The 56,075-nt window shown below is 73.3% G+C and carries 53 protein-coding genes and 1 pseudogene (1 of these 54 running past the window's edge); 33 read left to right on the forward strand and 21 right to left on the reverse strand.

Annotation, left to right across the window (positions count from 1 at the left end):
* Window positions 1-85: 85 nt before the first annotated feature.
* Window positions 86-772, reverse strand: coding sequence for a TIGR03089 family protein (locus ABZ783_RS11995; protein ID WP_357436514.1), 687 nt, complete (start codon window positions 770-772; stop codon window positions 86-88).
* A gap of 149 nt (window positions 773-921) precedes the next feature.
* On the opposite strand from ABZ783_RS11995, the gene ABZ783_RS12000 reads away from it, so the two are divergent.
* Together ABZ783_RS12000 and ABZ783_RS12005 are read left to right on the forward strand one after the other, a co-directional pair.
* The gene (locus ABZ783_RS12000; protein ID WP_357436516.1) at window positions 922-2,067 is read left to right on the forward strand and encodes a glycosyltransferase family 1 protein; all 1,146 of its coding nucleotides are present in this window, start codon (window positions 922-924) and stop codon (window positions 2,065-2,067) included.
* 64 nt (window positions 2,068-2,131) lie between these two features.
* Window positions 2,132-3,223, forward strand: a complete 1,092-nt coding sequence (locus tag ABZ783_RS12005) for a sugar phosphate nucleotidyltransferase (RefSeq protein WP_357436518.1) — start codon at window positions 2,132-2,134, stop codon at window positions 3,221-3,223.
* Between the two features lie 31 nt (window positions 3,224-3,254).
* Here the strand turns inward: ABZ783_RS12005 and ABZ783_RS12010 are convergent, their stop codons facing one another.
* Window positions 3,255-3,839, reverse strand: a complete 585-nt coding sequence (locus tag ABZ783_RS12010) for an NUDIX domain-containing protein (RefSeq protein ID WP_357436520.1) — start codon at window positions 3,837-3,839, stop codon at window positions 3,255-3,257.
* Window positions 3,840-3,878: 39 nt separating this feature from the next.
* Between ABZ783_RS12010 and ABZ783_RS12015 the strand changes: the two genes are divergently transcribed.
* Together ABZ783_RS12015 and ABZ783_RS12020 are read left to right on the forward strand one after the other, a co-directional pair.
* Window positions 3,879-4,916 (forward strand): hypothetical protein, encoded by a 1,038-nt coding sequence (locus tag ABZ783_RS12015; protein WP_357436522.1) that lies wholly within the window; start codon window positions 3,879-3,881, stop codon window positions 4,914-4,916.
* A 265-nt stretch (window positions 4,917-5,181) separates the two neighbouring features.
* Entirely contained in the window at window positions 5,182-6,189 is a 1,008-nt protein-coding gene (locus ABZ783_RS12020; RefSeq protein WP_357436524.1) for a winged helix-turn-helix domain-containing protein, read from the forward strand.
* Between the two features lie 149 nt (window positions 6,190-6,338).
* Here the strand turns inward: ABZ783_RS12020 and ABZ783_RS12025 are convergent, their stop codons facing one another.
* The gene (locus tag ABZ783_RS12025; RefSeq protein WP_357436526.1) at window positions 6,339-7,427 is read right to left on the reverse strand and encodes a coenzyme F420-0:L-glutamate ligase; all 1,089 of its coding nucleotides are present in this window, start codon (window positions 7,425-7,427) and stop codon (window positions 6,339-6,341) included.
* Window positions 7,424-8,371: a 2-phospho-L-lactate transferase gene (cofD, locus tag ABZ783_RS12030; RefSeq protein ID WP_357436528.1), complete on the reverse strand. Its 948-nt coding sequence runs from the start codon at window positions 8,369-8,371 to the stop codon at window positions 7,424-7,426. Before cofD ends, ABZ783_RS12025 begins: the two co-directional genes overlap by 4 nt.
* A 160-nt stretch (window positions 8,372-8,531) precedes the next feature.
* On the opposite strand from cofD, the gene ABZ783_RS12035 reads away from it, so the two are divergent.
* The 5 genes and pseudogenes from ABZ783_RS12035 to ABZ783_RS12055 all read left to right on the forward strand — a co-directional run bounded on the left by ABZ783_RS12035 (window position 8,532) and on the right by ABZ783_RS12055 (window position 13,543).
* Complete coding sequence (locus tag ABZ783_RS12035; RefSeq protein ID WP_357436530.1) at window positions 8,532-9,482, forward strand: hypothetical protein; 951 nt, start codon at window positions 8,532-8,534, stop codon at window positions 9,480-9,482.
* Between the two features lie 170 nt (window positions 9,483-9,652).
* Window positions 9,653-12,160 carry a bifunctional FO biosynthesis protein CofGH gene (locus tag ABZ783_RS12040; protein WP_357436532.1) on the forward strand — a complete coding sequence of 836 codons (2,508 nt, stop codon included), beginning with the start codon at window positions 9,653-9,655 and terminating at the stop codon, window positions 12,158-12,160.
* A gap of 35 nt (window positions 12,161-12,195) precedes the next feature.
* Window positions 12,196-12,381, forward strand: a pseudogene (locus ABZ783_RS12045) (DUF4331 family protein); the annotation flags it as partial.
* A 100-nt stretch (window positions 12,382-12,481) separates the two neighbouring features.
* On the forward strand, window positions 12,482-12,790 hold the full coding sequence (locus ABZ783_RS12050) for a phospholipase (protein WP_357436533.1): 309 nt from the start codon (window positions 12,482-12,484) through the stop codon (window positions 12,788-12,790).
* A gap of 492 nt (window positions 12,791-13,282) precedes the next feature.
* A complete protein-coding gene (locus ABZ783_RS12055; protein WP_013284161.1) occupies window positions 13,283-13,543 on the forward strand; it encodes a WhiB family transcriptional regulator in 261 nt (86 codons plus the stop codon).
* A gap of 92 nt (window positions 13,544-13,635) precedes the next feature.
* Here ABZ783_RS12055 and ABZ783_RS12060 read toward each other — a convergent pair whose 3' ends face one another.
* The gene (locus ABZ783_RS12060; RefSeq protein WP_091260118.1) at window positions 13,636-14,085 is read right to left on the reverse strand and encodes a metallopeptidase family protein; all 450 of its coding nucleotides are present in this window, start codon (window positions 14,083-14,085) and stop codon (window positions 13,636-13,638) included.
* A 154-nt stretch (window positions 14,086-14,239) separates the two neighbouring features.
* Here ABZ783_RS12060 and ABZ783_RS12065 point away from each other — a divergent pair, with 154 nt between their 5' ends.
* Window positions 14,240-14,611 carry a DUF3499 domain-containing protein gene (locus ABZ783_RS12065; protein WP_357436534.1) on the forward strand — a complete coding sequence of 124 codons (372 nt, stop codon included), beginning with the start codon at window positions 14,240-14,242 and terminating at the stop codon, window positions 14,609-14,611.
* Window positions 14,612-14,780: 169 nt separating this feature from the next.
* Here ABZ783_RS12065 and ABZ783_RS12070 read toward each other — a convergent pair whose 3' ends face one another.
* The 4 genes from ABZ783_RS12070 to ABZ783_RS12085 all read right to left on the reverse strand — a co-directional run bounded on the left by ABZ783_RS12070 (window position 14,781) and on the right by ABZ783_RS12085 (window position 18,916).
* Window positions 14,781-16,157: an FAD-dependent oxidoreductase gene (locus ABZ783_RS12070; RefSeq protein WP_357436536.1), complete on the reverse strand. Its 1,377-nt coding sequence runs from the start codon at window positions 16,155-16,157 to the stop codon at window positions 14,781-14,783.
* Entirely contained in the window at window positions 16,157-16,888 is a 732-nt protein-coding gene (locus ABZ783_RS12075; protein WP_357436538.1) for a pyridoxamine 5'-phosphate oxidase family protein, read from the reverse strand. The genes ABZ783_RS12070 and ABZ783_RS12075 overlap by 1 nt, the downstream gene beginning before the upstream one ends.
* Window positions 16,873-18,219: an aspartate aminotransferase family protein gene (locus ABZ783_RS12080; RefSeq protein ID WP_357436540.1), complete on the reverse strand. Its 1,347-nt coding sequence runs from the start codon at window positions 18,217-18,219 to the stop codon at window positions 16,873-16,875. The genes ABZ783_RS12075 and ABZ783_RS12080 overlap by 16 nt, the downstream gene beginning before the upstream one ends.
* 184 nt (window positions 18,220-18,403) lie before the next feature.
* Window positions 18,404-18,916, reverse strand: a complete 513-nt coding sequence (locus ABZ783_RS12085; RefSeq protein ID WP_357436542.1) for an Lrp/AsnC family transcriptional regulator — start codon at window positions 18,914-18,916, stop codon at window positions 18,404-18,406.
* A gap of 205 nt (window positions 18,917-19,121) precedes the next feature.
* Here ABZ783_RS12085 and ABZ783_RS12090 point away from each other — a divergent pair, with 205 nt between their 5' ends.
* The 8 genes from ABZ783_RS12090 (at window position 19,122) to ABZ783_RS12125 (ending at window position 27,925) form a co-directional block, all read left to right on the forward strand.
* Window positions 19,122-20,306: a spermidine/putrescine ABC transporter substrate-binding protein gene (locus ABZ783_RS12090; protein ID WP_357436543.1), complete on the forward strand. Its 1,185-nt coding sequence runs from the start codon at window positions 19,122-19,124 to the stop codon at window positions 20,304-20,306.
* Window positions 20,307-20,311: 5 nt separating this feature from the next.
* A complete protein-coding gene (locus ABZ783_RS12095; protein WP_357437153.1) occupies window positions 20,312-21,466 on the forward strand; it encodes an ABC transporter ATP-binding protein in 1,155 nt (384 codons plus the stop codon).
* On the forward strand, window positions 21,463-22,371 hold the full coding sequence (locus ABZ783_RS12100) for an ABC transporter permease (RefSeq protein WP_357436544.1): 909 nt from the start codon (window positions 21,463-21,465) through the stop codon (window positions 22,369-22,371). Before ABZ783_RS12095 ends, ABZ783_RS12100 begins: the two co-directional genes overlap by 4 nt.
* A 58-nt stretch (window positions 22,372-22,429) precedes the next feature.
* Complete coding sequence (locus ABZ783_RS12105; protein WP_073832826.1) at window positions 22,430-23,266, forward strand: ABC transporter permease; 837 nt, start codon at window positions 22,430-22,432, stop codon at window positions 23,264-23,266.
* Complete coding sequence (locus ABZ783_RS12110; protein ID WP_357436546.1) at window positions 23,263-24,684, forward strand: FAD-dependent oxidoreductase; 1,422 nt, start codon at window positions 23,263-23,265, stop codon at window positions 24,682-24,684. The genes ABZ783_RS12105 and ABZ783_RS12110 overlap by 4 nt, the downstream gene beginning before the upstream one ends.
* Window positions 24,684-25,886 carry a saccharopine dehydrogenase C-terminal domain-containing protein gene (locus ABZ783_RS12115; RefSeq protein ID WP_357436548.1) on the forward strand — a complete coding sequence of 401 codons (1,203 nt, stop codon included), beginning with the start codon at window positions 24,684-24,686 and terminating at the stop codon, window positions 25,884-25,886. The genes ABZ783_RS12110 and ABZ783_RS12115 overlap by 1 nt, the downstream gene beginning before the upstream one ends.
* Window positions 25,883-26,896, forward strand: coding sequence for an agmatinase (gene speB / locus ABZ783_RS12120; protein ID WP_357436550.1), 1,014 nt, complete (start codon window positions 25,883-25,885; stop codon window positions 26,894-26,896). The genes ABZ783_RS12115 and speB overlap by 4 nt, the downstream gene beginning before the upstream one ends.
* Before the next feature lie 147 nt (window positions 26,897-27,043).
* Window positions 27,044-27,925 (forward strand): SDR family NAD(P)-dependent oxidoreductase, encoded by an 882-nt coding sequence (locus ABZ783_RS12125; protein WP_357436551.1) that lies wholly within the window; start codon window positions 27,044-27,046, stop codon window positions 27,923-27,925.
* 34 nt (window positions 27,926-27,959) lie between these two features.
* On the opposite strand, the gene ABZ783_RS12130 is transcribed toward ABZ783_RS12125, so the two are convergent.
* The 5 genes from ABZ783_RS12130 to ABZ783_RS12150 all read right to left on the reverse strand — a co-directional run bounded on the left by ABZ783_RS12130 (window position 27,960) and on the right by ABZ783_RS12150 (window position 34,131).
* Window positions 27,960-28,304, reverse strand: a complete 345-nt coding sequence (locus ABZ783_RS12130; RefSeq protein WP_357436553.1) for a DUF779 domain-containing protein — start codon at window positions 28,302-28,304, stop codon at window positions 27,960-27,962.
* Complete coding sequence (gene adh / locus ABZ783_RS12135; RefSeq protein WP_357436555.1) at window positions 28,304-29,809, reverse strand: aldehyde dehydrogenase; 1,506 nt, start codon at window positions 29,807-29,809, stop codon at window positions 28,304-28,306. Before adh ends, ABZ783_RS12130 begins: the two co-directional genes overlap by 1 nt.
* 41 nt (window positions 29,810-29,850) lie before the next feature.
* A complete protein-coding gene (locus ABZ783_RS12140) occupies window positions 29,851-31,131 on the reverse strand; it encodes a GAF domain-containing protein (protein ID WP_357436557.1) in 1,281 nt (426 codons plus the stop codon).
* A gap of 288 nt (window positions 31,132-31,419) precedes the next feature.
* Window positions 31,420-32,691 carry a 4-aminobutyrate--2-oxoglutarate transaminase gene (gene gabT / locus ABZ783_RS12145; RefSeq protein WP_357436558.1) on the reverse strand — a complete coding sequence of 424 codons (1,272 nt, stop codon included), beginning with the start codon at window positions 32,689-32,691 and terminating at the stop codon, window positions 31,420-31,422.
* Window positions 32,692-32,694: 3 nt separating this feature from the next.
* Window positions 32,695-34,131: a gamma-aminobutyraldehyde dehydrogenase gene (locus tag ABZ783_RS12150; RefSeq protein ID WP_357436560.1), complete on the reverse strand. Its 1,437-nt coding sequence runs from the start codon at window positions 34,129-34,131 to the stop codon at window positions 32,695-32,697.
* A gap of 139 nt (window positions 34,132-34,270) precedes the next feature.
* On the opposite strand from ABZ783_RS12150, the gene ABZ783_RS12155 reads away from it, so the two are divergent.
* Window positions 34,271-35,710 (forward strand): aldehyde dehydrogenase family protein, encoded by a 1,440-nt coding sequence (locus tag ABZ783_RS12155; RefSeq protein WP_357436561.1) that lies wholly within the window; start codon window positions 34,271-34,273, stop codon window positions 35,708-35,710.
* Between the two features lie 17 nt (window positions 35,711-35,727).
* Here ABZ783_RS12155 and ABZ783_RS12160 read toward each other — a convergent pair whose 3' ends face one another.
* Window positions 35,728-36,228 (reverse strand): SUKH-3 domain-containing protein, encoded by a 501-nt coding sequence (locus tag ABZ783_RS12160; RefSeq protein ID WP_357436562.1) that lies wholly within the window; start codon window positions 36,226-36,228, stop codon window positions 35,728-35,730.
* Between ABZ783_RS12160 and ABZ783_RS12165 the strand changes: the two genes are divergently transcribed.
* From ABZ783_RS12165 to efeB, 12 genes are all read left to right on the forward strand, one after another.
* Complete coding sequence (locus ABZ783_RS12165; protein WP_357437180.1) at window positions 36,179-36,391, forward strand: hypothetical protein; 213 nt, start codon at window positions 36,179-36,181, stop codon at window positions 36,389-36,391. The two genes, ABZ783_RS12160 and ABZ783_RS12165, sit on opposite strands and share 50 nt — an antisense overlap.
* Before the next feature lie 158 nt (window positions 36,392-36,549).
* Window positions 36,550-36,717 (forward strand): hypothetical protein, encoded by a 168-nt coding sequence (locus tag ABZ783_RS12170; RefSeq protein WP_357436564.1) that lies wholly within the window; start codon window positions 36,550-36,552, stop codon window positions 36,715-36,717.
* Window positions 36,714-37,400: a deoxyribonuclease V gene (nfi, locus tag ABZ783_RS12175; protein WP_357436566.1), complete on the forward strand. Its 687-nt coding sequence runs from the start codon at window positions 36,714-36,716 to the stop codon at window positions 37,398-37,400. Before ABZ783_RS12170 ends, nfi begins: the two co-directional genes overlap by 4 nt.
* 239 nt (window positions 37,401-37,639) lie before the next feature.
* Window positions 37,640-38,647, forward strand: coding sequence for a hypothetical protein (locus tag ABZ783_RS12180; RefSeq protein WP_357437156.1), 1,008 nt, complete (start codon window positions 37,640-37,642; stop codon window positions 38,645-38,647).
* Between the two features lie 209 nt (window positions 38,648-38,856).
* Entirely contained in the window at window positions 38,857-39,069 is a 213-nt protein-coding gene (locus ABZ783_RS12185; RefSeq protein WP_073832817.1) for a Trm112 family protein, read from the forward strand.
* The gene (locus ABZ783_RS12190) at window positions 39,066-40,262 is read left to right on the forward strand and encodes an SIS domain-containing protein (protein WP_357436567.1); all 1,197 of its coding nucleotides are present in this window, start codon (window positions 39,066-39,068) and stop codon (window positions 40,260-40,262) included. Before ABZ783_RS12185 ends, ABZ783_RS12190 begins: the two co-directional genes overlap by 4 nt.
* Before the next feature lie 28 nt (window positions 40,263-40,290).
* Window positions 40,291-41,301, forward strand: a complete 1,011-nt coding sequence (locus tag ABZ783_RS12195) for a cation diffusion facilitator family transporter (RefSeq protein WP_357436569.1) — start codon at window positions 40,291-40,293, stop codon at window positions 41,299-41,301.
* 2 nt (window positions 41,302-41,303) lie between these two features.
* Window positions 41,304-42,455, forward strand: coding sequence for a mannose-6-phosphate isomerase, class I (gene manA / locus ABZ783_RS12200; RefSeq protein WP_357436570.1), 1,152 nt, complete (start codon window positions 41,304-41,306; stop codon window positions 42,453-42,455).
* Window positions 42,456-42,755: 300 nt separating this feature from the next.
* Complete coding sequence (gene ahcY / locus ABZ783_RS12205; protein WP_357436571.1) at window positions 42,756-44,255, forward strand: adenosylhomocysteinase; 1,500 nt, start codon at window positions 42,756-42,758, stop codon at window positions 44,253-44,255.
* 293 nt (window positions 44,256-44,548) lie between these two features.
* Window positions 44,549-45,430, forward strand: coding sequence for an iron uptake transporter permease EfeU (gene efeU / locus ABZ783_RS12210; protein ID WP_357436573.1), 882 nt, complete (start codon window positions 44,549-44,551; stop codon window positions 45,428-45,430).
* Between the two features lie 30 nt (window positions 45,431-45,460).
* Window positions 45,461-46,594, forward strand: coding sequence for an iron uptake system protein EfeO (efeO, locus tag ABZ783_RS12215; RefSeq protein ID WP_357436574.1), 1,134 nt, complete (start codon window positions 45,461-45,463; stop codon window positions 46,592-46,594).
* Window positions 46,595-46,688: 94 nt separating this feature from the next.
* Window positions 46,689-47,975 carry an iron uptake transporter deferrochelatase/peroxidase subunit gene (efeB, locus tag ABZ783_RS12220; protein ID WP_357436576.1) on the forward strand — a complete coding sequence of 429 codons (1,287 nt, stop codon included), beginning with the start codon at window positions 46,689-46,691 and terminating at the stop codon, window positions 47,973-47,975.
* 94 nt (window positions 47,976-48,069) lie between these two features.
* Here efeB and ABZ783_RS12225 read toward each other — a convergent pair whose 3' ends face one another.
* Window positions 48,070-49,113 carry an RDD family protein gene (locus ABZ783_RS12225; RefSeq protein WP_357436578.1) on the reverse strand — a complete coding sequence of 348 codons (1,044 nt, stop codon included), beginning with the start codon at window positions 49,111-49,113 and terminating at the stop codon, window positions 48,070-48,072.
* 41 nt (window positions 49,114-49,154) lie between these two features.
* Between ABZ783_RS12225 and ABZ783_RS12230 the strand changes: the two genes are divergently transcribed.
* The gene (locus tag ABZ783_RS12230; protein WP_357436579.1) at window positions 49,155-50,186 is read left to right on the forward strand and encodes a stage II sporulation protein M; all 1,032 of its coding nucleotides are present in this window, start codon (window positions 49,155-49,157) and stop codon (window positions 50,184-50,186) included.
* 25 nt (window positions 50,187-50,211) lie between these two features.
* Here the strand turns inward: ABZ783_RS12230 and ABZ783_RS12235 are convergent, their stop codons facing one another.
* From ABZ783_RS12235 to ABZ783_RS12255, 5 genes are read right to left on the reverse strand one after another with little or no spacing between them, the layout of a single operon-like run.
* A complete protein-coding gene (locus tag ABZ783_RS12235; protein ID WP_357436580.1) occupies window positions 50,212-51,522 on the reverse strand; it encodes a DUF58 domain-containing protein in 1,311 nt (436 codons plus the stop codon).
* Window positions 51,519-52,508, reverse strand: a complete 990-nt coding sequence (locus tag ABZ783_RS12240) for a MoxR family ATPase (protein ID WP_357436582.1) — start codon at window positions 52,506-52,508, stop codon at window positions 51,519-51,521. The genes ABZ783_RS12235 and ABZ783_RS12240 overlap by 4 nt, the downstream gene beginning before the upstream one ends.
* Entirely contained in the window at window positions 52,505-53,791 is a 1,287-nt protein-coding gene (locus tag ABZ783_RS12245) for a DUF4350 domain-containing protein (RefSeq protein WP_357436583.1), read from the reverse strand. The genes ABZ783_RS12240 and ABZ783_RS12245 overlap by 4 nt, the downstream gene beginning before the upstream one ends.
* On the reverse strand, window positions 53,788-54,423 hold the full coding sequence (locus ABZ783_RS12250) for a DUF4129 domain-containing protein (RefSeq protein WP_357436585.1): 636 nt from the start codon (window positions 54,421-54,423) through the stop codon (window positions 53,788-53,790). Before ABZ783_RS12250 ends, ABZ783_RS12245 begins: the two co-directional genes overlap by 4 nt.
* Window positions 54,420-55,265: a hypothetical protein gene (locus ABZ783_RS12255; RefSeq protein ID WP_357436587.1), complete on the reverse strand. Its 846-nt coding sequence runs from the start codon at window positions 55,263-55,265 to the stop codon at window positions 54,420-54,422. Before ABZ783_RS12255 ends, ABZ783_RS12250 begins: the two co-directional genes overlap by 4 nt.
* Before the next feature lie 215 nt (window positions 55,266-55,480).
* Between ABZ783_RS12255 and mtrA the strand changes: the two genes are divergently transcribed.
* Window positions 55,481-56,075, forward strand: the 5' portion of a protein-coding gene (gene mtrA / locus ABZ783_RS12260) for an MtrAB system response regulator MtrA (RefSeq protein WP_073832804.1). 95 nt of this gene lie beyond the right edge of the window; only the first 595 of its 690 coding nucleotides appear in the window; it begins with the start codon at window positions 55,481-55,483; its stop codon lies off the right edge, out of view.

The raw sequence follows: 56,075 nt of genomic DNA on the forward strand, positions 1-56,075 counted from the left end.
ACCACCAACATCACACCGGACCGGCCCCCACCAGCCCGGCGATGCCCCCTGCACAAGACCCGCCCTGGTCAGGCTCATTTTCCGGTCAGACGCTGCGGGTGACCTTCTCCGTGGCGGTGCGCGAGTCGAGGCGGGCGGGGTCGAGGTTGCCGCAGAGGACCAGGCTGGCGCCGGCGGCCAGCGGGGCGAGGAGCCAGTCGACCGGGTCGGGGTGCCGCCCGGTGTCGACCAGCAGCCGGTCGCCCGGGGTGAGGCAGAGCTCCGCGCCCCGGGCCTCCGCGCGGGCCAGCAGCTCCGCGTCCCCGTCGCCACCCTGCGGGTACGGCGTGAAGTGGTCGCCGTGGCCGCGTACCGCCGACACGAAATCGGCGAAGCCCGGCGGCACCTGCCGCATCGGCAGGGCGAACGGGTCGAGCGCGAGCGCGTACCGCTCGCCGGCCGACCAGGCATTCGCCTCGTCGACCCGGTCCGCCGCGGCGAAGAGCACGTCCACGGCACCCGGGGCGTCGACCACGGTCAGCTTCGCCGACCAGCAGCCGAGCAGCACGGCGGCGGTCTGCCAGTGCGGGGGCAGCAGCACGGCCGCCGGGTCGCCGGGGGCGAGGGCCACCTCGTCGACGAGCAGGTTGGCCGTCTTGGCCACCCAGTTCGCCAAGGTCGCCCCGGACAGCTCGGTGCGCTCGCCCGTGGCGTCGTCGTACCAGGTCAGCAGGGGGCGCGTGGGGTCGGTCGCGATCGCGTCGGCGAAGACCCGGGCAATGTTGTCGGCCATCGTCGCGAACGATACGCGCCGGTGGCCCGTACTCGATGGCAAGGACAAGTCGGCGTACCGTCGGGTCGCAGTCACCGCCGGGACCCCGGCCCGGCGTAGGCTTGCCGACAGTGTTGTTCCCCACAGCCGACAGCCTGAGGAGTCGCCCCGTGACCGCCGGTCGCCCGCCCCGCGTGCTCATCGACGCCACGAGTGTCCCCGCCGACCGTGGCGGCGTCGGTAGATACGTCGACGGTCTGCTCGGCGCCCTCGGCCGGGTCTGCGGCTCCGGCGTGGATCTCGTCGTGGTGAGCCTCCGCACCGACCTGGAGCGCTACACCCGGATGCTGCCCGGGGCCGAGGTCATCCCCGCCCCGGCGGCGGTCGCGCACCGTCCGGCCCGGCTCGCCTGGGAGCAGACCGGCCTGCCGCTGCTGGCCCAGCAGGTGGCGGCGGAGGTGCTGCACTCGCCCTTCTACACCTGCCCGCTGCGGGCCGGTTGCCCGGTGACGGTCACCGTGCACGACGCGACCTTCTTCACCGAGCCGGAGCACTACGACAAGTCCCGGCGGACGTTCTTCCGCAGCGCCATCAAGACGTCGCTGCGCCGCGCCGACCGGGTGATCGTGCCGAGCAAGGCCACCCGGGACGAGCTGATCCGCCTGCTGGACGCCGACCCGACCCGGATCGACGTGGCCTACCACGGGGTCGACCAGGCCGCCTTCCACGCCCCGAGCGAGGAGGAGAAGGCCCGGGTCCGCGCGCGCCTCGGGTTGGGCAGCAGCAGCTACGTCGCGTTCCTCGGGGCCAAGGAGCCGCGCAAGAACGTACCCAACCTGATCCGGGGCTGGGCCCGCGCGGTGGCCGACCGGGACAACCCGCCGGCGCTGGTCATCGCCGGGGGCCAGGGGCATGACGACGACATCGACCGCGCGGTGGCCGAGGTTCCGTCGCACCTGCGGCTGCTCCGCCCGGGCTACCTGCGCTACGCCGACCTGCCCGGCTTCCTCGGCGGTGCGCTGGTCGCCGCCTACCCGTCGTACGGCGAGGGGTTCGGGCTGCCGATCCTGGAGGCGATGGCGTGTGCCGCGCCGGTGCTGACCACGCCGCGGCTCTCCCTGCCCGAGGTGGGTGGCGACGCGGTCGCGTACACCAGCGAGGACCCGGACCAGATCGCCACCGACCTGACCGCCCTGCTGGACGACGAGCAGCGCCGGCTCTCCCTGGCGAAGGCCGGGTTCGACCGGGCGAAGGAGTTCACCTGGGAGTCCAGCGCGGAGGTGCACATCGCCGCGTGGAGCCGGGCTCGGGCCTGACCTGTCGGATGCTCGTCCGCCCGACGTGGCGTCCGTGCCGTGGTGGTTCGGGCATGATGTGCTGATGTTCTACGCCGTCATCCCGGCGGGGGGCAGTGGCACACGATTGTGGCCGCTGTCCCGGGCCGGCCATCCCAAGTTCCTCCACCCGCTGACCGGTACCCCGGCCTCGCTGCTCCAGGCGACGGTGGACCGACTGTCGCCGTTGACCACACCCGAGTGCACGCTGGTGGTCACCGGGGCCGCGCACGTCGCGGCGGTGGCCCGGCAACTGGCTGGCCTGCCAGAGGAGAACATCCTGGTCGAGCCCTCGCCGCGCGACTCGTGTGCGGCGATCGCGCTGGCGGCGGCCGTGATCGCGGAGCGCGAGCCGACGGCGGTGATGGGCTCGTTCGCCGCCGACCACCTGATCGGCGACGCCGCGTCGTGGGCGGAGACCGTACGCCAGGCGATCCGCGGCGCCGAGCAGGGGCTGCTGATGACGGTGGGCATCACCCCGACCCGGCCGGAGACCGGCTACGGCTACCTGGAGACCGGCGAGCCGACGGGCGACGGTCCGCTGCGTCCGGTGCTCGAGTTCAAGGAGAAGCCCGCCGCCGAGGTGGCCGAGGGATACGTCCGCTCCGGACGGCACCTCTGGAACGCCAGCATGTTCGTCTGGCGGGTGGACGTCTTCCTGGCCGAGCTGGCCCGGCAGCAGCCGGCCCTGCACGCCGGGATCGTCGCGATTGCGGCGGCGTGGGGGACTCCGGAGCAGGACGACGTCCTCGGCACCGTCTGGCCGACCCTGCCGAAGATCTCCGTCGACTACGCGGTGATGGAGGGCGCGGCGACCGCCGGGCGGGTGGCCACCGTACCCGGTGACTTCGGCTGGAACGACGTCGGCGACTTCCACACCCTCGGCGACGTGCTGCCCGCTGACGCGGACGGCAACGTGGTGCTGGGCGCCGACGCCAAGCCGGAAGTCCTGCTGCGGGACAGCAGCGGCTTGGTGGTGGTGCCGCACTCCGGCCGGCTGGTGGCCGCCCTCGGCCTCCGCGACCTGATCGTGGTGGACACCCCGGACGCGCTGCTGGTCTGCCCGCGGGACCGGGCCCAGGACGTGAAGAAGCTGGTCGACGAGCTGAAGGAGCGCGGCGAGGAGGGCCTGGTCTGACCGGGTCGTGCGCCCCCGCCGGGCCGCCGGGTCAGCCGGCGGCCCGGCGGGCCAGGGCGGCGAGGGCCGGCGCGACGAGCTGGACGGTCCCGTCGGCCAGTGGCTCGGGCAGGCGGTCCGGCGGGAACCAGCCCAGCGCCTCGGACTCGTCGCTGACCCGCTCGGTCGCCCCCGGCGGGGCGAGCACCGTGAACCGGACGTCGTAGTGCAGTGACCCGCCCTGGCAGGCGACCGGGTGAATGTCCACGTCGATCGGCTCAGGGTCGACCGTCAGCCCGGCGATCCCGGACTCCTCGCCGGCCTCGCGTAGCGCGGCGGCGGCCAGGGTCGGGTCACCGGGTTCGCAGTGCCCGCCGAGTTGTACCCATTTGCGGAACTTACCGTGCAGGCAGAGCAGCACCCGCGCGCCGGTGTGGTCGAGCACCAGGGCGCTCGCGGTGACGTGCCCGGCCCGGTGGGCGCGGCTCATCGCCACCGGCCCGGCGGACAGCAGCTCCAGGGTCCGGTCCCGGGCCAGGGCGGCCGCCGGGCTGGTCGGCGTCCAGTGGCTCAGCAGCGCGGTGGCGTCGGCGTGCAGGTCGGCGTACGTCGGGAGGTCGGTGCGGGTCTCGGGCACTCCGACACTCTACGAGCGCGGTCTTCGTACCCTGGCCCGGTGACCCTGCGACTCGTCGAGTTCGTCGTGGCCGGCAACGAGGCCAGCGACCTGTTGCCGGTACGCTCCCCGGCGCTGCTGCGCGCCCACGGCGCCCGCCGGGGTTTCTGGACCGTGTTGGACGAGGGCCCGGTGGAACGCTGCCTGGCCCTGCTGGTGGAACGCCACGACGGCGAGTGGGTGGCGCATCACGTGGCCGCCGACGCCGGCCGGGAGAACGGCCGCACCGAGGACGGCGAGGCCCTCGCCCACCACGACGGCTGGGTGTACGTCTTCGGCTCGCACTTCGGGTCGAAGGCCGGCCCGCTGCGGCCCCGCCGCGCGTTCGTGGCCCGGTTCCGCGAGGAGGACGCCGCCTACGGGACACTGCCGGTGCACGTGGTCCGCAATCAGTTCCGGCTGCACCGGGCGGTCAACGACGCCCTGGCCGCGGCCCCGCTGACCCCGCTGCCGCCCGGCGACCGGGTCCGGCACCGGTTCATCGTGGAGACCCTGGCCCGGGGCACCGCCCGGGCCAAGAGCTGGGTGCGCCGGCTCGCGCCCGACGACGTGCCGCTCAACGTCGAGGCCGCCGCGTTCACGCCGACCGGGACGGTGCTGCTCGGGTTGCGTTTCCCGGTCACCGCCGAGGGGGAGCCGATCCTGGTCGAGCTGGCCGGGGTGCCCGACATGTTCGGCGCCCAACCGGGCTGGCCCCGGCCGGTCGGGGCGTACGCCCTGACCGGGGTGACCCCGCCGGGCGCGCTGACCGGCTTCCGGGCCGTCACCCCCACCCCGGACGGCGGGTACGCGGCGGTGATCGGGTCGATCGACGCGTTGGGCAAGGGTTCGGTGCTGTTGGACGATCATCCGCACGGTGGTGCGGTGACCTCGCGGCACGTCCGGTTCCGGTGGGACGTCACGCCGGACGCGCGGGTGGCGGGCAAGCTGGTGGCCGAGCTGGCGCCGTTCCACCACGTGGAGGGGTTGGCCGAGCTGGACGGGCGCTGCTACTACGTGACGGACGAGGACCACCGGGTGGCGCTCTGGATCGACTGAGACGACCGCGCCAGGTCGGACGACCGGATGGCATCTCTGCGGAGAACCCGCCGCAGACCCTCGTGATGCCGTCCGGTCGTCCGTCTCCCCGGGTCCCGGGTGGGGTGCAACCACCGTCCCGAGCCGGATGGGCAAGGGAAGCATGCCCAACCGGCCCCGTTGGCGTCGAGGTTTTTCAGCCCACGCTTAAAGATGGAGATTAGTGCCGCCGGGTACAGTGCCACTGGTGGCGGGCTCTCCCTCTGTCCGCCCCCGGGAGCGCTCCATGCTGAAGATCATCTTCTCGAGCGAGGACATCCTGCGGACCAGGGTGGCACCCGCCGCAGACCCGGTCTGGGAACTGGTCCTCAGCCTGCACCTGCTCCAGGGTCGTGGACGTGACCCCCTGCTGACGCCATGGCGACGCACCGTGGCCAACACCCTCCGGATGGAGGAGAGCGCCGGGGAACGTTTCCGTCTCCTCCTGGCCCTCAACCCACCCCGCGGCTACTTCCCCGACTTCCTCACCCCGTACGCCAGCAAGGACGGCCTGGCGGCGGGGCTGGAAGCGGTCCGGGGCACCCCGGTCGACATGCTGCACCGGGACCTGACCCGGCTGGCCGAGGAGAACGTCCTGCCCGCCCCGGCCGCCGGGCTGGCCCGGGGCGAACCCGAGGTGCTGCGCCACCTCACCGGCTCGATGGCCCGCTACCAGGAACTCGCGGTCACCCCGTACTGGTCCCGGATCCAGGCCGCCGTGGAGGCGGACCGGGCGCGGCGGGCCCGGGCGATGCTCGACGGCGGGGCCGAAGGGCTGCTGGCCAGCCTCCGGCCCAGCATGCGGTGGGCGGACGGGGTGCTCGAGGTCCTCGACTATCCGGACACCCGGGAACTGCACCTGGACGGCCGGGGGTTGCTGCTGGTCCCGTCGTTCTTCTGCGCGCGCACCCCGGTCGCGCTGGTCGACCCGGCGCTGCCGCCGGTGCTGGTCTATCCGGTCGACCGGCTCGGCGGGCTCACCCCGGCGCCCGGGCTCGGTGTCCGGCGGGACGCCGACGGCGCCAGCCGGGAGGCCCTGGCCGCCCTGCTCGGCCGCACCCGCGCCGCCGTGCTGGAAGCCGCCGACGAGGGATGCACCACCGGCGAGATGGCCCGCCGGCTGCGCATCTCCGCCGCCGCGGCCAGCCAGCACACCAGCGTGCTGCGCAACGCCGGACTGCTGGTCAGCCACCGTGACCGCAACACCGTGCTGCACACCCTGACCCCGCTCGGCCGCGCCGTCCTCGACGCCTGACCAATTGCGCCGGGCCGGTTGGCTGCCGCCAGGTCGGCGAGGTGGCGGGGTCGGCGGGATCCGGACCCCGCCGGCTCGGCGACGTGGCGCGGCATCAGGGGCCCGGCCGGGTCGGCGAGTGGGGGACGGGCCCGAGACCGGAGCGGTGGTCAGAGGGCCAGGGCGGCGCTGGCGGTGCTGCCGGCCGGCGGCGGGAACACCGCCGAGGAGATGCCCTCCGCGGCCAGCGCGGTCCGCAGGCGCTGCAGGTCGGCGCCGAAGCGCACCAGGTCGCCCTGGTCGACCGGGGCCGGCGGCGCCCCGAGCACGAGTCCGCTCGCGTGCGCGGGCCAGCCGGGCACGCCGGCGACCATGCCGGCGCGTACCTCGGCGTCGGTGACCTGGGTGAAGACCGTGCCGGGCGCGACCACCCCGGTGACCGCGGCGATCGCCCGGTCGACGGCGGCCGGGTCGGCCGGCGACGGGCCCGGGCCGTCGGCGAGGAGCGCGGCCTCGCGCAGCCCGGCCGCCTTCGCCTCGGCGGTGCCCAGCGAGAAGAGGTCCAGGGCGGCCTCCCGGACCAGCACCCGGGCACCCTCGCCGTCGTCGGCCCCCGCCACCCCCAGGTAGCCGCGGACGACCGCGACCGGTACCTGGTCGCACTTGCCCTTGATCAGCTCACCGGCGGCGGCCAGCTCGTCCACCACCGCCATCTGGGTCAGCTGGAGCTCGTTGCCGTACGGGTCGATCTCCCCCCGGTGGTCGCGGATCGCCGGCATCCCGGCCACGCCGAGCGCCACGTCGGTCAGGCCGTTGCGCCACGGCCGGCCCATGGTGTCGCTGATGATGACCGCGACGTCCAGGTGGTACCGGTCGCGTAGCGCGGCCCGCAGCGCGCGGGCGGACGCGTCCGGATCCCGGGGCAGCAGCACCAGCCGGGTCTTGTCCACGTTCGAGGCGTCGATGCCGGCGGAGGCCATCACGAACCCGTGGTGGGTCTGCACGATCCGGGTGGCACCCCGGGCCGCCACCACCCGTGCGGTCTCCGCCGCGAGCACCTCGTCCCGCGCGGCGAGCCGGTCGGGCCCGTCCGCCGGCACGTCGACCAGCCGGCCCTCCGCCTTCGACACGATCTTGCTGGTCACCACCAGCACGTCCCCGTCGCGCAGCCACGGCGCCGCAGTGGCGATCATCGCCGCCAGGTCGTCGCCCTCGGTCACGTCGCCGATGCCCGGCACGGGCAGGATTTCCAGTCTCACACCAACTCCAACGCGGCCCGGACCATCGCCGCCGTCGCCGCCTCGTCGATCATCCGCAGCGGTGCCGACCGTACGGAGGCGTCCGGCACCAGCGTCCCCTCGTCCTCGGGCGCCACCAGCCAGCCGTCGAGCAGGCCGCCCGCCGACCGGCCGCCGTAGAGGCCGCCCACCCCGGCCGCGCTGCACTCCACGCCGAGCACGGCGAGGCAGCGGTCGGCCATGCCGCGTACCGGCGCGCCGCCGATGATCGGGGACACGCCGACCACCGGGGCTGGCCCGTCGGTCACCGCGTCGCGCAGACCCGGTACGGCCAGGATCGGGGCGATGCTCACCACCGGGTTGCTCGGCGCGATCAGCACCACGTCGGCGGAGCCGATCGCCTCCAGCACACCCGGCGCCGGCTTCGCCGTGTCCGCGCCCACGAAGACGAACCGGTGCGTCGGGATGTCCGCCCGGTACCGCACCCACCACTCCTGGAAGTGGATCGCCCGCTGCCCCTCGTCCCCGTCGACGACGACGTGGGTCTCCAGCCGGTCGTCGGTGGCCGGCAGCAGGGTCAGCCCCGGCTCCCACCGGGTGGCCAGCGCGGCCGTCACGGCGGACAGCGGGTAGCCGGCGTTGAGCATGGTCGTCCGGACCAGGTGGGTGGCGATGTCCTTGTCGCCCAGGCCGAACCAGGCGGGCTCCGCGCCGTACGCGGCCAGCTCGGACTTGACCGTCCAGGTCTCGCCCACCCGGCCCCAGCCCCGCTCCGGGTCGGCGCCGCCGCCCAGCGTGTACATCACACTGTCCAGGTCGGGGCAGACCTTCAGCCCGTGCAGCAGCAGATCGTCGCCGACGTTGACCACGGCGGTCACCTCGGCCCCCACCTCCCGGGCGTACGCGCGGACCCCGAGCAGGAACCGCGCGCCCCCGATCCCGCCGGTCAGTACCACGATGCGCATGGCTCCATCCTTCCCTACGCGCCGCCGTCGCCCGGTCAGTGGCCGGGGGACTGTGCGGGAAGCGGAAGCGAACCGTCCGAACCGCTCAACTATGAGCAACCAGTAGGAAGCAGGCTAGGCTCAGTCGGCACCTGTCCGTTTTCGTCCCCAGGGGGAGTTCGTGACCAGCCCCGCCGAGCCCGCGTCCGGCGACGCCACGCAGGCCAGCCAGTTGACCAAGCCACTGCGCGAACTGGCCGCGCTCGTCCTGCTCGGCGCGAACGCCGTGCTGCTTTTCGTCGGCCTGCTGCGCCTGCTGGTGCCGATGGACGGCTACAGCACCTTCAGCGGTCGGGCGGGGAGTGCCTTCTTCATCTTCGTCGGCGTCGAGTCGGCCGTGCTGCCGGTGTTGGCCGTCCTGCTCGCCACCCACGTACGCCCGGCGCTGCCCAAGGCCAAACTGATCACCCAGGCGGCCCTCGGCGAGTACGCCCTCGCCGCGTTCTTCGGCGCGCTGACCTTCCTGGTTTGGCTGGTCGGCCGGCTCGCCGAGGCCGAGGTGCTGGATGCCTTCCTCGGCCTGCTCACCCGGCTGGCCTGGGTGGCGATCTTCGGGGTCGCCGCCTTCGTGGTCTTCAAGGTCTGGCGCACCCTCTACTACGTCCCCCGGCCGAAGCCGCAGCCCGGCGTGTACGGGCAGCCGCAGCCGCAGCCGGGCTGGCCGCAGCCGCCGGCCGGCTACCCGGCGCCGGGCCAGCCGGGCGGTTACTCCGCGCCCGGTCAGCCGGGCGGTTACCCCGCGCCCGGCCAGCCGGGTGGCTACCCCGTCCCGGGCGGGTACGCGCCCGGCGGGCCGGCGAACCAGCCCGGCGGCTACCCGCCGCCCGGCCAGCCGGGCCAGCCGCAGTCGGCGCCGCCGTTCAACACCGCCCCGCCGCACGCCCCGCAGTCCGCGCCGCCGTTCGGGGCTCCGCAGCCGGCACCGCACCCGGCGCCGCCCTTCGGTCAGCCGCCGTCGGCAGAGCCGACCCAGGCCATCCCGCGCCAGCCAGCCGAGCCCGGCCAACCGACCACACCGGACAGCGACCGTACCCAGCGCTTCGACCGGGACGACCCGAACCACCCGCGCTGACCGCTTGAGATCACGGTCAGCACTCGCACGGGAAGGGTGGCCGCCCCACGCCGGGAGGCCACCCTTTCCGTGAGTCGGCGGCCACGGCGCCGACGTAGCCGACGTAGCCGACGGCGTCCACCGGGCGCGGGCACGGCGTGGGGTGGATGGGCAGCGCATAGGGTGGACGGATGGTTGATCGCACCGGGTCCGTCCCCACCGAGGCGAGCGTCCGGCGGGCCCTGGGCCGGGCCGCGACCGGCCGGGCGCTGGACGTCGACGAGGCAAGCGCCCTGCTCACCGCGCGCGGCGAGGCGCTGGACGAGCTGCTCCGGATCGCCGGCGAGGTACGCGACGCGGGGCTGCGGGAGGCCGGCCGCCCCGGGGTCGTCACCTTCTCCAAGAAGGTCTTCATCCCGCTGACCCGGCTCTGCCGGGACCGCTGCCACTACTGCACGTTCGCCACGGTGCCGCACCGGCTCCCGGCCGCGTACCTGGAGAAGGACGAGGTGCTGGCGATCGCCCGGGAGGGCGCCGCGCAGGGCTGCAAGGAGGCCCTGTTCACCCTCGGCGACCGCCCCGAGGAGCGCTGGCCGGCGGCCCGGCAGTGGCTGGACGAGCGCGGCTACGGGTCCACCCTCGACTACCTGCGGGCCTGCGCCGTGGCGGTGCTGGAGGAGACCGGCCTGCTGCCACACCTCAACCCGGGCGTGCTCTCCTGGTCGGAGCTGCAACGGCTGAAGCCGGTCGCGCCGAGCATGGGCATGATGCTGGAGACCACCGCGACGCGACTCTGGTCGGAGCCGGGCGCCCCGCACTACGGCTCGCCGGACAAGGAGCCGGCGGTCCGGCTCCGGGTGCTCGACGACGCCGGCCGGGTCGGCGTGCCGTTCACCACCGGCATCCTCATCGGCATCGGGGAGACCCTGGCCGAGCGGGTCGACGCCCTCTTCGCGATCCGCCGGGCCATGCGGGAGTACGGCCACCTCCAGGAGGTGATCGTGCAGAACTTCCGCGCCAAGCCGGACACCGCGATGCGCGGCATGCCCGACGCGGAGCTGCACGACCTGGCCGCCACGGTGGCGGTGGCCCGGGTGCTGCTCGGCCCGAAGGCGCGCATCCAGGCCCCGCCGAACCTCATCGAGGGCGAGTACGCGCTGCTGTTGCGCGCCGGCATCGACGACTGGGGCGGGGTCTCGCCGGTCACCCCGGACCACGTCAACCCGGAACGCCCCTGGCCGCACCTCGACGAGCTGGCCCGGCAGACCGCGCAGGCCGGCTTCACCCTGCGCGAGCGGCTGACCATCTATCCGGAGTACGTCCGGGCCGGCGACCCGTGGCTGGACCCACGCCTGCTGCCGCATGTCATCGCCCTCGCGGACCCGGCGACCGGGCTCGCCGTCGAGGCGGCCCGCCCGGTCGGCCGCCCCTGGCAGGAGCCGGAGGAGGTGTTCGGTGGGCGTACCGACCTGCACGCCACCATCGACACCACCGGGCGGACCGGGGACCGGCGTGGCGACTTCGACAGCGTCTACGGCGACTGGTCGGCGGTCGCGGGCAAGGTCAGCGTACCGACGGGCGGATCGAGCGATCCCGACCTGCGCGCGGGCCTACGGCTGGCCGCCGAGGACCCGGCGGCGCTGCTCGATCCGGCGCACGAGGCGAAAGCGCTGGCGCTGTTCGGCGCGGACGGGCCGGCGCTGGACGAGCTGTGCCGGATCGCGGACGACGTCCGCCGGGACGCGGTCGGCGACGACGTCACGTACGTGGTCAACCGCAACATCAACTTCAGCAACGTCTGCTACGTCGGCTGCCGCTTCTGCGCCTTTGCGCAACGGGAGCGGGACGCCGACGCGTACCGGCTCTCCGTCGACCAGGTCGCCGACCGGGCCGAGGAGGCGTGGGCGGCCGGCGCCACCGAGGTCTGCCTGCAGGGCGGGATCGACCCGAAGCTGCCGGTCACCGGGTACGCCGACATCGTGCGGGCGATCAAGGCCCGGGTGCCGGGGATGCACGTGCACGCCTTCTCTCCGATGGAGATCGTGACCGCGGCCGCCAAGGCCGGCGTACCGGTGAAGGAGTGGCTGCTCCAGCTCCGCGAGGCCGGCCTGGACACCATCCCCGGCACCGCCGCCGAGATCCTCGACGACGAGGTCCGCTGGGTGCTCACCAAGGGCAAGCTGCCGGCCGCCGCCTGGGTCGAGGTGGTGAGCACCGCCCACGAGCTGGGCATCCGGTCCAGCTCCACGATGATGTATGGCCACGTCGACCACCCGGGCCAGTGGCTCGCCCACTTCCGGGTGCTGGCCGGCGTGCAGGACCGCACCGGCGGGTTCACCGAGTTCGTCGCGTTGCCGTTCGTGCACACCAACGCGCCGATCTATCTTGCCGGCATCGCCCGCCCCGGCCCGACCTGGCGGGAGAACCGGGCGGTGCACGCGATGGCCCGACTGCTGCTGCACGGCCGGATCGGCAACATCCAGTGCTCCTGGGTGAAGCTGGGCGACGAGGGCACCGTGGCGATGCTCCAGGGCGGCTGCAACGACCTGGGCGGCACGCTGATGGAGGAGACCATCTCCCGGATGGCCGGCTCGGGTAACGGCTCGGCCCGGACGGAGGAGCAGCTCAAGGCGATCGCCGCGGCGGCGGGCCGGCCGGCCCGCAAGCGGACGACCGCGTACGGTCACGCCGGCGCCTGACGGCGGACCTTTTCCGCTGGCGGCCGTACCAGTGGATGCCGGCGGCGGGTGGCCCGAACTTCTTCGAGTTCGGCGACGACGTCCGGAACGGGATTCACATCGACAACGACGGCGACGGTTATCCGGATGTCACCTGTCGTTTCGAATTCACCACCGAGATCACGATTCCGAGCAGCTTTCTTTACCACACCGGACCGATCTCGTCGCTGAACAGCGGCAACGAGACCGTCGTGCCGATGTCCAGGATGGACCTCTGGAACCGGCTGCCTGCCCTCGAAGGACCAGCGGTTCGCCCAGTTCGTCGGGCGTTCCGAGCGGGCCGTGTCGCTGCCCGTGCCGTTGGTGGGCCAGGCGTTCACCCCGGGACGCGGCGGCAGCCGCGGTCACTCCGGGCTCAGCGCCACCGACGTGGCAGCCGGGCCGGCCGGGTCGGGTCGCGCACCCCACTCGGGGGTGCGGGAGCGCCACATCCGCGACGGGGTGTTCCACAGTGCCGTCGAACCGGTACTGGTGGCGGGTCTCTGTACCGTCTGGTGGGACGACCGGACGCTGGCCGGCCCGATCTCCGTCACCGGCGGCGCGATCGCCGAGTTCGTCCGGCCGACCAGCGCATCGCCGGGGGCGAACTGATCGTCCGGGTCCCGTTCGCCGTCGCGCTCCGTCCACGATCTGGACGGGGCGCGGTCGGCGATTCCGGGCTCGACGGGCGATACGGCGGGAGCCGCGTTATCTTTGCGCACCAGACTGCTGATCTTGGACGGTGTCGCGACGGCCGCCCGGGTACGGCCCGCCGGAGCCTCCACCGGGGGCCTCCGTCGGTGTCCACTCCGGTACGCCACGGCAGAAAACTTCGGACAACTCGCCGGAGAAGGCGTTACTCGTCCGGGGTCTGAATCGATAGGGCAGGTTGCGAGGCCCGGACGGCTGAGATGGCCGACCGGAACGTGTCGGGAGGGCGACTCCATTATCAAGTTCGGCTTGACGGCGCACGCATTACACGCGTGTAATTTGAATGGGGTTGTTCGCACGGAACGCAACAAATTGCGACCGGGCGGACAAGCACGCCTTTCGCGTGGGGGGTTGCAGCGGCGATGACGCCGGTGCGCGACAAGGAGGCATCTGATGGACGGCCAGCTCGAGGTGGCCGACCTGCTCGGAAACGCGCCGGAGTGGCAGGAGCGGGCGCTCTGCTCGCAGACCGACCCGGAGGCGTTCTTCCCCGAGAAGGGCGGCTCGACCCGCGAGGCGAAGCGAATCTGCTCGCGGTGTGAAGTCAAGACGGAGTGCCTGGAATACGCCCTGGGGCACGACGAGCGGTTCGGGATCTGGGGCGGGCTCTCCGAGCGGGAGCGGCGGAAGCTGAAGCGGCGGGTCGCCGCCTGACGCGTACCGGGCCTGGGCGGTGGGGGCCGCCCGGCTCGGGCCGACAGCTCGGCCGGTGGGGGCCGGCCGGGGTGCGGCAACGCGGGCGCGGCTCAGGCCAGCTCGTCGGGGTCGACCCCGAGCAGGTTCGCCACCTGCTCGATGATCACGTCGTGCACGAGGTCCGCGAGGTCCTCGCGATCCATGGCGCGGAACTCCAGCGGGCGCCGGTAGAGCACGATCCGGGGTGGCACCTCCTGCCGACCGGGGCGCCCGGGCAGCAGGCGGGCCAGCGGAACCTCGCCGTCCTCCAGCACGTCCGAGTCGTAGACGTTCAGATCCGGTGGGACGTCCTCGACCGCGAACTCGACGCCGGCCAGTTCCTTGGCGAATCGTCGTTCGAGGGTCTCGACCGTGTCCAGCACCAGGTCGTCGAAGACCTCGGCCTTGGTCCGGGCCAGCGGTACGGTGGCCGGCACCAGCCGCCCCCGCAGCCCGCGCCCGTGGCGGTCGCGGTGGGTGCGCCGGCCGGAGCCGGGGCGGCGGTTTTCCGGACTCGTCATGACGCACAGGGTAGCCCGCACCACCGGCTGGCCCGCCGTTGCGTCGCTGGTGCGGCGTGCCGATGATCCGATCGGACGAATTGTGATCACCAAGACGGGCGTGTCGCAACGCGAAGCGGTGCGCCGGAGCCGGTAATGGAGATACCCTGCCGCCGTGAGGTCACCACGGCGCTGCTCCCGTAACGGCTGCCCCCGGCAAGCGGTCGCCACATTGACCTATGTCTACAACGAGTCGACGGCTGTGGTGGGGCCGCTGGCGGCCTTCGCCGAGCCGCACACGTACGACCTCTGCGAGCCGCACGCCCGGAGTCTGACCGCTCCGCGCGGCTGGGACGTGGTCCGGCACGAGGGCGAGTTCGAGCCGCCGCCGCCCACCACCGACGACCTGGTCGCGCTGGCCGAGGCGGTCCGCGAGGCTGCCCGCCCTGCCCCGCCCCGCCCCCCCGAGAACGACCAGGCGGTGGCCCAGGGCCCCCAGCAGACCGGCCGCCGCGGCCACCTCCGCGTCATCCCCCCCACCCACTAACCCCGCACCCCCCGCCGCCCGCCCCCGCGGCCCCCTGCGCATGCCCCGCTCCTCCCTCCCGCCGCGCCGTTGATCATGAAGTTGGCGGCAGTGGCGGAGATCAAGAACGCCGCCAACCTCATGATCACCGAGTTCGGGCGGGGCGGGGGAGGGGCGGGAGGGGTGGGGGTTAGTGGCCGAGGAGGCGGGAGAAGGCGGCGGCGCGGCGGGACGGGCGGCCGGTGCGGAGTTCGGCCTCGTCGGCGGAGAACATGAGCTTGAGGCCGGCGTTCACGGCGAGCCAGCGCAGCGGCTCGGGCTCCCAACGCGGGGAGCGGTGGTTGACCCAGGGGAGTTCGGTCAGCTCGCTCGCCTCGCCCCGGATCAGGTCGGCCAGGGTACGGCCGGCGAGGTTGCTGGTGCCGACGCCGTCGCCGACGTAGCCGCCGGCCCAGGCGAGGCCGGTCGCCCGGTCCAGCCCCACCGAGGCGGTCCAGTCCCGGGCGACGCCGAGCGGCCCGCCCCAGGTGTGGCTGATCGGCGCCGCCGGCCCGAGCACCGGGAAGAGTTCGCCCAGCACCCGGCGCAGGGCCGCGAAGACCCGGGGCTCCCGGTCATAGTCGGGGCGGACCCGGGAGCCGAAGTGGTAGGGGGCGCCCCGCCCGCCGAAGGCGAGCCGGCCGTCGGCGGTGCGCTGGCCGTAGATAATGACGTGCCGGAAGTCGGAGAAGGTTTCCCGCTCGGCCAGCCCGATCTCCGCCCAGGTTTCCGCCGGGAGCGGCTCGGTGGCCACCATCAACGAGTAGACCGGCGCGACGGCCCGCCGCTGCCCCGGCAACCCGGGGGTGAATCCCTCCGTCGCGCGGACCACCACCGGCGCCCGGACCACCCCCGCGGGGGTCACCGCCGCGCCGGGGCGCACCGCCGTGACCCGGGTCCGCTCGAAGATCCGTACGCCCCGGCGTTCCACTGCCCGGGCCAGTCCGCGGACCAGCTTCGCCGGGTTGACCGCGGCGCAGTGCGGGGTGTACGTGCCGCCGAGTACCCCCTCGGCCCGGCAGCGGGCGGTGGCCGCGGCGGCGTCGAGCAGCACCAGGTCGTCGTCGGCCAGTCCGTGCTCGCGGGCCTCGGCGACGGCGGCCCGGGCCCGGTCGAGTTGGACCTCCGTGCGGGCCAGCACCACGGTGCCGGCGGCCCGCCAGTCACAGTCGATCCCCTCGGCGGCGACCACCCGGCCGACCTCGCGGACCGTCTCGTGCATGGCCCGTTGCATGGCGAGCGCCCGGTCGCGGCCGTGCCGGCGGGTCAGCGCGGGCAGCGAGGTGGGCAGGAGGGCCGAGCACCAGCCGCCGTTGCGCCCCGAGGCGCCGTACCCGGCGATCTCCTGTTCCAGTACCACGATCCGCAGCGACGGGTCGGCCGCCGCCAGGTAGTACGCCGTCCACAGCCCGGTGTAGCCGGCCCCGACGAGCACCACGTCGGCGTCGGTGTCGCCGGGCAGCCCGGGGCGTGGCGTCAGCGGCTCGTCCACGCTGGACAGCCAGTACGACAGGTCCTGGTAGCGCATCACCACTCCGGCGGGGGCAGGTCGTGCCGCAGCCGCGGATCGGGCTGCGGGGTCCCGTACGCCTCGACGACCGGCACCACTCCGGCCCAGACCGGCCGGTCGAGGTCGTCCTCGGGGTCGTCGGGCGGCCCGGCACTGATCTTCACCGAGCACTCGTCGAGCGGCAGGGCGAGCACCAGCGTGGCGGCCAGTTCCTTGGCCGAGGGCGGCCGGATCCGCGCCCAGCGGCCGGGCAACAGGTGCTCGGAGAGCCGTTCCAGGGCGGCCAGCTTCTCGGCGCCGTCGAGCACGCCGAGGCAGCCGAGCACCATGGCGCACCGGTAGTTCATCGAGGACTCGAAGGCGCTGCGGGCCAGCACCAGCCCGTCGAGCAGGGTGACCGTGAGGCAGGCCGGGGCACCGGCGGCGAGGTGCCGGAAGAGGCGGCTGCCGGTGGAGCCGTGCACCAGCACCCGCTCCCCGTCCCGGGCGTACGCGACGGGCAGCGCGTACGGCTGGACGCCGTCGGCGATGGCGAGATGGGCGACCCGGCCGGCGTCGAGGACGGCGTGCAGGGCCGCCCGGTCGTGGACGGCGAGGTCGGGCAGCCGGCGTACCCGGGTCCGGTCGGTGCCGCCGACGGCGGCCCGGCTCGCGCCGTCCCCGCCGGCGGCCGCGGGACGGGGCCGGTCCGCGCGGTCGCGAGTCCCGGCCCCGTCCGACCCCGAGCCGGCGGTCAGAGGCGTGCCCATGCCTCGGTCAACACGGCGCGCAGGATCTGCTCGATCTCGTCGAACTGCTGCTGCTCGGCGATCAGCGGCGGGGCCAGCTGCACCACCGGGTCGCCCCGGTCGTCGGCGCGGCAGTAGAGCCCGGCCTGGAAGAGCGCGGTGGACAGGAAGCCGCGCAGCAGCCGCTCCGACTCGGCGTCGTCGAAGGTCTCCCGGGTCGCCTTGTCCTTGACCAGCTCGATGCCGTAGAAGTAGCCGTCGCCGCGGACGTCCCCGACGATCGGCAGGTCGTTGAGCTTCTCCAGGGTGGACCGGAACGCGTCCTCGTTGGCCCGGACGTGCCCGACCAGGTCCTCGCGGGCGAAGACCTCCAGGTTGGCCAGGGCCACCGCGCAGGAGACCGGGTGGCCGCCGAAGGTCACCCCGTGGGCGAACATGCCGGTCTCGGTGAGGAACGGCTCCATCAGCCGCTCGCTGGCGATCATCGCGCCGAGCGGGGCGTAGCCGGAGGTGATGCCCTTGGCGGTGGTGATGATGTCGGGCTGGTAGCCGTACCGGGTGGCGCCGAAGTATTCGCCGAGCCGGCCCCAGGAGCAGATCACCTCGTCGGAGACGAGCAGCACGTCGTACGCGTCGCAGATCTCCCGGACCCGCTCGAAGTACCCGGGCGGCGGCGGGAAGCAGCCGCCGGAGTTCTGCACCGGCTCCAGGAAGACCGCAGCGACCGTGTCCGGCCCCTCCCGCTCGATGGCGCGGCCGATCTCCTCGGCGGCCCAGCGACCGAACGCCTCCGGGGAGTCGCCGTGCTCGGGGGCCCGGTAGAAGTTGGTGTTCGGCACCTTGATGCCGCCGGGGACCAGCGGCTCGAAGTCGGACTTGATGCCCGGCAGGCCGGTGATCGACAGCGCGCCCATCGAGGTGCCGTGGTACGCGATGTAGCGGCTGACCACCTTGTGCTTGTTCGGCTGGCCGGTGCGCTTGAAGTAGGCCCGGGCCAGCTTCCACGCCGCCTCGACGGCCTCGGAGCCGCCGGTGGTGAAGAAGACCCGGTTCAGGTCGCCGGGGGTCAGCGAGGCGACCTTCTCGGCCAGCTCGACGGCCTTCGGGTGGGCGTACGACCAGAGCGGGAAGTAGGCCAGTTCGGCGGCCTGCTTGGCGGCCGCGTCGGCGAGTTCGGTCCGGCCGTGCCCGGCGTTGACGACGAAGAGCCCGGCGAGTCCGTCCAGGTAGCGGCGGCCCTGCGAGTCCCAGACGTAGGCGCCCTCGCCGCGCACGATCGTCGGTACCTCGCCGGCGGAGTAGCTGGCCATCCGGGTGAAATGCATCCAGAGGTGGTCGGTGGCGTTGGCCATGTCAGCCCCATCGGGTCTCGGGCCGGTCAAGGGGTGAAACCGGCCGCTCTGCCCACGGTTATCCCACAGTCCGTGCCGCCGAAGCAAGTGGGATCGGTAGCCCAGTGGCGTCTAGGCGACGGAATTAGCGTGCTGTTGGGTTGATGGCAACGGAATCCGTACCCGGACCGTGTCGTGGCGAGGCTCAGGCCGTGCCCCAGCTGTAGGTCTGCTTGCGCAGCTTCAGGTAGACGAACGCCTCGGTCGCCAGCACGCCCGGGACGCCGCGCAGCTTCTGGAGGATCTCCAGCAGGTGCTCGTCGTTGCGGCATACCACCTCGGCCAGCAGGTCGAACGAGCCGGCCGTGATCACCACGTAGTCGATCTCCTCGAAGTCGGCGAGCCGGTCGGCCACGGCCTCCAGGTCCCCGTCGGTACGCAGGCCGATCATGGCCTGGCGGGGGAAGCCGAGTTGGAGCGGATCGGTCACCGCGACGATCTGCATGACCCCGGCGTCGAGCAGGCGCTGCACCCGCTGGCGGACCGCCGCCTCGGAGAGGCCGACCGCCTTGCCGATGGTCGCGTACGGGCGTCGGCCGTCCTCCTGGAGCTGCTCGATGATCTGCTTGGCCACGTCGTCGAGCAGAACGTGACTGGCGCCTTCGCGCACGGTGACACGGCGCGCCCCGTTTCCGTTCTCCAGTTGCCGGTTGGCCATCGACCGCTCCCCTGTCCGGTTCCTTCGCGCTGAGCGTAGTGCCCGGGCGCAGTCTGGCGTATTTCGTGGTCGCTGGCTAATCCAACAACGGAATCCCTTGTAAGGGAGGTCACACCATGTCAGGATCAGTCGTCCATCGCCATGACCCTCCCGCCGGCGCGCCTCCCCCGTCCCGCCGCCGACGATGCCCCTTAGGAGTCGTCACATGCGTAGTCCCCTCCGGCCCCTCACCCGGCGTGGTCTGCTCACCGGCACCCTCGGGTCGGCCGCACTGCTCGCGACGGCGGGCACGCTGGCCGGCTGCGGCACGAAGGGCGCCCAACAGACCGAGGCCGGCTGCAAGAGCGAGGATCTCTCCGCGACGGAGAAGAAGCTGGCCTTCTCCAACTGGCCGCAGTACATCGACGTCGACGAGAAGGACGAGTCCAAGCGGCCCACCGTCGAGGCGTTCATCGCCAAGTCCGGCATCCAGGTGACCTACAACGAGGACATCAACGACAACAACGAGTTCTTCGGCAAGGTGCAGAACCAGCTCGCCGGCTGCCAGCCCACCGGGCGCGATCTCATGGTGCTCACCGACTGGATGGCCGCCCGGATGATCCGGCTCGGCTGGATCCAGAAGCTGGACAAGGCCAAGCTGCCCAATGTCGAGGCCAACCTGCTGCCCTCGCTGCGCAATGCGTCCTTCGACGCGGACCGCCAGCTCTCCGTCCCGTGGCAGTCCGGCTTGACCGCCCTCGCGTACAACGCCAAGGTGACCAAGGAGATCCGTACGGTCGACGAGCTGCTCACCCGCCCCGACCTCAAGGGCAAGGTGACCGCCCTGTCCGAGATGCGGGACACCATGGGCCTGCTGCTGCAGTCCAACGGCCACGATCCCTCGAACTTCACCACCGCCCAGTTCGACGACGCGCTGGCCAAGCTCAAGCGGGCCGTCGACTCCGGGCAGATCCGCAAGTTCACCGGCAACGACTACTCCCAGGACCTGAACAAGGGCGACATCGCCGCCTGCATCGCCTGGTCGGGCGACGTGATCCAGCTCGGCTTCGAGAACGACAACATCAAGTTCGTGTCGCCGGAGTCCGGCGTGATGCTCTGGTCGGACAACATGCTGGTGCCGAACAAGGCCAGCCACAAGGCGAACGCCGAAGAGCTGATCAACTACTACTACGACCCGGCGGTGGCCGCGAAACTCGCCGCGTACGTCAACTACATCTGCCCGGTCAAGGGTGCGCAGGCCGAGATGGAGAAGCTCGATCCGGACCTGGCCAAGAACCCGCTCATCTTCCCCGACGAGGCACTGCTGTCGAAGGCCCGGGGCTTCATGGCCCTGGACGAGCAGCGGGAGAAGGAGTACGAGGCCAAGTTCCAGAAGGTCATCGGGGCGTGAGGACGATGGGGCACGAGACACCGGCCGGCGACCTGCGCCTGGCCAACCTGACCAAGCGGTTCGGCGTCTTCACCGCCGTGGACGACCTCAGCCTGACCATCCCGCAGGGCTCCTTCTTCGCCCTGCTCGGTGCCTCCGGCTGCGGCAAGACCACCACGCTGCGGATGATCGCCGGGCTGGAGGAGCCGACCAGCGGGCAGGTGCTGCTCGGCGACCGGGACATCGCGGGGCTGCGGCCGTACAAGCGGCCGGTGAACACCGTGTTCCAGAGCTATGCCCTCTTCCCGCACCTCGACATCCACGAGAACGTGGCCTTCGGGTTGCGCCGGCGAGGCATCCGCAACGTCGGCGACCAGGTCGAGCGGATGCTCGCGCTGGTGCAGCTCGAAGGGTACGGCAGGCGCAGGCCGGCGCAGCTCTCCGGCGGCCAGCAGCAGCGGGTCGCGCTGGCCCGCGCGCTGATCAACCACCCGCAGGTGCTGCTGCTCGACGAGCCGCTCGGCGCGCTCGACCTGAAGCTGCGCCGGCAGATGCAGATCGAGCTGAAGCGGATCCAGACCGAGGTCGGCATCACCTTCGTGCACGTCACGCACGACCAGGAGGAGGCCATGACCATGGCCGACACCGTGGCGGTGATGAACGCCGGGCGGATCGAGCAGCTCGGGCGGCCCGCCGATCTCTACGAGTACCCGGCCACCGCGTTCGTGGCGAACTTCCTCGGCCAGTCCAACCTGCTGGCCGGCGAGGCGGCCGGGCGGAGCGGGGACGACGTGCTGGTCACCGCGCACGGCCTGCGCTTCTCGGTGCCCGCCGGGCGGGCCCGGGTCGATCGGGGGTCGGTCTTCCTCGGGGTACGCCCCGAGAAGCTGCACCTGGTCGAGCGCCCCGAGCAGGTGCCCGCCGGCCACCAGCACGTCGGCGGCGTGGTGACCGACGCGTCCTACGTCGGCGTGAGCACCCAGTATCTGGTGCGGACGGCGTGGGGCAGCGAGCTGTCCGCGTTCTCGGCCAACAGCGGGGTCGGCGGCCAACTGCCGCTCGGCGCCGCGGTGGTGGCGCACTGGGACCCGCGGCACGCGTTCCTGCTGCCGCGCGAATCCGGTGCGGACGACCAGACCACCCCGCTGCTCGACCAGCCGCCGGTGGGTGTGCTCTCGTGAGCGCGTTGGCCCACGTACCGACCTCGTCGGGGCAGGCGGCAGCGCCGCCACCCCGGCGGGGACGCCACCCGGCGCTGCCGTACCTGTTGCTGCTGCCGGGCGCGGCCTGGCTGCTGGTCTTCTTCGCCCTGCCGCTGCTCCAGCTCGCTGCGGCCAGCCTCTACGACCCGGGCGGATCCCTCTCCACCGGGTACGCGATGACCTGGGCCGTCGGCAACTACCCGGACGCGTTGCAGGCGTACTGGCCGCAGTTCCTCCGGTCGTTCCTCTATTCGGCGATCGCGCTGGTGCTGGCCCTGCTGATGGGCTACCCGCTGGCGTACGGGATCGCCCAGAAGGCCGGCCGCTGGAAGAACCTGCTGCTGGTCGCGGTGGTCGCGCCGATGTTCACCAGCTTCCTGGTCCGGACGCTGGCCTGGAAGACCATCCTGTCGGACAACGGCTGGGTGGTGGGGCTGCTGCGGGACGTGCACCTGCTCGGGCCGGACGGCCGGCTGCTGGCCACGCCGGTGGCGGTGGTGCTCGGCCTGACGTACAACTTCCTGCCCTTCCTGGTGCTGCCGCTGTACGCGAGCCTGGAGCGGCTGGACCCGCGCCTGCTGGAGGCGGCCAGTGACCTGTACGCGAGCCCGCTGCGGGCCTTCCAGAAGGTCACCCTGCCGCTGTCCATGCCCGGCCTGATCGCCGGCACGCTGCTCTTCTTCATCCCGGCGACCGGTGACTACATCAACGCCGAGCTGCTCGGCACCCCGAACCAATACATGATCGGCAACGTCATCGACTCGGCGTTCCTGGTCCGGCTGGACTACCCGCAGGGTGCGGCCCTGTCGTTCCTGCTGATGGCGGCGATCCTCGCGATCGTCTTCGTCTACCTGCGCAAGGCCGGCACCGAGGAGGTGCTGTGATGTGCGCGAGGAGCACAGTGCAGCGGAGCCCCGCAGTCGCGAATGAAGGTGAGTTCTGATGCGCCGTTGGCTGGCCGACCGGTGGGTGATGGGCGCGGCTCTGCTCGTCCTCGGCTACCTCTCGCTGCCCATCCTGGTGGTCGCCGGCCTCTCCTTCAACCGGCCGTCCAGCCGGCTGTCCTACGACTTCAACGAGTTCACCCTGGACAACTGGACGCAGCCCTGCGCCACCTCCGACATGTGCGACGCCGTGATCCGCAGCATGGAGATCGGCCTGATCGCCACGGTGGTCTCCACCATCCTCGGCACGCTGATGGCGTTCGCCCTGGTCCGGCACGGCTTCCGGGGGCGCGCCGGGATCAACGGGCTGATCTTCCTGCCGATGGCCACCCCCGAACTGGTGATGGGCACCTCGCTGCTCGCCCTCTTCGTGGCCGCCGGGGTGCCGCAGGGCTTCTGGACCATCGTCATCGCGCACGTGATGTTCTGCGTGTCGTTCGTGGTGGTCACCGTGAAGGCCCGGCTCGCCGGCATGGACCGGCGGCTGGAGGAGGCCGCCATGGACCTGTACGCCAGCGAGTGGCAGACCTTCCGGCGGATCACGCTGCCGCTGGTGCTGCCCGGCATCGTGGCCGCCGCGCTGCTCGCGTTCTCGCTGAGCTTCGACGACTTCATCATCACGAACTTCAACGCCGGCACCACGGTCACCTTCCCGATGTACGTCTGGGGCGCCGCCCAGCGGGGCATCCCGCCGCAGGTCAACGTCATCGGCACGGCGATGTTCGTGATCGCGTTGCTGCTCGTCGGGGCCAGCTCGCTGCGCGGCCGGCGAGCCCGGCGGGCGGCCCTCGCGGCCCCCGTCGCGCCCCGCCCATCAGCGATGAGCGGATCATGAAACTCCCGCATACCGGCCGGGCGTTGGCCGACGCCGCGCCCGTCCCGTACTGGCTCGACCGACCGGAACGCCCCGACCCGCTGCCGCCGCTGGCCGGTCCGCACGACGCCGATCTGCTGGTGGTCGGTGGCGGGTACTCGGGGCTCTGGACCGCCCTGCTGGCCAAGGAGGCCGACCCGGACCGCGACGTGCTGCTGGTCGAGGCGGGCACCTGCGGCTGGGCGGCGTCGGGGCGCAACGGCGGGTTCTGCGCCGCCTCGCTCACCCACGGCCTGACCAACGGCGTCGACCGGTTCCCCGGCGAGATCGACGAGTTGGAGCGGCTCGGCCGGGAGAACCTGGCGGCCGTCGCCGCCACGGTGGCCCGGCACGACATCGACTGCGACTTCGAGCGGACCGGCGAGCTGGCGGTCGCCGTCGAGCCGTACCAGCTCGCCGGGCTCGCCGAGGACGCCGAGCTGGCCCGCCGGTACGGCCACGACGTCCGGCTGCTCGACCGCGACGAGGTACGCGCCGAGGTGGACTCGCCGACGTACCTCGGCGGGCTGTGGGACCGGGACCGGGTGGCCCTGCTCGACCCGGCGAAGCTCGCCTGGGGGCTCCGCCGCGCCGCCCTCGACCTGGGCGTACGCCTGCACGAGCACACCCGGGTCACCGGCCTGTGCCGGGACGGCGGCGCGCTGCGCGCGACGACGGCCGGTGGCCCGGACGGGGTGCCCGGCGTGGTCCGGGCCCGGCAGGTCGTGCTCGCCACCAACGCGTTCCCGCCGCTGCTGCGCCGGCTGCGCGCCTGGCTGGTCCCGGTCTACGACTACGCGCTGATGACCGAGCCGCTGACGCCCGTGCAGCGGAAGGCGATCGGCTGGGCGAACCGGCAGGGCCTGGCCGATGTCGGCAACCAGTTCCACTACTACCGGATCACCGCCGACGGCCGGATCCTCTTCGGTGGGTACGACGCGGTCTACCACTACGGCAACCGGATGGCCCCGGAGCTGGCGCAGCGGCCGGCCACCTTCACCGCCCTGGCCGAGCACTTCTTCACCACCTTTCCCCAGTTGGCGGGTCTCCGGTTCAGCCACCGCTGGGGCGGGGTGATCGACACCTGCACCCGGTTCTGCGCGTTCTTCGGCACCGCGTACGAGGGACGGCTGGCGTACGCGGCCGGGTTCACCGGGCTCGGCGTCGGGGCGACCCGGTTCGGCGCCCGGGTGATGCTCGACCTGCTCGGCGGGGAGGAGACCCCGCTGACCCGGCTCGACCTGGTGCGCAGCAAGCCGGTGCCGTTCCCGCCGGAGCCGTTCCGCGCCGCCGGCATCAACCTCACCCGTTGGTCGCTCGCCCGCGCCGACGCACGCCAGGGGCGGCGCAACGGGTGGCTCCGTACGCTCGATCGTCTTGGACTGGGGTTCGATTCCTGATGCGCATCCTGCTCGTCGGCGCCGGCGGCGTCGGCTCCGCCGCCGTCGCTATCGCCGCCCGCCGCTCCTTCTTCGAGACGATGGTGGTCGCCGACTACGACCTCGGCCGGGCCAGCCGGGCCATCGCGGATTACGACACCCGGTTCGTCGCCGCCCCGCTCGACGCCTCGTCGGCGGAGGCGGTCGCCGCGCTCTGCCGCGAGCACCGGATCACCCACGTGCTCAACGCGGTCGACCCGCGCTTCGTCATGCCGATCTTCGAGGGCGCGTTCGCCGCCGGGGCCGACTACCTGGACATGGCGATGTCGCTGTCCCGCCCGCACCCCGCGCATCCGTACGCGGAAACCGGGGTGAAGCTCGGCGACGACCAGTTCGCTCTCGCTGAGCAGTGGTCCACGGCCGGTCGGCTCGCGCTCTGCGGCATCGGCGTCGAGCCGGGCCTGTCCGACGTCTTCGCCCGCTACGCCGCCGACGAACTCTTCACCGAGATCGACGAGATCGGGGTACGCGACGGCGCCAACCTCACCGTCGACGGCTACGACTTCGCCCCGTCGTTCTCCATCTGGACCACCATCGAGGAGTGCCTCAACCCGCCGGTGATCTGGGACGCCGACCGGGGTTGGTACACCACCCCGCCGTTCTCTGAGCCGGAGGTGTTCGAGTTCCCGGCGGGGATCGGCCCGGTGGAGTGCGTCAACGTGGAGCACGAGGAGGTGCTGCTGATCCCGCGCTGGGTGAAGGCCAAGCGGGTGACTTTCAAGTACGGCCTGGGCGACGAGTTCATCGAGGTGCTCAAGACCCTGCACAAGCTGGGCCTCGACTCGACGCGGCCGGTGTCGGTGCGCGGCGTCGAGGTCGCCCCGCGCGACGTGGTGGCCGCCTGCCTGCCCGACCCGGCCACGCTCGGCGACCGGATGCGCGGCAAGACGTGCGCCGGGACGTACGTCACCGGCACCGGGGCTGACGGCCGGCCGCGGCGGGTCTACCTCTACCACGTGGTCGACAACGAGTGGTCCATGAAGGAGTACGGCCACCAGGCGGTGGTCTGGCAGACCGCGATCAACCCGGTCGTCGCGCTGGAACTACTGGCCACGGGCACCTGGTCCGGCACCGGGGTGCTCGGCCCGGAGGCGCTGCCCCCGCGGCCCTTCCTCGACCTGCTGACCGGCTACGGCTCGCCGTGGGGGATGGAGGAGCGGTGACCCGCTACGGCCCCATGTTCGGCCCCGACGTGACGTTCCTCGGGGTGCCCCCGTGCACCCTGGACGAGCCGGTCAGCTACGCGGACGCGGACGTGGTGATCGTGGGCGCGCCCTTCGACGGCGGCACCTCGCACCGGCCCGGCACCCGGTTCGGCCCGTCCGCCATCCGCCAGGCCTGCTACCTGCCGCACGACGGCTCCCGCCCGTCGCTGGCGCTGCGGGTGGACGGCCTGCAGGACCTCCGCGTCTACGACGCGGGCGACGTGGAGATGTTCTCCGGCGACATCGAACGGTCGCTGTCCGCGCTGGAATCCGCCGTCCACGCGGTCGCGTCCGCCGGGGCGATCCCGATCGTGCTCGGCGGCGACCACTCCATCGCGCTGCCCGACGCCACCGGAGTCGCCCGGCACCACGGGCTCGGCCGGGTGTCGCTGGTGCATTTCGACGCGCACGCCGACACCGGGGACATCGAGTTCGGCTCGCTGCACGGGCACGGCCAGCCGATGCGCCGGCTCATCGAGTCCGGCGCGGTACGCGGTGACCGCTTCCTCCAGATCGGCCTGCGCGGCTACTGGCCCGGCCCGGAGACGCTCTCCTGGATGGCCGACCAGCGGATGCGGTCGTACGAGATGACCGAGGTGGTGGCCCGTGGGCTCGACGAGTGCCTGACCGAGGCGTTCGGGATCGCCACCGACGAGTGCGAGGCGGTCTTCCTCTCCGTCGATGTGGACGTGGTCGACCCGGGCATGGCCCCCGGCACCGGCACCCCGGAGCCCGGCGGGCTGACCTCGCGGCAGCTGCTCGACGCCGTCCGGCGCTGCTGCTACGAGCTGCCCGTGGTCGGGGTGGACGTGGTCGAGGTCGCGCCGCCGTACGACCACGCCGACATCACCGCGTACCTGGGGAACCGGGTGGTCCTGGAGGCGTTGTCGGCGATCGCCCGCCGCCGCCGGGACGCCGTCGGCGGCCCGCCCTGGGACCCGCGCCAACCCCTTCTCGACGGCCGCTGATGGGCCGGCTGATCCCCGTCCGGTCCGCCACGGCCGGTGCCAGGCAGGGCCGGACACCTGGCTGCGCACGATCGCGGTGGACCGCCACCCGCTGACCCGGGAATCGTGACCAGCAGGGATCGTCAGCCGGGGAAGGGGTGGTCCGTCATGCCGCCGGAGGAGACCGCCACGCGGATCGACGGGCCGACCTCCGCTGCCGTGCCGCGAATCCCGCGCCGGCTGCGCCACCCGGACCGGTTCCGCGCCCGGTACGGTCCCTGGGCGCTCGTCACCGGTGCGTCGTCGGGCATCGGGCGAGAGATAGCCGAGGTGCTCGCCGCCGCCGGGCTGCACCTCGTCCTCGTCGCCCGGCGGCGGGACGCCCTGCTCACGCTGGCCGACGAGCTCACCGACCGGTACGGCGTCCAGGCCCGGGTGGTCGACGCCGACCTGGCCACGCCGGCCGGGGTGGACGCGGCCGTCGCCGGCAGCACGGACCTCGACGTCGGGCTGCTGGTGGCCGCCGCCGGGTTCGGCACCTCCGGGTCGTTCCTGGACGCGGACCCCTCGGTCGAGGCGGAGATGCTGGACGTCAACTGCCGGGCGGTGCTGGCGCTGACCCAGCGGTTCGGGCGGCGACTGGCCGCGCGCGGCCGCGGGGGCGTGGTGCTGCTGGCCTCGCTGGTCGGCTTCCAGGGCGCCCCGCACGCCGCCTCGTACGCGGCCACCAAGGCGTACGTGCAGGCGTTCGCCGAGGCGCTGCACGTGGAGTGGAAGCCGCTCGGCGTCGACGTGCTGGCGGCGGCGCCCGGCCCGGTGCACAGCGGCTTCGCCGCCCGGGCGGGGATGCGGATGGCGCTGGCCGCCCGCCCCGCCGACGTGGCGGCTCCCGTCCTCAACGCGCTCGGCCGCCGGGGCACGGTGCTGCCCGGCGGCCTGGCGAAGCTGCTCACCTGGTCCCTGCGGCCGCTGCCGCGCCCCCTGCGGGTCCGAATGATGAGCGTGGTCATGCGCGGCATGCTCGACGAGAACCGCACGCCCGACCGTTAGCCGGGGCCTCCCGTGGTCGGGAGGTCCCGGACGGTCAGGCGAGTCGGGAGCGGATGAGGAAGCGGACCCCCTCCGGGGCCTCGAGGGAGAAGCCGCTGCCCCGGCCGGGAACCACGTCGATGATGAGCCGGGTGTGCTTCCACAGCTCCCACTGGGCGGCGGACATCCAGAACTCGACGGGCTCGGGGACGCCGTCGACGTCGAGCGACGCCAGCAGGATGTCCGAACCGCCGGTGCGGAACTCGCCGGCCGGGTAGCACATCGGGGCGCTGCCGTCGCAGCAGCCGCCGGACTGGTGGAACATGATCGCGCCGTGCTGGCCCCGCAGCGACCGGATCAGGTCGGCCGCTGCGGGGGTCAGGGTGACCGGGTCGGCCATCAGAAGAAGCCCAGCTTCTTCGGGGAGTAGCTGACCAGCAGGTTCTTGGTCTGCTGGTAGTGCTCCAGCATCATCTTGTGGTTCTCCCGGCCGATGCCGGACTGCTTGTATCCGCCGAACGCGGCGTGTGCCGGGTAGGCGTGGTAGCAGTTGGTCCAGACCCGGCCGGCCTGGATCGACCGTCCGGCCCGGTACGCGGTGTTGATGTCCCGGGTCCAGACGCCCGCGCCGAGGCCGTACAGGGTGTCGTTGGCGATCTTCACGGCGTCGTCCAGGTCGGCGAAGGAGGTCACCGAGACCACCGGACCGAAGATCTCCTCCTGGAAGATCCGCATCGAGTTGTCACCCTCGAAGACGGTCGGCTGCACGTAGTACCCGCCGGACAGCTCGCCGCCCAGGTCGGCCCGCTCGCCGCCGGTCAGCACCTTCGCGCCCTCCTGCCGGCCGATGTCCAGGTAGGACAAAATTTTCTCCAGCTGGTCGTTCGAAGCCTGCGCCCCGATCATCGTCTCGGTGTCCAGGGGGTGGCCCTGGCGCACGGCCTTCGTCCGCTCGACCGCCGCGGCGAGGAAGTCCGAGTAGTGGCCCTGCTGGATCAGCGCCCGGGACGGGCAGGTGCACACCTCGCCCTGGTTGAGGGCGAACATGGTGAAGCCCTCGAGGGCCTTGTCGAAGAAGTCGTCGCGGGCGGCGCTGACGTCGTCGAAGAAGATGTTCGGGCTCTTGCCGCCCAGTTCCAGGGTGACCGGCTTGATGTTCTCGCTGGCGTACTGCATGATCAGCCGCCCGGTGGTGGTCTCGCCGGTGAACGCCACCTTCGCCACCCGGGGTGAGGAGGCCAGCGGCTTGCCCGCCTCGACGCCGAAGCCGTTGACCACGTTGACCACGCCCGGCGGCAGCAGGTCAGCGACGAGCGAGAGCAGGTAGTGGATCGACGCCGGGGTCTGCTCGGCGGGCTTGAGCACCACCGCGTTGCCGGCCGCCAGGGCCGGGGCCAGCTTCCAGGTCGCCATGAGCAGCGGGAAGTTCCACGGGATGATCTGCCCGACCACGCCGAGCGGCTCGTGGAAGTGGTACGCCACGGTGTCGTCGTCGAGCTCGCCGAGGGAGCCCTCCTGGGCCCGGATCGCCCCGGCGAAGTAGCGGAAGTGGTCGATCGCGAGGGGGATGTCGGCGGCCAGGGTCTCCCGTACCGGCTTGCCGTTCTCCCAGGTCTCGGCGACGGCGAGGGATTCGAGGTGCTCCTGCATCCGGTCGGCGATCTTGTTGAGGATGACGGATCGCTCGGCGACCGAGGTGCGGCCCCAGGCATCGGCCGCGCCGTGCGCGGCGTCGAGGGCCTTCTCGACGTCCTCAGCGGTGCCCCGGGCTACCTCGCAGAACGTCTGCCCGGTCACCGGGCTGGGGTTCTCGAAGTACCGGCCGCCGTGCGGCTTCACGTACTCGCCGCCGATGAAGTGGTCGTAGCGGGACTGCCAGTGGGTGGGGGCGTCGTAGCGCGTCATGGGTACCTCCGCCGTCCGTCAGGGGTGGATGGCGGGGGACGTTAGTTTCCGCGACGTTGCAGGGACGTTGCGCGCGGCAGGTCGTACTCCTCGGCGAGTTGGCGGGCCCGCGCGACGGCGAGCGGCCGGCGGGGCGCGCCCGGCGGCAACGCCCGCGCCAGGGCCTGCCAGGCGGTGAGGTCGTCGGCGCCGGTGGGCGTCGCGGTCCAGGCCGCGAGCAGCGCCGGGTCCGTGCCGGCCAGCACGGCCGCGCGGAGCTGCCCGTCGACCAGCCGGCGCAGTCGCGCCACTCCGGGCGCGTCCGACCCGGGCAGCAACGGCCCGGGGTACGCCTGCAGCGCCCCCGCCGGGTCGCCGCGTTCCAGCAGCTCCGTGACGGTACGGAAGTCCGCGCGCACGGCCGGCCGCAGCCGGTACGGGCGGGAGTCGAGCAGTTCCTCGCCGAGCGCCCGGCGCAGTCGGGACAGTTCGGCGCGCAGGGTGACCGGGTGCAGCCGGTCGTCGCCGTAGAGGTCGAGGCCGAGCTGTTCGCCGGTGCGACCCTCGGGGTGGTCGAGCAGCAGGACCAGCAGTTCGCTGTGCCGCCGGCCGAGCCGGATACGCCGGCCGCCGACCCGCAGCTCCGCCTCGTCACGGCCGAGCGCGGCGACGTGCACCACGTCGGGTTCGGGCGGCGCGGCGTTGGCCAGGAACGCCTCGGCGGCCCGCGCGGTGGCCCGGACCAGGGCGAGGCTCTGCGGGTTGGCCAGGTGGTCGCCGCCGGTGATGTCGACCGCGCCGAGCAGCCGGCCGGTGGCCGGGTCGTGGATCGGGGCGGCGGCGCAGGTCCAGCGCTGCACCGGCCGGACGAAGTGCTCGGTGGCGAAGATCTGCACGCTGTGGTCGACGGCGAGGGCCGTGCCGGGAGCGTTGGTGCCGGCGTGGGTCTCGTCCCAGCGGGCGCCGGGCACGAAGTTCATCCGCTCCGCGTGCCGGAGCACCCCCGGATGGCCCTCCACCCAGAGCAGCCGCCCGTACGCGTCGCAGACCGCCATCAGGTGCGCGCCGTCGAGGGCGATGCCGCCGAGCAGGTCACGGAAGAGCGGCAGCACCCGGGCCAGCGGGTGCCCCGTCCGGTAACTCTCCAGCGCGGCGTCGGTGAGGTCGACCGGCGCGGTGGTCTCCGGGTCCAGCAGCGCCGACCGCTCCCACGAGCGCCGGACCACCTCGCGGACGCGGTCCGGCGCCCGACCGGTGAGGAACGCTTCGTGGGCGGCGCCGACCTGCGCGATCCGCTCCGCCGGATCGGCACCGAATTCCAGGGCGAGCCACGGGTCAGCCATCGGCGACCTCCTCGCGCCCATCGTGACCCACCTCACCCGGGATCGCCAAGCCGTCGCCATCTTGTCGTCGACAAGTTGCCACCTCGGTCGCAAACGCGCAGCGCATCCTCGGGACCGCCGCCCGCAGTGATCCCGAGATTCCGCTGCGTCGACATTCGCCGGTTCCGGCGGCCCGCGACCCGGCCGCGGGCGGGCGCCTCCGCCCGCTGCCGGCCGTGGGTGGCACACCATGGGCGGCCTGGGGGGGATGGCACCCATGGTGTGCCACGAACAGGTGCTGACCGCCGGTCAGCCGAACGCCGCGTCCAGGATGTCCAGGCCCCGGATCAACTCCTCGTCGGGGATGACGAGCGGGGGCAGGAAACGCAGCACGTTGCCGTACGTGCCGCAGGTGAGGGTGAGCAGGCCGGCGGCGTGGCAGGCCGCCGAGATCGCCGCCGTGGCGGCCGGGTCCGGGGTCAGGCTGCCCGGCTGCACGATCTCCACGGCGAGCATCGCGCCGCGCCCGCGTACCTCGGCGACGCGCGGGTCGCGGGCGGCGATCGCCCGCAGCCGGTCGACCATGGTCGCGCCGATCCGCCGGGCGGCGGCGGCCAGGTCCAGCTCGTGCATGGTCTCGATAGCCGCCAGCGCGGCGGCACAGGCGATCGGGTTGCCGCCGTACGTGCCGCCGAGACCGCCGACGTGCACCGCGTCCATCAGCTCCGCCCGCCCGGTCACGGCGGCCAGCGGCAGACCGCCGGCGATGCCCTTGGCCAGGGTTACCAGGTCCGGCTCGACGCCCTCGTGCTGGCAGGCGAACCAGTCCCCGGTCCGGCAGAACCCGGTCTGGATCTCGTCGGCCACGAAGACCACCCCGGTGGCTGTCGCCCACTCGCGCAGCGCCGGCAGGAACCCCTCCGCGGGTACGACGAAGCCGCCCTCGCCCTGGATCGGCTCGATCAGCAGGGCGGCCACGTTCTCCGCGCCGACCTGCTTCTCCACCAGCTCGATCGCCCGGGCCGCGGCGGTCGCACCGTCGAGCCCACCGTCGCGCAGCGGGTACGACATCGGCACCCGGTAGATCTCCCCGGCGAACGGCCCGAACCGGTGCTTGTACGGCATGTTCTTCGCGGTCAGCGCCATGGTCAGGTTGGTCCGGCCGTGGTACGCGTGGTCGAAGACCACCACCGCCGGCCGCCCGGTGGCGTGCCGGGCGATCTTCACGGCGTTCTCCACCGCCTCGGCACCCGAGTTGAACAGCGCCGAGCGCTTTTCGAAGCCTCCCGGCGTCAGCGCGTTGAGCTGCTCGCACACCGCCACGTACGACTCGTAGGGGGCGACCATGAAGCAGGTGTGGGTGAAGCGCTCGACCTGCGCCTTGACCGCCTCGACCACCCGTGGGGCGGAGTTGCCGACGTTGGTGACCGCGATGCCGGCGGCGAAGTCGATCCACTCCCGACCGTCGACGTCGGTGATCGTGCCGCCGCCGGCCCGGTCCACGTACGCCGGGATGACGCTCCCGACCCCACGGGCGACCGCCGCGCCCCGCCGCTTGTGCAGTTCCTCGCTCGACGTCATGGCTCAGCCTTCGATGTTGTGCATGACGTGCTTGATCCGGGTGTAGTCCTCCAGGCTGTAGACCGAGAGGTCCTTGCCGTGCCCGGAGTGCTTGAAGCCGCCGTGCGGCATCTCAGAGATGAACGGGATGTGGGTGTTCACCCAGACGCAGCCGAAGTCGAGCCGACGGGTCATCCGCATCGCCCGGCCGTGGTCCTTGGTCCATACCGAGGCGGACAGGCCGTACTCGACGCCGTTGGCCCAGCGCACCGCCTCGTCCTCATCCGAGAAACGCTGCACCGTGATGACCGGGCCGAACACCTCGTCCTGGATGATCTCGTCGGCCTGCTGCACCCCGGACACCACCGTCGGGGCGTAGAAATAGCCGCGCTCGCCGACCTGCGAGCCGCCGGTCTCGACCTTCGCGTGGCCGGGCAACCGGTCCAGGAAGCCGCGTACCCGGGCGAGCTGGTTGGCGTTGTTCAGCGGGCCGTAGAGCACGTCCTCGTCGTCCGGCGCGCCGGTCTTCGTGTTGCGGGCCTGCTCGGCGAGGGCGGCGACGAAGTCGTCGTAGACGCCGGGACCGGCGAGCACCCGGGTCGCGGCGGTGCAGTCCTGGCCGGCGTTGAAGTAGCCGCCCACCGCGATCGCCTCGGCCGCCGCCGCGATGTCCGCGTCGTCGAAGAGCACCACCGGGGCCTTGCCGCCCAGCTCCAGGTGGGTCCGCTTGAGGTCCGGCGCCGCCGCGGCGGCGACCTCCATGCCGGCCCGGGTCGAGCCGGTGATCGACACTAGCTGCGGCGTCGGGTGGGCGACGAGGGCTCGGCCGGTGTCCCGGTTGCCGCAGATCACGTTGAACACGCCCGGCGGGAAGAACTCGGAAGCGATCTCGGCCAGCAGCAGCGTCGACACCGGGGTGGTGTCGGACGGCTTGAGCACCACGGTGTTGCCGGCGGCCAGCGCCGGGGCGATCTTCCAGACCGCCATCATCAGCGGGTAGTTCCACGGGGTGACCTGGGCGCAGACGCCGAGCGGCTCGCGCCGCACGTACGAGGTGTGGCCCGCCAGGTACTCGCCGGCCGAGCGGCCCTCCAGCAGGCGGGCGGCGCCGGCGAAGAAGCGGAACTCGTCGACGGCCGGGGGCAGCTCCTCGTCGGCGGTGAGCTGGCGCGGCTTGCCGGTGTTGCGTACCTCGGCGTCGACCAGGTCGGCGGCGCGGGCCTCGACCGCGTCGGCGAGCTTGAGCAGGGCCTTCTGCCGCTCGGCCGGGGTGGTGTCCCGCCACGTCTCGAACGCCGCGGCGGCGGCCTTCATCGCCGCGTCCACGTCCGCGGCTCCCGAGACCGGCGCCTGGGCGAAGACCTCCCCGGTGCACGGGTCGATCAGGTCGGCGTAGCCGCCGTCCACCGGGTCGACGTACTCGCCGTTGACGAAGTTGCGCAGCTGTTGCTGATCACTCATCAGAAGTCTCCGAGGGTGGCCGGGGAAGGTCAGCGGAGGTTATCGCAATCTGACTGCCATCTTGGCTACTGAATTCGCAACAGACAAGGGCTAAGGCAACTGTTTCCGCGTGAGGGTGGCGTCGTCTACGCTGCCGGTCGTGGAGCCGAGAGCCTTCTTCGTCGCCGGCCGCCCCGTTCACGGCGAGGGCGAGCTGACCGTCACCCACCCGTACGACGGCCGGACGGTCGGGCGTACCACCCTCGCCACGCCCGACCAGGTCGAGGCCGCCGTCGCGGCAGCCGCCGGCGTGGCCGCGGCGGCCGCGGCCCTGCCCGCGCACGCCCGCGCGGCGGCGCTGGACCACGTCTCCCGCCGGCTCGCCGAACGCGCCGACGAGGTCGCCACGCTGATCACCGCCGAGAACGGCAAGCCGGTCAAGTGGGCGAAGGCCGAGGTGGGTCGGGCGGTCTCGACGTTCCGGTGGGCGGCCGAGGAGGCCCGGCGTTTCTCCGGTGAACTGCAACGCCTGGACACCGACCCGGCGGCGACCGGGCGGATCGCGCTGGTCCGGCGGGTGCCGAAGGGGCCCGTGCTGGGCATCGCGCCGTTCAACTTCCCGCTGAACCTGGTCGCGCACAAGGTCGCCCCGGCCATCGCCGTCGGCGCGCCGATCGTCGTCAAGCCGGCCCCGGCCACCCCGCTGTCCGCGCTGCTGCTCGGCGAGATCCTCGCCGAGACCGAGCTGCCCGAGGGGATGTTCTCGGTGCTGCCGCTGCCCAACGAGCGCGCCGCCGAACTCGTCGCCGACCCCCGGCTGCCGGTGGTGTCGTTCACCGGCTCCGGGCCGGTCGGCGCGGCCATCCGCCGGGCCGTCCCCGACAAGCACGTGACCCTCGAACTCGGCGGCAACGCGGCGGCGGTGATCTGCGAGGACTGGAGCTCCGACGAGGACCTGACCTTCGCCGCGCACCGGATCGCCACCTTCTCCAACTATCAGGCCGGGCAGTCGTGCATCGCCGTGCAGCGGGTGTACGTGCACGAATGGCTCTACGACGGCTTCCTGCCCCGGCTGGTCGCGGCGGTGGAGGCGCTGCGGACCGGAGACCCGACCTCCGAACTGACCGACGTCGGCCCGCTGGTCTCCGTCGCGGCGGCCGAGCGGGTCGAGGCGTGGGTGGACGAGGCGGTCGCCGCCGGCGCCACCATCGAGGTCGGCGGCCGGCGGGAGGGCGCGACCTACCCGCCGACCGTGCTGACCGGGGTGCCTTCGTCGGCCAAGGTCAGTGCGGAAGAGGTGTTCGGGCCGGTGCTGGTGGTCGCCCGGGTCGAGAGCGACCAGGCCGCGTTCGCCGCCGTCAACGACTCGGCGTACGGGCTGCAGGCCGGCGTCTTCACGCACAACCTGCAGACCGCGTTCCTGGCGTCCCGGACGCTCGACGTCGGCGGGGTGATCGTGGGAGACGTGCCGTCGTACCGGGCCGACCAGATGCCGTACGGCGGGGTGAAGGGCTCCGGCGTCGGGCGGGAAGGGCTGCGCAGCGCGATGGAGGACTACACCGAGCCGCGCGTGATGGTCCTGACCGGGCTGGCGCTGTAGCTTCCCGGCCCGCCCGGTCACCAGGTGCCGTCGTCACGTACCCGGGCGGGGGCGCGGCCGAGCAGCAGGGTGGTCAGGGCGGCGTCGATGTCCGGGCCGAGGAACCACTCGCCGGCCTGGTCGAGCGCGAAGATCCGCCCTTGCTCGTCGACGGCGATGATGCTCTCCTGGCGCTCCGTCCCGAGTGGAAAGAGCCCTACACCCAGCACCTGGGCGAAATCGGCGAGCGTGTCGGCTGTATGGGCCACGTGGCGTGGACGGATGTTGAATCGGGAGATCCATACCTGTTCACCGGGGCCCTTGCGTCCGGTCACGAGACCTGGGAACGCGGTTAGGGTCCGCATTGCGGCTGGGAACACCTGGTGATGCTGCCTCTTGCCGGCCACGGCCGTCACGTCTCGCACTGATGCCGTGGCCAGCACCTCATCGCCGAAGTGCGGACGCCAACCGGCAAGCACCAGCGCGTTGGTGACCTCGCTGGGAAAGCGACCCGGATCGGCCATTCGTAAGGGCATCATCCGGCGTCAGCGTGAGTACTTCTGGGCTGCCCTTCCCTTCACCGCCGAGGAGGCGGCGCTGATCAAGGGCATCCGGCGGCGGACGTTCGTGATGTTCGAGGAGCAGCTGCAGCGGGCCGGTGACCCGGGCGCTGACCCGACCATCGCCACCACCGCCCCTTGAGCAGGGGGTAACTGCGCTGCGGGTGGCTCGGCGACCTGGTGGCCGCGACACCGGACCTGGGCACCGGGCACGCCGATCTGCTGCGCGAGCGGTGGGCCGAAGAGGCCCGTGCGGACCTCTGCCCGGCCCGAGACTGATCCGCTGGCTACCGTGAGGTGGTGACGCGTACGCGGAAGGCCGCTCTCTGGGCGACGGGGATCGTGCTGGGCCTGGTGATCGGGCTGCTCACCATCGGTGGCGCCGGAGGCATCGCCATGGGTATCGGGATCGGAGTGGCGTTCGGGATCGCGTTCACCGGCGTCGGCCGGAAGTCCGACCGGCCGTGACGGCCGGGGGAATCCCGTACCGGCCACCGGCCGACGTCGCGGAGGCGCTGCGCGTACAGGAGGAGTTGCGGTCGCGGGTGGATCTGGTCGGGCCGGGACCGACCGCGCCCACGACGGTGGCCGGCCTCGACGTCGCGTACGCGGAGGGCGGTGACCGGCTCGCGGCGGCCGTCACCGTGCTGGACGCCGGCACCCTGGCCGTGGTCGACGAGGCGGTCAGCGTGGGCCGGCCCGCCTTCGGGTACGTGCCGGGGCTGTTCGCCTTCCGCGAGCTGCCCGCGTTGCTGGAGGCCCTGGACCGGCTGACCGTCCGCCCCGACCTGCTGGTCTGCGACGGGCACGGGCTGGCACACCCGCGCCGGTTCGGGCTGGCCTGCCATCTCGGCCTGGTCACCGGGCTGCCCGCGATCGGCGTCGGCAAGACCCCGCTGGTCGGCGAGTGGGACGAGCCGGGCCCGGAGCGGGGGGCCTGGACGCCGCTGCGCGACGGCGGTGAGGTGGTCGGCCGGGTGCTGCGTACCCGGGACGGGGTGAAGCCGGTGTTCGTGAGCGTCGGCCATCGGATGAGCCTGAACAACGCCGTCGACCGGGTGCTCGCGTTGACGCCGCGCTACCGGCTGCCGGAGACCACCCGGGCGGCCGACCGGCTGTGCCGGCGGACACTGGCCGCCGCCCTCGCCTGACGGTCCGCCACCGCTCGCCAGGCGGCTGTCCGCAGGGCCCCGATCGTCCGTCGCCGGGCGTCCACCGGCGCGCTCACCGGCGGCTGTCGGCGGGCTGCCCTGACCAGCGGGCGTCGAGGGTGTCGGGGCCGGAGGAGGTGTCGCGGCGCACATGTGGAGCGCTCGATGGGCGGGTGCCGGCCAGGCCCGGTAGTACCCTGACCGGCGGACCCGGACGGGGTGGATGCGGTGAGGTGGAGATGTCGGTGGGGCGGCATGCGACGCGGCTGGCCATGGTCGGCGTGATGCTGGGCGGCCTGGTGGCCGTCGGTGCGTCTCCGGCGTTCGCCGAGGACGACCGGGTATCGGTGCGCGTCGGGGACAGCTTCAAGGTCGGCGGATCGCCCGGCACGGTGGCGGTCGAGGTGCGCAAGCGTACCGACGGCTGTGTGCTGCTGCGGACCACGTTGGGCCTGCGGCTCGACGGCCTCGCGGCCAACCAGGTCGAAGTGCACGTCAACTATGACGGGCGCTGGTGGCCGGTGCCCGTCTCCGGTGGCGGTGGCACGGTGCGCACATCGTCCACGTCCCCGGCCAAACCGAACCTGTGCGAGGGCAAGGAGATCACGGTCCGCTACCGGGTCGCCTTTCTGAACGGCGCGCCCGGCGGGCGGGTGATCGTCGTCGGCGAGGCGACCACCGCGGTCGGCCGGGAAATCGGCCGGGCAGCCGATGAGGCCCGCGTGGTGGGCGGGGCGAAGGCCGTGACGCCGTCCCCGACGCCGACCCGGAAGCCGTCCCCGACCCCCACCCCGAGCGCCGCGACGACGCCGGCGGGCGAGGCCGACCGCGGGACCGCCGTGGCGGCCGCGCTCGCCCCGACCGCCGGGGCCAGCGCCGCGGCGGCCGAGACATCCTCCGGAGGTTCCCCGATCATGTGGGTCGGTATCGCCCTGGTGCTCGTCGGCGCCGCCCTCATCGTGCTGCTGGTGCGCCGCAACCGGGCGGAGAAATCAGCCGAGGGGGGCATCGGCTACCCGCCGGTCCCGCTGCCGCGCAGCGCCGGCACCACGTACCGCTCCGGGGCCCCGGCGGGCCAGGTGTACGGGCAGCAGCCGGCCACCTCCACCGTCTACGGCGGGGCCGCGGCGCCCCGCCCGACCGGCAACGTGTACGGCGCTCCCGCCGGGGGAGACCGCCCGGGTGGCGAACCGCCGGCGCCTGCCGGCGGCGACGCCACCACGGTGCTGCCCCGCCCACCCCGCTGAGCCCGGGCCCGGCCGCCCGTCGGGGGTTACGGTGACGGTGTGTGGTGGCGACATGAGTGGTGTCGCCGCCACGGCGGCCGGTGGGCGTTCGAGGAGGTCGAGATGATCTCGCTCGGTGGCGCGGTGCCGGCACAGGTTCGCCGATAAGATCGCGTGCGCCGGACGGCACCGCCGACCGGTGAGACCGCATACGTGGAAGGAGCCGCGCCGTGGCCCTGGACCCGCAGTTGCTCGAGATCCTCGCCTGCCCGGACACGCACCACGCCCCGCTCGACTACGACCCGCAGGCGCAGACGCTGACCTGTACGGAGTGCGGCCGGATCTTCGAGGTCCGCGATGACGTGCCGGTCCTGCTGCTGGACGAGGCGCGCGGCGGGCCCGCGGGCGACGACGCGCGCGGCGGTTCGGGGTCGCAGCGGTGATGGAGGGTACGGCCGGGGTCAGCGGCCATCGGCACGCGGACGAGTCGCTGCTGGACAACCCGGATCTGCTCGCCGAGCAGGATCCCGGCGGCATGCTCCGGTTCACCGCCTCGGCCGGCGCCCAGGTACGCGAGTCGGCGGCGCTGGCGGCCGAGGCGAATCTGAGCGTGCTCGCCGACGAGGGGCGGCCGCGGGCAGTGGTCATCGCGGGCATCGGCACCGCCGGGCGGACCGGGGACGTGCTGGCCACGGTCGCCGGGCCGCGCTGCCCGGTGCCCGTCATCCCGCACCGCAGCGCCGGTGTCCCGGGCTGGGTGGGCGCGGCGGACGTGGTGATCGCGGTCAGCGCCTCCGGCCGCAGTCCCGAGGCGCTGGGTGCCGCCGAGGCCGCGCACCGGCGGGGGGCCCGGCTGGTCGCCGTCGGTGCACCGGACTCCCAGTTGCAGTCGGTGGCCGAGCGGGCCCGGGCGCCGTTCATCCCGGTGCCCCGGCGCGCCCCGGCGCGGGCCAGTCTCTGGGCGCTCACCGTTCCGGTCCTGCTCGCCGCCCGTACGCTCGGGCTGGTGAAGGTCAACGAGGCGGACCTGGCCGAGACGGCGGCCCGGCTGGACGCGGACGCCGACCGGTCCCGGCCTACCGCCGAGTCCTTCGTCAACCCGGCGAAGTCGCTGGCCCTGGGCCTGGCCGGGTCGATCCCGATCGTGTGGGGTTCGTCCCCGCTGGCCACGGTGGCTGCCCGCCGGTTCGGTGACACGCTCTCGGCCAACGCCCGCTACCCGGTGACCGCCGGGGCGCTGGGCGAGGCGGGCCGGGGCCGGGTCGGCCTGCTCGACGGCGTCTTCGGTGGGCTGGCCGAGGGGGAGCGGGACATCTTCGCCGACCCGGACGAGGTCGGCGGCGATGCCACCCGGCTGCGGTTGGTGCTGCTGCGCGACGGCGGCCTGAACGCCGAGGACGACACCGACGAGCCGCTGGCCGTGGAGGAACGCCGGGCCGATGCGGTGCAGACCCTCGCCGAGCGGCGCGGGGTGCGCTGCGACGTGGTCACCGCTGAGGGCGGGTCGGCGCTGGAGCGGCTCGCCTCGCTGATCGCGGTCCCGGACTTCGCCTCGGTCTACCTCGCCCTGGCCCACGGGCTGGACCCGATGGCCGTACCGGCCGTCACGGAGATGAAGGAGCTGGCAAACCCGTGAGCGAGCGAACCATCAGCGAGGCGGCGGCGTGAGCGCGAACGGGGGCACGAGGGCGATCGTCGCCGCCCTGCTGGCCAACATCGGCATCGCCGTCACCAAGTTCGTCGCGTTCCTGCTGACCGGCTCGTCGTCGATGCTGGCCGAGTCGATCCACTCGGTCGCCGACTCCGGCAACCAGGGGCTGCTGCTGCTCGGCGGCCGGCGGGCCCAGCGGGAGGCCACTCCGCAGCACCCGTTCGGCTACGGCCGGGAGCGCTACATCTACGCGTTCATCGTGTCGATCGTGCTGTTCAGCCTTGGTGGTCTGTTCGCGCTGTACGAGGCGTACCACAAGTGGTCGCACCCGGAGGCGATCACCAAGTGGCAGGCGGTGCCGGTGATCGTGCTGGTGGTCGCGATCGTGATGGAGGGCTTCTCCTTCCGTACGGCCATCAAGGAGTCCAACCAGATCCGGGGCAAGCAGTCGTGGGTGCACTTCATCCGCCGGGCCAAGGCCCCGGAGCTGCCGGTGGTGCTGCTGGAGGACTTCGGCGCGCTGGTCGGTCTGGTCTTCGCGCTCTTCGGCGTCGGCATGACGCTGGCCACCGGCAACGGCCGGTGGGACGCCCTCGGCACGGCGATGATCGGCGTGCTGCTGGTGGCCATCGCGATCATCCTGGCCGTCGAGACGAAGAGCCTGCTGCTGGGTGAGGGCGCCGAGCCGAAGGACCTGGCCGCGATCGAGCGGGCCGTCACCGCCGGCCCGGAGGTGGAGCGGATCATTCACATGAAGACCCTCTACCTGGGGCCGGAGGAGCTGATGGTGGCCGCGAAGATCGCCGTGCCGCCCTGCGAGACGGCCGAGGAACTGGCCCGGGGCATCAACGCCGTGGAGGCGCGGATCCGTTCCGCTGTGCCGATCGCCCGGGTCATCTATCTGGAGCCCGACATCTACAGTGCGGCGGCGGACCGGGCCGGCAGCGGTTCGGCCTCGCACACCGCGGTCCCGCAGCCCGACGAGGCCGGACCGGGTGAGGCGGCCGGGCCGGCTGGGAGTTGACCGTGGAGCTGTTGCAGGGCCGGATCCGGGACTACGCCTGGGGCTCGCGTACCGCGATCGCCGAGTTGCAGGGGCGACCGGCGCCGAGCGACGGGCCGGAGGCCGAGCTGTGGCTGGGTGCCCATCCGGGCGCCCCGGCCACGGTGGACCGGGACGGCAGCCCGGTCAGCCTCAGCGAGCTGCTGCTGGCCGAGCCGGCGCACTGGCTGGGCGAGCGGGTGGTCGGCCGGTTCGGCACCCGGCTGCCGTTTCTGCTGAAGGTGCTGGCCGCGGACGCCCCGCTCAGCCTCCAGGCCCATCCGGACGCCGAGCAGGCCCGGGCCGGCCACGCGGCCGACACCGACCGGGTCAACTACGTCGACCCGTACCACAAGCCGGAGCTGCTGGTGGCGCTCTCCGAGTTCGAGGCGCTCTGCGGGTTCCGGGACCCGGCCGAGTCGGCGGCGGCGCTCGCGGCGTTCGGCGTACCGGTGCTGGAGTCGGTGGTGACGGCGCTGCGCACCGGGCCGGCGGGGTTGCGGGAGGCCGTCCGCCTGCTGCTGAGCTGGCCGGAGGCGGAGCGGGCCGGGCTGGTGGCGGCCGTGCTGACGGCGGACGTCGCCGGGCCGGATGCGGTGCTGGCCCGGAGCCTGGCGGTCGACTACCCGGCCGACCCGGGGGTGCTGGTGGCGCTGCTGCTGCACCATGTCCGGCTGGTCCCGGGCGAGGCGATCTGGATGCCGGCCGGCAACCTGCACGCCTATCTGCGCGGCACCGGCGTGGAGATCATGGCGGCCAGCGACAACGTGCTGCGCGGCGGCCTCACCCCGAAGCGGGTGGACGTGGACGAGTTGCTGCGGGTGCTGCGGTTCGAGGTGCTCGACGAGCCGGTGGTCGCGCCGGTCGCGGTGGCGCCCGGGGTGGTGACCTGGCCGGTCCCGGTGGAGGATTTCGCGCTGCATCGGGTCGAGGTGACGGCCGGCGGCCCGGGGGCGCGGTTGACGCTGCCCGGCCCGCGGGTGGTGCTCTGTCGCGTCGGCAAGCTCGCGGTGGACGACGGGGTCGGCACGGTGGTGCTGGGGCCGGGCCAGGCGGCGGTGGGCACCGCGGCCGGCGGGCCGCTGGTGATCGGCGGCGAGGGTGAGGCGTTCGTCGCCACCTGTGGGCTGCGCTGATCGCAGGGCAGCCCACTTGGGGCGAGTCCGACTTTCCCGAAATAGCTTGACGCGACGGTCGCTCAGTGTGACTCTATGGGTACGCAGCGTTGTCGCGACGAAAGGTCCGGTGACGCGCGGGGAACCAAACCGGGGGGATGCACGGGGCGGCCGGACCGTGGGCGGAGAGTCCGTTCACGACCGACCGCCCCGTGCGCTGTCCGCCGAGCGGAACGGACGTCATCGGACAACCGGGCACGGGTGAAGAAGGCCACGCGCGTAAGGTAAAGCTGCGCAGCACTTCGTTCGACAGGAGCTTCCATGACCAGCACCCTCCCGGCGACCCCCAGCGGCGCGTCGTCCGAGGCCCGGCCGACCACCCTCGCCGAGGGCGACTACAAGGTGGCGGATCTGTCGCTCGCCGCGTTCGGGCGCAAGGAGATCCGGCTCGCCGAGCACGAGATGCCCGGTCTGATGGCGATCCGGCGGGAGTACGCCGACGCCCAGCCGCTCGCCGGCGCGCGAATCACCGGCTCGCTCCACATGACCATCCAGACCGCCGTCCTGATCGAGACCCTGGTGGCGCTCGGCGCGCAGGTCCGCTGGGCGTCCTGCAACATCTTCTCCACCCAGGACCACGCCGCCGCCGCGATCGTCGTCGGCCCGAACGGCACTCCCGAGGCCCCCGCCGGCGTCCCGGTCTACGCCTGGAAGGGCGAGAGCCTGGAGGAGTACTGGTGGTGCACCGAGCAGGTGCTCACCTGGCCGGACGGGCAGGGCCCCAACATGATCCTGGACGACGGCGGCGACGCCACCCTGCTCGTGCACAAGGGCGTCGAGTTCGAGAAGGCCGGCGTCGTGCCGCCGGTCGAGTCCGCCGACTCCGAGGAGTACGCGGTCATCCTCAAGCTGCTGCACCGCTCGCTCGCCGAGGACGGCCAGCGCTGGACCCGGATCGCCGGCGGCATCAAGGGCGTGACCGAGGAGACCACCACCGGCGTGCACCGGCTCTACGAGATGCACCGCAACGGCACCCTGCTCTTCCCGGCCATCAACGTCAACGACTCGGTGACCAAGAGCAAGTTCGACAACAAGTACGGCTGCCGGCATTCGCTCATCGACGGCATCAACCGGGCCACCGACGTGCTGATCGGCGGCAAGATGGCGGTCGTGCTCGGCTACGGCGACGTGGGCAAGGGCTGCGCCGAGTCGCTGCGCGGCCAGGGTGCCCGGGTCGTGGTGACCGAGGTTGACCCGATCTGCGCGCTCCAGGCGGCCATGGACGGCTACCAGGTCGCCACCCTGGACGACGTGGTCGAGCAGGCCGACATCTTCATCACCGCCACCGGCTGCTTCAACGTCATCACCAACGAGCACATGGCCCGGATGAAGCACCAGGCGATCGTCGGCAACATCGGCCACTTCGACAACGAGATCGACATGGCCGGCCTGGCGAAGCGCTCGGACGTGACCCGGGAGAACATCAAGCCGCAGGTCGACGTCTGGCGGTTCGAGGACGGCCACGCGATCATCGTGCTCTCCGAGGGCCGCCTGCTGAACCTGGGCAACGCCACTGGGCACCCGAGCTTCGTCATGTCGAACTCGTTCGCCAACCAGACCATCGCCCAGATCGAGCTCTTCACCAAGACCGCCGAATACCCGATCGGCGTGTACGTGCTTCCCAAGCACCTGGACGAGAAGGTCGCCCGGCTGCACCTGGCCGCGCTCGGCGCCAAGCTGACCACCCTCTCCAAGGAGCAGGCCGCCTACCTCGGCGTGCCGCAGGAGGGGCCGTTCAAGCCGGAGCACTACCGCTACTGAGCCGCACCCGAAGGGACCGGGGTCGACCGCCGCGCGGCCGTCCCGGTCCCTTTCTGGTACGCGGACAATTCCGCCGGCCCCGGCGCGCCGCGCCGGCTCCCGGTGGTCGGGTGGGGCCGGATGGCCCTGGTGACCCTCGCCACCGTCAGGGAAAGCTGGGCTGACCAGCGCTTGTCCGGTTGCCGTCGATCCGGGTGACGTTCGCCTGAACGACTTGACGGCGGCTCGGATCAGGAGGAAGGTATGGCTGCCCTAAGTTAACTGAGGCGTGCCTAACCAATCACGGAGTACCGATGTTCGCCACGTACCTGATCGGCCTGCGGGAGGGCCTGGAGGCGACCCTCGTGGTCAGCATCCTGGTCGCGTTCCTGGTCAAGTCGAACCGCCGCAACCGGCTGCCGCACGTGTGGCTCGGCGTCGGCGCGGCCGTGGCCCTGTCGGTGCTCTTCGGCTGGCTGATCGAGTACACCTCGACCGCGCTGCTGCGGACCTCGGAGTCGCGGGAACTCTTCGACGCGATCACCTCCGTCGCCGCCGTCGTCTTCGTCACCTGGATGATCTTCTGGATGCGCAAGGCCGCCCGGAGCATCGCCGGTGAGCTGCGCGGCAAGCTCACCGAGGCGCTCGCCGTCGGCGCCTTCGCGGTGATGGGCATGGCGTTCCTCGCGGTCATCCGGGAGGGCCTGGAGACCGCACTGATCTTCTACTCCGCCGCGAAGAGCACCGTCGGCGGTGCCGGCCGGGATGCCATGCTCGCGCTGGTCGGGGGCATCGTCACCGCCGTGCTGATCGGCTTCCTGCTCTACCGCAGCGCCCTCAAGCTCAACCTGAGCAAGTTCTTCACCTGGACCGGCGCGCTGCTGATCCTGGTCGCCGCCGGCATCTTCAAGTACGGCGTGCACGACTTCCAGGAAGCCGGCGTGCTGCCCGGCCTCAACAACCACGCCTTCGACATCTCCTCGGTGCTCGACCCGAGCACCTGGTACGCGACCCTGCTCAGCGGCATGTTCAACATCACCGCCGCCCCGAGCGTCCTCGAGATGGTCGCCTGGGTGGCGTACGCGGTGCCGGTGCTCGTCCTCTTCCTGCGCAAGCCGGCCAAGCCGGTCGCCAAGCCGGCCGAGGCGGCGAAGCCCGCCACCGAAGCGTCCGCCAGCCCCGTGCAGCCCGCCTGATCGCCCGTTTCCTGAGGAGACACAGCACCGATGCGTACCACTCGATTCGTCGTGCCCGCCGCCGCCGGGATGCTCGCCGTCGCCGGCCTGGCCGGCTGCAGTGGTGGCGGCGACAAGCCGGACGCGAAGTCCGGCGGGCCGATCGCGGTCAAGGCCACCGACAGCGCCTGTGAGGTGGGCACCACGGAGATCGAGGCCGGTCAGGTGACCTTCAAGGTGACCAACTCCGGGTCCAAGGTCAACGAGTTCTACGTGTACGCCACCGGTGACCGGGTGATGGGCGAGGTGGAGAACATCGCTCCCGGCCTGAGCCGCGAGCTCCGGGTCGAGCTGCCGGCCGGGACGTACGAGACCGCCTGCAAGCCGGGGATGAGCGGCCGGGGCATCCGGGGCGCGCTGAAGGTCAGCGGCACCGCCGCTTCCGTCGCCCCCGACGCCGCGCTGAGCGAGGCCACCGCCAGCTACCAGCGCTACGTCAACAGCCAGACCGCCGCGCTGCTGGCCAAGACCGAGGAGTTCGCGGCCGCGGTCAAGGCCAACGACGTGGCGAAGGCCAAGGCGCTGTACCCGGTCGCCCGGACCTACTTCGAGCGGATCGAGCCGGTCGCGGCGAGCTTCGGCGACCTCGACCCGAAGATCGACGGCCGGGAGGAGGTCGTCGAGGAGGGCATGGCGTGGACCGGCTACCACCGGCTCGAGAAGGACCTCTGGACCGGCGGCGACATCAGCAAGGACGGGCCGATCGCCGACCAGCTGGTCGCCGACGTCAAGGCCCTGGTGGCGAAGGCCAACGCCGAGAAACTCACCCCGCTCCAGCTCGCCAACGGCGCCAAGGCGCTGCTCGACGAGGTGGCCAGTGGCAAGATCACCGGCGAGGAGGAGCGGTACTCGCACACCGACCTCTGGGACTTCAACGCCAACCTCGAGGGCTCCAAGGCGGCGATCGCCGCGCTGCGCCCGGCGCTGGAGCAGCGCTCGCCCGAGCTGGTCAAGCAGCTCGACAGCGAGTTCGCCAACGTGGAGTCGACCCTCGGCAAGCACCGAGCCGGTGACGGCTGGAAGCTCCACACCCAGCTCAGCAAGGCCGAGCTGAAGGAGCTCTCCGACAGCATCAACGCGCTGGCCGAGCCGGTCAGCAAGGTGGCCGCAGTCGTCGCCCGATGACGACCGGGTCCGGAGGTGACGCCATGAGCGAGCGAATCATCGGGCGCAGTGCGGGTCGGCCTCATGGCGACGCCGACCGGCGGGAGGCGACGGCATGAGTGAGCAGAGCACCGGGACCACACTGTCCCGGCGGCGGGCCATCACCCTGGCGGGGGTCGGCGTGGCCGGCGTGGCCGGCGTGGCGGGCGGAGCGGGTGCGCTGCTCGGCGGTGGCGACCACGCGGCGGCCACCGACAAGGCCGCCGGGGCGGTGCCGTTCCACGGCGAGCACCAGGCCGGCATCACCACCCCGGCCCAGGACCGGCTGCACTTCGTCGCGTTCGACGTGATCACCAAGGACCGGGCGAAGCTCGTCGCGCTCCTGCAGGAGTGGACCGCCGCCGCGGCCCGGATGACCGCGGGCAAGGACGCCGGCCTGGTCGGTGCGGTCGGCGGCGTCCCGGAGGCTCCGCCGGACGACACCGGCGAGGCGCTCGGCCTGCCCCCGTCGCAGCTCACCCTCACCCTGGGCTTCGGCCCGGCGCTGTTCCGCGACGCCCAGGGCAAGGACCGGTTCGGCATCGCCGACAAGCGTCCGGCCGCCCTCGCCGACCTGCCGCACTTCGCCGGGGACGCGCTGCGGCCGGAGATCTCCGGCGGGGACATCTGCGTCCAGGCCTGCGCCAGCGACCCGCAGGTGGCGGTGCACGCCATCCGCAACCTGGCCCGGATCGGCATGGGTGTGGTCAGCGTCCGCTGGTCCCAGCTCGGCTTCGGGCGTACCTCGTCGACCTCGCGGGAGCAGGCCACCCCGCGCAACCTGTTCGGTTTCAAGGACGGCACCGCCAACCTGAAGGCCGAGGACGCCACCCTGCTCCGGGAGCAGCTCTGGGCGCAGCCCGGCGACGGGCCGGACTGGATGACCGGCGGGTCGTACCTGGTCACCCGCAAGATCCGGATGTTGATCGAGACGTGGGACCGCAGCTCGCTGGCCGAGCAGGAGCAGATCGTCGGCCGGACCAAGGGCAGCGGCGCCCCGCTGGGGCGGGCCGGCGAGTTCGACGCGCCGGACTTCGCCGCCAAGGGCGACGACGGGCAGCCGGTGATCGCCGAGACCGCGCACGTCCGGCTCGCCCACCCCTCGCTGAACAACGGGGCGCATCTGCTGCGTCGCGGCTACAACTTCGTGGACGGCTCGGACGGTTTGGGCCGGCTCGACGCCGGGCTCTTCTTCATGGCGTACCAGCGGGACCCGCGCCGGCAGTTCGTGCCGATCCAGACCCGGCTCGCCCGGAACGACGCGATGAACGAGTACCTGCGACACGTCTCCAGCGGGCTCTTCGCCTGCCCGCCGGGCGTCCGCGACGCCGCCGACTGGTGGGGTCGCGCCCTCTTCTCCTGATCGCCGCACCCGGGCCCGGCGCGGCCTGGCCCTACCGGTCGATCGCGGGCGCCTCAGCCCACCCGTCCGGAAGCGGGTCGGGTCGGGTCACCCGTCAGCGATCAACGAGGTCCGTTCGGGCCGGCCGGGGCCAGGTGGGTGAGGGCTCCGCCTCGACCGGGGTGGGCTGTCCGCGTACCGGATCGGGTTGGGTGGGGACGGCGCGTGCCGGCGCGGCGGGCCGTAGTGGGGCCGCGGCCGGCGCTGCGGTCGGCGGGCTTGCGGGCGGTGCCGTGGCTGCGGTCGGCGGGGCCAGCTCCGGCCAGAGGGCGGCGGTGACCATTCGGGTACGCCCCAGCCGGTAGGCGGCGCGCCGGCCACGCTCGGCCAGCACGGCGGCCAGGTACGCCGGCTCGGGCGCGGCCCACGGCGGAGGCGGCGAGGTGACCGCGGCGACCTCGGCCCAGAGCTGCCGGCCCAGCCGGCTGCGGTCCGGCTCGGCGAGCTGGTGCACCCGGCCGAGATACTGCCGCACGGCCAGGGCCAACCCGTCGTCCACCCGGGTCAGGTCGAGGCTCCGCGCCCAGCCGAGCAGCGGCGGCACGGCCGGCGGAGCCGGGCGCCAGCTGCCCGCGCCCCGGGTGTGCACCACCAGCGTGCCGGCCACCAGGTCGCCCAGCCGTCGCCCGCGCGGGTCGGTCAGCATCACCGTCACGCTCGCCACCCAGCTCAGCAGCGGCAGCACCAGGCCCGGCCACTCCACCGCGACGCCGACCAAGGCCCGGGTCAGCGACTGGCCGATCCCCACCGGGCCGCCGTCGGCGCGGACCACCCGCAGCCCCACGGCCAGCTTGCCGAGCGTCCGGCCCCCGACGAAGCGTTCCATCAGCACCGGGTAGCCGACCAGCACGACGACCACCAGCACCGTCTGCAACGCGCCGGACAGCGCGGCGTCCACGATGTCCCACGGCAGGCTGAACAGCACCACCGACAGCCCGACGGCCAGCAGCAGCGCCACCGCCAGCTGGGCCAGCAGGTCGATCAGCAGGGCCAGCACCCGGGAGCCCAGCCGGGCCGCCCGGACGTCCAGCTCCACCGCCTCGCCGCTGACCAGACCGGCGTCGGTCGAGCGCGCCGGGGAGGGAGGTTGCGCTCTCACCCGGACAGTGAACACTATGAGCGCCAGACGGGGGAGGCAGCGTGGATGTCGACGCGTACGTGGCGGCGCACGGCGCCGAGTGGCGGCGGCTGGAGCAGTTGACCGGGCGGCGCCGGCTCGACGCGGCCGAGGTCGACGAGCTGGTCGTGCTCTACCAGCGGGCCGCCACCCACCTGTCCGCGCTGCGCAGCCGCGCACCCGATCCGGTGCTGGTCAACCGCCTCTCCCAGCTGGTGCTGGCGGCCCGGGCGCGGATCACCGGCCGGCCCCGGCCGTCCTGGGCGGCGGTCCGCCGCTTCCTCCTCGCCGACCTGCCGGCCGCCCTCTACCGGGCCTGGCCCTGGTGGTGCGGGGTGGCGACCGGGTTCAGCGCGCTCAGCTTCTTCCTCATCTGGTTCGTCGCCGGCCACCCGGACACCGCCGCCGCGTTCATCGGCGAGGAGGCCGCCGGGCAGCTGGTCGACTCGGGCTTCGCCGGCTACTACACCGAGTTCGCCGCGCCGACCTTCGCGTTCCATCTGTGGACACACAACGCCTGGCTCGCCGCGCAGTGCCTCGCCGCCGGGGTACTGGTGGTGCCGGTGTTCTATCTGCTGTGGCAGAACGCGCTGAACATCGGCGTGGTCGGCGGCGTGATGATCTCGTACGGCCGGGGCGACGTCTTCTTCGGGCTGATCACCCCGCACGGGCTGCTCGAACTGACCGGGATCTTCGTGGCGGCCGGGGTCGGGCTGCGTACCGGCTGGGCGTGGATCGCGCCGCCCGCGCACCTGAGCCGCGGCCGGGCGGTCGCCGAGGCCGGCCGCTCAGCGATCGTGGTGGCCGCCGGGCTGGTCGGGCTCTTCGCGGTCTCCGCGCTGCTGGAGGCGTTCGTGACCCCGGCGCCGCTGCCGGTCGCCGTCCGGGTGGCCGTCGGCGCCACCGTCTGGCTGGCCTTCCTGGCGTACGCCCTGCTGCTCGGCCGCCACGCCGCCACTCGCCGGGCATCCCGCGTCCCCGGCGGCGCTGCCCCGGTGGCCCGGCTTTCCGAGCATGAGTGGCCATCCGGCGCGGAACAGCCGCGCTTTCCGTGAAGCTGGCCGGGCCTTGAGCGGACGGTCAGAGTTGGCCGAGGGATTTGAGGCGGAGGTAGGTGTCGGCGACCGTCGGGGCGAGCCGGTCGGCGGGAGCGTCCACGACGGTCACCCCGTGCCGGCCCAGGGCGGCCCGTACCCGGTCCCGTTCGGCCAGCGCCCGCCAGGCCGCCGCCGCCGCGTACGCGTCGTCCGGGCCGGTCGGCGGGGCGACGGTGAGCCCGGTCAGCACCGGGTCGTGGGTCGCCGCGATCACCACCCGGTGCCGGGCGGCCAGCCGGGGCAGCACCGGCAGCAGCCCTTCGCCGAGCGCGCCCGCCTCCAGCGCGGTGAAGAGCACCACCAGGCTGCGTTGCCGCTCCCGGCGCAGCACCTCACCAGCGATCAGTTCGAAGTCGGTTTCCACCAGCGCCGGCTGGAGCGGGGCGACCGCGTCCACCAGGCGGGCGAGCAGCGCGGGCCGGCCGCTGCCGGTGACCGTGGCGCGGACGGAGGCGTCGGCGGCGAGCAGGTCGACCCGGTCACCGGCCCGGGCGGCCAGCGCGGTGAGCAGCAGCGCCGCGTCGATCGCCGTGTCCAGCCGGGGCTCGTCGCCGATGCGTACCGCCGAGGTGCGGCCGGTGTCCAGGACGCAGACCAGCCGACGGTCCCGCTCCGGCCGCCAGGTACGCACCAGCACGTCGGAGCGGCGCGCGCTGGCCCGCCAGTCGATCGAGCGCACGTCGTCGCCGACGACGTATTCGCGCAGGGTGTCGAACTCGGTGCCGTGGCCGCGTCCCCGGGTCACCTGGACGCCGTCGATGACCCGCAGCTTCGCCAGTTTCTCGGGCAGGTGCCGCCGGGAGTCGAAGCGGGGCAGCACGCGTAGCGTCCACGGTGGCGTGGCCGGGTGGCCGGCGCGCTGCCGGAACGCCAGCCGCAGCGGCCCGAGCGAGCGTACGGCCAGCGCCGCGGCGGGCCGGTCGCCACGCCGGGCCGGGGCGAGGCGGACGGGCAGCGCGATCGTCCCGCCCGGCTCGACGGTCAACACCCGTCCCGGCGGTACGTCCGGCCGGGCCCCCGCCGACGGCAGCCAGGCATCGCGCACCTGGGCACGCAGCGTACGGTCGGCGGTGTTGGCCAGGTGCAGGGTGACCGTGGCGGTGCCGCCCAGCCGGATCGCCCGGTCCCCGGTGCGGGTGGCGGTGAGCGCGTGCAGCGGTGCCGCGAGGGCCCAGTCGATTGCGACGAGCAGCAGCACGGCACCGGTCATCACCGCGACGCCGAGGAACGGTGCCGGCCAGGCCGGCAGGGTCGCCGCGCCGATGGCGAGCAGCAGCCCCGCTCGCCAGGTCATCGTGGGGTCGGCACGGTGGCCAGCACCGTGTCCAGCACCGCGTCGACAGTCACGCCCTCCAGCTCCACCTCGGGACGCAGCCGGAGCCGGTGCCGCAGGGTCGGCCGGGCCACCGCCTTCACGTCGTCCGGGGTGACGTGGTCGCGTCCGGCCAGCCAGGACCACGCCTTGGCGGTGTTGAGCAGCGCGGTGGCGCCCCGGGGCGAGGCGCCCAGCTCCAGCGCCGGGGTGGCCCGGGTGGCCCGGCACAGGTCCACGAGGTATCCGAAGAGCGGCTCGGCCACGTGCACGCGACCGACCGCCTCCCGGGCGGCGGCCAGGTCGGCCGCGGTGGCCACCGGGCGTACGCCGGCCGCAGCCAGGTCGCGCGGGTCGAAGCCGGCGTGGTGCGCGCGGAGCACGCCCAGTTCCTCGTCGCGGCTGGGCAGCGGCACGGTCAGCTTGAGCAGGAACCGGTCGAGCTGCGCCTCGGGCAGCGGGTAGGTGCCCTCGTACTCGACAGGGTTCTGGGTGGCGGCGACGATGAACGGGTCGGGCAGGGCCCGCCGCTCGCCCTCGACGGAGACCTGCCGTTCCTCCATCACCTCCAGCAGTGCCGACTGGGTCTTCGGCGGCGTCCGGTTGATCTCGTCGGCGAGGAGCAGGTTGGTGAAGACCGGGCCTTCCCGGAAGGTGAACGCGGCGGTGTGCGGGTCGAAGATCAGCGACCCGGTGACGTCGCCGGGCATCAGGTCCGGGGTGAACTGCACCCGCTTGGAGTCCAGGTCGAGGGCGGTGGCCACGGTCCGGATCAGCAGGGTCTTGGCCACCCCGGGTACGCCCTCCAGCAGCACGTGCCCCCGGCAGAGCAGCGCGATCACCAGCCCGGTGACCACCGCGTCCTGGCCGACGACGGCCTTGGCCACCTCGGCCCGCAGCCGGTGCAGGGCGGCCCGGGCGTCGGGCTGCGGGGCGGCCGGTGCGGCGGCGATGACGGGTCCGGTCACCGGGGGTCTCCTTCGGTCGGGTGGGCGACGGTACGGGTCAGGGTGTCCAGGTCGCGGGCCAGGTCCAGCAGTTCCTGGTCGGTGGTCGGCTCGGCGCCGTGCAGCAGCTCCGCCACCCGTTCCGGATCGGCCCCGGCATACGCGGCGACCCGGGCGGCCACCTCGGCCGAGGGCGTGTCGGGCGGCAGGTTGAGCCGGGGCAGCAGCCGGTCCAGCGCGGCGGCGCGCAGGGTCTCGGCGGCCGGGCCCCGGGCACCGGCCCGGCGGTAGAGCCGGGCCCGGCCGAGCACCGTCTCGGCGGAGTGGACGGCCACCGGCAGTGGCTCGGGCACGGGCGGGCCGAGCCGTCGGGCGCGCCAGAGCACCACCAGCAACCCGGCCAGCGAGAGCTGCACCAGCAGTGCCCAGAACCAGGCCGGGAAGGCGTCCCAGAGCGGGTTCTGCCGCGCCGGTGGGCGGTCCGCGCGGTCGTCGTCGAAGTCCCTGCGGGCGCCGTTGCCGTCGCCGTTCCCGGCGGTGGGGCTCGGCGACCAGCCCGGTCCGCTCGGCGCGGGCGCCGGGGCCGGCAGGTCGAGCCAGACCAGCGGTCGGGGGCCGCCGAGCAGGCCGGTGGCGAGAACCCGGTTGCCCCACTCGTCGATGCGGTCGTTGCGGAACGGGTCGCTGGCCCCGATCACCACCACCTCGGTACGCCACGGCACCCGGACCAGCCCGCCGGAGTAGCAGCGGTCGACCGGCGCGGCGCCGCGGGCGGCGTACCGCTGGCGGTCGGCGGCGGCCGTGCCGGCGCGGGCGGCCTCGGCCAGCCGGCAGGGGTGGCCGTCGGCGTCCGGGGAGGTGGCCCGGGTGGCCCAGCGGCTGTCGGTGCGCCCCAGCGGCAGGTCCAGCTGTTCCAGCATCCGGCGGGGCGGGTCGACCAGCACCAGCCGGCTGCCGGTGGGCAGGTCGGCCAGGGCGGCGACGGTAGCCGGGTGCACCAGTTCCGGGGCCGGTACGAAGAGCGTGGCCGGGCCCAGCCCGGTGGCCAGCAGCGCCTGGCTGGGGTCGGTCTCCCGGCGTACGGTCACGCCCTGCTCGCGCAGCGCCTCGGCCAGCCGGCTGCCGCCGTCGTCGTCGGTGGTGACCGGGGAGAGGAAGCCCTGGTCGGTCGGGTCGGGCTGGTCGACGGCGTGGAACACCAGGGTGGCCACGATCAGCAGCACCGCCAGCCCGAGCGGGATCAGTAGCCGGTGTCGGGGTCGCGGCGGGGCGACCGGGTGGGTCGAGTCGAGGGTGGTGGTCACCGGGGCTCACCGTCCCGGGCCAGCTCGCGGTGCAGGTCGGTGGCGAGGTCGCGCATCCGGCGGTCGTGCTCGGGCGTGGCCGGGCGTTGCGCGTACCAGAGGTCGGAGAAGATCGCGCCAGCGACGTGCAGGGTGGGCCGCACCCCGGGCCGGACGTGGGCGGCAGCCGTGGTCAACTCGGTGACGGTCATCCCGGGGCGCGGCTCCACGACCCGCCGGTCGACCAGCGCGCGGACCATGTCGCGCAGCCGCTCCCGGACGGCTTCGGCGTAGCGGCCCTCGGCGGCGAGCCGGTCGGCGAGGCTGGCGAGACCGGGTGCCGCCGGCTCGGGCGCCCGGGGCGCGGGTACCGGGACGGCCGGGTCCGCCGGTCGGGCCGCCCGCCGCCGGCGCGGCAGCCGGAGTCGGGGCAGCCGCAATCTGGGTAGTCGCAGCCGCGGCCGGCGTAGCCGGGGGATCCGCAGCCGCGGCCGGCGCAGCCGCGGCCGGGGGAGCCGGCGTGGCACCCAGGCCGGGAAGAAGAACCAGGCCAGGGCGGCCAGCAGCGCGGCGAGCAGCAGGAGCAGGGCGGCCAGCGGCAGCGGTACGACGTCCCCGAGCGCGGCGACCGCCTCGGTCCACCACCGGCTCACCGCTGGACCGCCAGCAGGACGGGTTCCGGGGTGCCGGCCGGGGCGCGGGAGAGGCGGATGTCCAGGCCCTCGGTGCGCATCCGGGTCTCCAGGTGCAGGACCGCGTCGAGGCAGGCCAGTGCGGGGTACGCGAGCGCGTTGACGGCGACCCAGGCGGCCGTGGCGACCGGCAGCGCGTACGCGTCGAGGTCGAACAGGCCCAGCAGCCCGAGGCCGTGGTAAACGCCGAGGCCGATGCCGAGCCGGATCAGCCACCAGCCCAGGTAGCCGAGGAGCCGGATGCCGGCGGCCCGCCCGCCGGCGCGGAACGCGAGCGCGAGCGCCCGCCCCGGCGCCCGGTACGCGGGCAGCCGGTCCACCACCAGCGCCGGGACGACCGCGCCGAGCAGCCCGTACGCGACGAACCAGGCCGGCCCGGTCAGCCCCGCGAGGCCGACGGCGAGGCCGACCCCCGCGGCGGCGAGCAGGGTGGCGCCCCACCGGGCGCCGCCGGGGCGCAGCAGTTCCCGCGGCCCGGCCCGGCGGCCGAGCAGCGCGGCCCCGGCGCCTCGGGCGGCCGGGTTGCCGAGCAACGCGATGATCAGCGCCTCGGTCCCGGCGCCGAGCGCGAGCAGCAGCCAGAACCAGCCGAGCCGGTCGGGATCGAGCCAGTACGCCGGCGGGCGCGCGTCGGCCAGCACCCGCAGCGGGTGCAGCAGGGCCTGCTCGGCGAGGGCCAGCAGGACGGCGAGCGGGACCAGCAGCCGGGCCTGGCCACGCAGCAGCAGGACGGCCGAGTCCAGCAGTTCACCCACCGTCAGCGGGCGGCGCGGGAGCACCGCGGTCGGGCCGACGTCGGGCACGCGTACTCCTGGCGGACGGGCGACGGGTGGCGGGCGGCGACACGCCCGAGGGATCATGGTTGCACGGCAGGTCCGATTCCGGTGGACCCGTCCACCGCGGGCGCGCCACGCTGGGCATCCGCGCGGTCAGCGGTGGTGTCGGGCCGTTCCCGGCAGTACCGTGCCGTGATAACGCCGAACCCTCCTAACCGAACGGGGATGGAACGATAAACCCCATGAGAGCCCGGGTACTGGTGGTCGACGACGACCCCGCGCTCGCCGAGATGCTCGGCATCGTCCTGCGCAGCGAGGGTTTCGTGCCCTCCTTCGTCGCGGACGGGGAACGGGCATTGGCCGCATTCCGCGACAGCCGACCCGATATCGTCCTGCTCGACCTGATGCTGCCCGGTATGAGCGGTATCGACGTGGCCCGGGCGATCCGGGCCGAGTCGGGCGTGCCGATCGTCATGCTGACGGCCAAGAGCGACACCGTGGACGTGGTGCTCGGGCTGGAGTCCGGGGCCGACGACTACGTGGTCAAGCCGTTCAAGCCCAAGGAGCTGGTGGCCCGGATGCGGGCCCGGCTGCGCCGGGGCGAGGACGTCGCACCCGAGCTGCTCACCATCGGCCCGCCCGGCAACCAGATCACCATCGACGTGCCGGCGCACACGGTCACCCGGGACGGCGAGGAGGTGAAGCTGACGCCGCTGGAGTTCGACCTGCTGGTCGCGCTCGCCCGCAAACCGCGTCAGGTCTTCACCCGCGAGGTGCTGCTGGAGCAGGTCTGGGGCTACCGGCACGCCGCCGACACCCGTCTGGTCAACGTGCACG

This window comes from Micromonospora sp. NPDC047738 (assembly GCF_040642675.1).
Taxonomy (GTDB): Bacteria; Actinomycetota; Actinomycetes; order Mycobacteriales; family Micromonosporaceae; genus Micromonospora.

Coding starts and splice junctions, on each gene's coding strand:
- ABZ783_RS11995 (WP_357436514.1), bottom strand. CDS start 772: ATGGCCGACAACATTGCCCGGGTCTTCGCCGACGCGATCGCGACCGAC.
- ABZ783_RS12005 (WP_357436518.1), top strand. CDS start 2,132: ATGTTCTACGCCGTCATCCCGGCGGGGGGCAGTGGCACACGATTGTGG.
- ABZ783_RS12020 (WP_357436524.1), top strand. CDS start 5,182: ATGCTGAAGATCATCTTCTCGAGCGAGGACATCCTGCGGACCAGGGTG.
- cofD (WP_357436528.1), bottom strand. CDS start 8,371: ATGCGCATCGTGGTACTGACCGGCGGGATCGGGGGCGCGCGGTTCCTG.
- ABZ783_RS12040 (WP_357436532.1), top strand. CDS start 9,653: ATGGTTGATCGCACCGGGTCCGTCCCCACCGAGGCGAGCGTCCGGCGG.
- ABZ783_RS12055 (WP_013284161.1), top strand. CDS start 13,283: ATGGACGGCCAGCTCGAGGTGGCCGACCTGCTCGGAAACGCGCCGGAG.
- ABZ783_RS12060 (WP_091260118.1), bottom strand. CDS start 14,085: ATGACGAGTCCGGAAAACCGCCGCCCCGGCTCCGGCCGGCGCACCCAC.
- ABZ783_RS12070 (WP_357436536.1), bottom strand. CDS start 16,157: ATGCGCTACCAGGACCTGTCGTACTGGCTGTCCAGCGTGGACGAGCCG.
- ABZ783_RS12075 (WP_357436538.1), bottom strand. CDS start 16,888: ATGGGCACGCCTCTGACCGCCGGCTCGGGGTCGGACGGGGCCGGGACT.
- ABZ783_RS12080 (WP_357436540.1), bottom strand. CDS start 18,219: ATGGCCAACGCCACCGACCACCTCTGGATGCATTTCACCCGGATGGCC.
- ABZ783_RS12085 (WP_357436542.1), bottom strand. CDS start 18,916: ATGGCCAACCGGCAACTGGAGAACGGAAACGGGGCGCGCCGTGTCACC.
- ABZ783_RS12090 (WP_357436543.1), top strand. CDS start 19,122: ATGCGTAGTCCCCTCCGGCCCCTCACCCGGCGTGGTCTGCTCACCGGC.
- ABZ783_RS12095 (WP_357437153.1), top strand. CDS start 20,312: ATGGGGCACGAGACACCGGCCGGCGACCTGCGCCTGGCCAACCTGACC.
- ABZ783_RS12105 (WP_073832826.1), top strand. CDS start 22,430: ATGCGCCGTTGGCTGGCCGACCGGTGGGTGATGGGCGCGGCTCTGCTC.
- ABZ783_RS12110 (WP_357436546.1), top strand. CDS start 23,263: ATGAAACTCCCGCATACCGGCCGGGCGTTGGCCGACGCCGCGCCCGTC.
- ABZ783_RS12115 (WP_357436548.1), top strand. CDS start 24,684: ATGCGCATCCTGCTCGTCGGCGCCGGCGGCGTCGGCTCCGCCGCCGTC.
- ABZ783_RS12125 (WP_357436551.1), top strand. CDS start 27,044: ATGCCGCCGGAGGAGACCGCCACGCGGATCGACGGGCCGACCTCCGCT.
- ABZ783_RS12130 (WP_357436553.1), bottom strand. CDS start 28,304: ATGGCCGACCCGGTCACCCTGACCCCCGCAGCGGCCGACCTGATCCGG.
- adh (WP_357436555.1), bottom strand. CDS start 29,809: ATGACGCGCTACGACGCCCCCACCCACTGGCAGTCCCGCTACGACCAC.
- ABZ783_RS12140 (WP_357436557.1), bottom strand. CDS start 31,131: ATGGCTGACCCGTGGCTCGCCCTGGAATTCGGTGCCGATCCGGCGGAG.
- gabT (WP_357436558.1), bottom strand. CDS start 32,691: ATGACGTCGAGCGAGGAACTGCACAAGCGGCGGGGCGCGGCGGTCGCC.
- ABZ783_RS12150 (WP_357436560.1), bottom strand. CDS start 34,131: ATGAGTGATCAGCAACAGCTGCGCAACTTCGTCAACGGCGAGTACGTC.
- ABZ783_RS12160 (WP_357436562.1), bottom strand. CDS start 36,228: ATGATGCCCTTACGAATGGCCGATCCGGGTCGCTTTCCCAGCGAGGTC.
- ABZ783_RS12180 (WP_357437156.1), top strand. CDS start 37,640: ATGTCGGTGGGGCGGCATGCGACGCGGCTGGCCATGGTCGGCGTGATG.
- ahcY (WP_357436571.1), top strand. CDS start 42,756: ATGACCAGCACCCTCCCGGCGACCCCCAGCGGCGCGTCGTCCGAGGCC.
- efeU (WP_357436573.1), top strand. CDS start 44,549: ATGTTCGCCACGTACCTGATCGGCCTGCGGGAGGGCCTGGAGGCGACC.
- efeO (WP_357436574.1), top strand. CDS start 45,461: ATGCGTACCACTCGATTCGTCGTGCCCGCCGCCGCCGGGATGCTCGCC.
- efeB (WP_357436576.1), top strand. CDS start 46,689: ATGAGTGAGCAGAGCACCGGGACCACACTGTCCCGGCGGCGGGCCATC.
- ABZ783_RS12235 (WP_357436580.1), bottom strand. CDS start 51,522: ATGACCTGGCGAGCGGGGCTGCTGCTCGCCATCGGCGCGGCGACCCTG.